The organism is Candidatus Igneacidithiobacillus taiwanensis (assembly GCF_031962545.1).
Classification (GTDB): domain Bacteria; phylum Pseudomonadota; class Gammaproteobacteria; order Acidithiobacillales; family Acidithiobacillaceae; genus Igneacidithiobacillus; species Igneacidithiobacillus taiwanensis.
Map to the genome: position 1 here is coordinate 1 of NZ_JAVRKK010000005.1, position 53,699 is coordinate 53,699.

Annotated in this window: 56 protein-coding genes, 1 rRNA gene, 1 other RNA gene and 1 riboswitch; of the genes, 51 read left to right on the forward strand and 7 right to left on the reverse strand. The window is 62.3% G+C overall.

Features of this window, described 5'->3' with window-relative positions:
* The first annotated feature begins 255 nt into the window (after positions 1-255).
* The gene (locus RTI30_RS01475) at positions 256-879 is read left to right on the forward strand and encodes a glutathione S-transferase N-terminal domain-containing protein (protein ID WP_312261607.1); all 624 of its coding nucleotides are present in this window, start codon (positions 256-258) and stop codon (positions 877-879) included.
* Positions 876-2,585, forward strand: a complete 1,710-nt coding sequence (locus RTI30_RS01480) for a long-chain fatty acid--CoA ligase (RefSeq protein ID WP_312261609.1) — start codon at positions 876-878, stop codon at positions 2,583-2,585. The genes RTI30_RS01475 and RTI30_RS01480 overlap by 4 nt, the downstream gene beginning before the upstream one ends.
* A 7-nt stretch (positions 2,586-2,592) precedes the next feature.
* Here RTI30_RS01480 and RTI30_RS01485 read toward each other — a convergent pair whose 3' ends face one another.
* Positions 2,593-2,859 carry a hypothetical protein gene (locus tag RTI30_RS01485; RefSeq protein WP_312261611.1) on the reverse strand — a complete coding sequence of 89 codons (267 nt, stop codon included), beginning with the start codon at positions 2,857-2,859 and terminating at the stop codon, positions 2,593-2,595.
* 87 nt (positions 2,860-2,946) lie between these two features.
* Between RTI30_RS01485 and rnpB the strand changes: the two genes are divergently transcribed.
* The 20 genes from rnpB (at position 2,947) to RTI30_RS01585 (ending at position 22,799) form a co-directional block, all read left to right on the forward strand.
* An RNA gene (gene rnpB, locus RTI30_RS01490) (RNase P RNA component class A) lies at positions 2,947-3,292 on the forward strand.
* Positions 3,293-3,512: 220 nt separating this feature from the next.
* Positions 3,513-3,965: a division/cell wall cluster transcriptional repressor MraZ gene (mraZ, locus tag RTI30_RS01495; protein ID WP_312261613.1), complete on the forward strand. Its 453-nt coding sequence runs from the start codon at positions 3,513-3,515 to the stop codon at positions 3,963-3,965.
* Entirely contained in the window at positions 3,962-4,915 is a 954-nt protein-coding gene (gene rsmH / locus RTI30_RS01500; RefSeq protein ID WP_312261615.1) for a 16S rRNA (cytosine(1402)-N(4))-methyltransferase RsmH, read from the forward strand. Before mraZ ends, rsmH begins: the two co-directional genes overlap by 4 nt.
* Positions 4,905-5,168, forward strand: a complete 264-nt coding sequence (gene ftsL, locus RTI30_RS01505; RefSeq protein ID WP_312261617.1) for a cell division protein FtsL — start codon at positions 4,905-4,907, stop codon at positions 5,166-5,168. Before rsmH ends, ftsL begins: the two co-directional genes overlap by 11 nt.
* Positions 5,165-6,901, forward strand: coding sequence for a penicillin-binding protein 2 (locus RTI30_RS01510; protein WP_312261618.1), 1,737 nt, complete (start codon positions 5,165-5,167; stop codon positions 6,899-6,901). The genes ftsL and RTI30_RS01510 overlap by 4 nt, the downstream gene beginning before the upstream one ends.
* Positions 6,894-8,339, forward strand: a complete 1,446-nt coding sequence (locus RTI30_RS01515; RefSeq protein WP_312261620.1) for a UDP-N-acetylmuramoyl-L-alanyl-D-glutamate--2,6-diaminopimelate ligase — start codon at positions 6,894-6,896, stop codon at positions 8,337-8,339. The genes RTI30_RS01510 and RTI30_RS01515 overlap by 8 nt, the downstream gene beginning before the upstream one ends.
* Positions 8,336-9,685 (forward strand): UDP-N-acetylmuramoyl-tripeptide--D-alanyl-D-alanine ligase, encoded by a 1,350-nt coding sequence (murF, locus tag RTI30_RS01520; protein WP_312261622.1) that lies wholly within the window; start codon positions 8,336-8,338, stop codon positions 9,683-9,685. The genes RTI30_RS01515 and murF overlap by 4 nt, the downstream gene beginning before the upstream one ends.
* A 1-nt stretch (position 9,686) precedes the next feature.
* On the forward strand, positions 9,687-10,769 hold the full coding sequence (mraY, locus tag RTI30_RS01525) for a phospho-N-acetylmuramoyl-pentapeptide-transferase (protein WP_312261624.1): 1,083 nt from the start codon (positions 9,687-9,689) through the stop codon (positions 10,767-10,769).
* Complete coding sequence (gene murD / locus RTI30_RS01530) at positions 10,766-12,115, forward strand: UDP-N-acetylmuramoyl-L-alanine--D-glutamate ligase (protein ID WP_312261626.1); 1,350 nt, start codon at positions 10,766-10,768, stop codon at positions 12,113-12,115. The genes mraY and murD overlap by 4 nt, the downstream gene beginning before the upstream one ends.
* A complete protein-coding gene (gene ftsW / locus RTI30_RS01535) occupies positions 12,108-13,277 on the forward strand; it encodes a putative lipid II flippase FtsW (protein WP_312261627.1) in 1,170 nt (389 codons plus the stop codon). Before murD ends, ftsW begins: the two co-directional genes overlap by 8 nt.
* Complete coding sequence (gene murG / locus RTI30_RS01540; RefSeq protein ID WP_312261629.1) at positions 13,270-14,346, forward strand: undecaprenyldiphospho-muramoylpentapeptide beta-N-acetylglucosaminyltransferase; 1,077 nt, start codon at positions 13,270-13,272, stop codon at positions 14,344-14,346. The genes ftsW and murG overlap by 8 nt, the downstream gene beginning before the upstream one ends.
* Complete coding sequence (murC, locus tag RTI30_RS01545; protein WP_312261631.1) at positions 14,339-15,736, forward strand: UDP-N-acetylmuramate--L-alanine ligase; 1,398 nt, start codon at positions 14,339-14,341, stop codon at positions 15,734-15,736. Before murG ends, murC begins: the two co-directional genes overlap by 8 nt.
* A complete protein-coding gene (murB, locus tag RTI30_RS01550; protein WP_312261633.1) occupies positions 15,733-16,611 on the forward strand; it encodes a UDP-N-acetylmuramate dehydrogenase in 879 nt (292 codons plus the stop codon). Before murC ends, murB begins: the two co-directional genes overlap by 4 nt.
* The gene (locus RTI30_RS01555; RefSeq protein WP_312261634.1) at positions 16,604-17,530 is read left to right on the forward strand and encodes a D-alanine--D-alanine ligase; all 927 of its coding nucleotides are present in this window, start codon (positions 16,604-16,606) and stop codon (positions 17,528-17,530) included. Before murB ends, RTI30_RS01555 begins: the two co-directional genes overlap by 8 nt.
* Positions 17,523-18,392 (forward strand): cell division protein FtsQ/DivIB, encoded by an 870-nt coding sequence (locus RTI30_RS01560; protein ID WP_312261635.1) that lies wholly within the window; start codon positions 17,523-17,525, stop codon positions 18,390-18,392. The genes RTI30_RS01555 and RTI30_RS01560 overlap by 8 nt, the downstream gene beginning before the upstream one ends.
* Complete coding sequence (gene ftsA / locus RTI30_RS01565) at positions 18,389-19,666, forward strand: cell division protein FtsA (protein WP_312261637.1); 1,278 nt, start codon at positions 18,389-18,391, stop codon at positions 19,664-19,666. Before RTI30_RS01560 ends, ftsA begins: the two co-directional genes overlap by 4 nt.
* A 32-nt stretch (positions 19,667-19,698) precedes the next feature.
* Entirely contained in the window at positions 19,699-20,871 is a 1,173-nt protein-coding gene (gene ftsZ, locus RTI30_RS01570; RefSeq protein WP_312261638.1) for a cell division protein FtsZ, read from the forward strand.
* Positions 20,872-21,050: 179 nt separating this feature from the next.
* On the forward strand, positions 21,051-21,881 hold the full coding sequence (locus RTI30_RS01575) for a ferritin-like domain-containing protein (protein ID WP_312261639.1): 831 nt from the start codon (positions 21,051-21,053) through the stop codon (positions 21,879-21,881).
* Positions 21,882-22,001: 120 nt separating this feature from the next.
* Complete coding sequence (locus tag RTI30_RS01580; protein ID WP_312261641.1) at positions 22,002-22,358, forward strand: glycine zipper domain-containing protein; 357 nt, start codon at positions 22,002-22,004, stop codon at positions 22,356-22,358.
* Positions 22,359-22,361: 3 nt separating this feature from the next.
* A complete protein-coding gene (locus RTI30_RS01585) occupies positions 22,362-22,799 on the forward strand; it encodes a hypothetical protein (protein WP_312261642.1) in 438 nt (145 codons plus the stop codon).
* Between the two features lie 2 nt (positions 22,800-22,801).
* Here the strand turns inward: RTI30_RS01585 and RTI30_RS01590 are convergent, their stop codons facing one another.
* A complete protein-coding gene (locus RTI30_RS01590) occupies positions 22,802-23,107 on the reverse strand; it encodes a hypothetical protein (protein WP_312261643.1) in 306 nt (101 codons plus the stop codon).
* A gap of 101 nt (positions 23,108-23,208) precedes the next feature.
* Between RTI30_RS01590 and RTI30_RS01595 the strand changes: the two genes are divergently transcribed.
* The 29 genes from RTI30_RS01595 to RTI30_RS01735 all read left to right on the forward strand — a co-directional run bounded on the left by RTI30_RS01595 (position 23,209) and on the right by RTI30_RS01735 (position 50,247).
* On the forward strand, positions 23,209-23,568 hold the full coding sequence (locus RTI30_RS01595) for an NADH-quinone oxidoreductase subunit A (RefSeq protein WP_312261645.1): 360 nt from the start codon (positions 23,209-23,211) through the stop codon (positions 23,566-23,568).
* Entirely contained in the window at positions 23,538-24,044 is a 507-nt protein-coding gene (locus tag RTI30_RS01600; protein ID WP_409449670.1) for an NADH-quinone oxidoreductase subunit B, read from the forward strand. The genes RTI30_RS01595 and RTI30_RS01600 overlap by 31 nt, the downstream gene beginning before the upstream one ends.
* Positions 24,044-25,726, forward strand: coding sequence for an NADH-quinone oxidoreductase subunit D (locus RTI30_RS01605; protein ID WP_312261648.1), 1,683 nt, complete (start codon positions 24,044-24,046; stop codon positions 25,724-25,726). Before RTI30_RS01600 ends, RTI30_RS01605 begins: the two co-directional genes overlap by 1 nt.
* Complete coding sequence (locus RTI30_RS01610) at positions 25,701-26,201, forward strand: NAD(P)H-dependent oxidoreductase subunit E (protein WP_312261649.1); 501 nt, start codon at positions 25,701-25,703, stop codon at positions 26,199-26,201. Before RTI30_RS01605 ends, RTI30_RS01610 begins: the two co-directional genes overlap by 26 nt.
* Entirely contained in the window at positions 26,198-27,460 is a 1,263-nt protein-coding gene (locus RTI30_RS01615; protein WP_312261651.1) for an NADH-ubiquinone oxidoreductase-F iron-sulfur binding region domain-containing protein, read from the forward strand. The genes RTI30_RS01610 and RTI30_RS01615 overlap by 4 nt, the downstream gene beginning before the upstream one ends.
* Positions 27,453-29,720: a 2Fe-2S iron-sulfur cluster-binding protein gene (locus RTI30_RS01620; protein ID WP_312261653.1), complete on the forward strand. Its 2,268-nt coding sequence runs from the start codon at positions 27,453-27,455 to the stop codon at positions 29,718-29,720. The genes RTI30_RS01615 and RTI30_RS01620 overlap by 8 nt, the downstream gene beginning before the upstream one ends.
* Positions 29,714-30,673 (forward strand): NADH-quinone oxidoreductase subunit NuoH, encoded by a 960-nt coding sequence (gene nuoH, locus RTI30_RS01625; protein WP_312261654.1) that lies wholly within the window; start codon positions 29,714-29,716, stop codon positions 30,671-30,673. Before RTI30_RS01620 ends, nuoH begins: the two co-directional genes overlap by 7 nt.
* Positions 30,670-31,173 (forward strand): NADH-quinone oxidoreductase subunit NuoI, encoded by a 504-nt coding sequence (nuoI, locus tag RTI30_RS01630; protein ID WP_312261656.1) that lies wholly within the window; start codon positions 30,670-30,672, stop codon positions 31,171-31,173. Before nuoH ends, nuoI begins: the two co-directional genes overlap by 4 nt.
* The gene (locus RTI30_RS01635) at positions 31,170-31,664 is read left to right on the forward strand and encodes an NADH-quinone oxidoreductase subunit J (protein ID WP_312261658.1); all 495 of its coding nucleotides are present in this window, start codon (positions 31,170-31,172) and stop codon (positions 31,662-31,664) included. The genes nuoI and RTI30_RS01635 overlap by 4 nt, the downstream gene beginning before the upstream one ends.
* The gene (locus tag RTI30_RS01640) at positions 31,657-31,971 is read left to right on the forward strand and encodes an NADH-quinone oxidoreductase subunit K (RefSeq protein ID WP_312261660.1); all 315 of its coding nucleotides are present in this window, start codon (positions 31,657-31,659) and stop codon (positions 31,969-31,971) included. Before RTI30_RS01635 ends, RTI30_RS01640 begins: the two co-directional genes overlap by 8 nt.
* On the forward strand, positions 31,964-33,826 hold the full coding sequence (gene nuoL / locus RTI30_RS01645; protein WP_312261661.1) for an NADH-quinone oxidoreductase subunit L: 1,863 nt from the start codon (positions 31,964-31,966) through the stop codon (positions 33,824-33,826). Before RTI30_RS01640 ends, nuoL begins: the two co-directional genes overlap by 8 nt.
* Entirely contained in the window at positions 33,823-35,268 is a 1,446-nt protein-coding gene (locus tag RTI30_RS01650; protein ID WP_312261663.1) for an NADH-quinone oxidoreductase subunit M, read from the forward strand. The genes nuoL and RTI30_RS01650 overlap by 4 nt, the downstream gene beginning before the upstream one ends.
* The gene (locus tag RTI30_RS01655) at positions 35,258-36,592 is read left to right on the forward strand and encodes a proton-conducting transporter membrane subunit (protein ID WP_312261665.1); all 1,335 of its coding nucleotides are present in this window, start codon (positions 35,258-35,260) and stop codon (positions 36,590-36,592) included. Before RTI30_RS01650 ends, RTI30_RS01655 begins: the two co-directional genes overlap by 11 nt.
* An 11-nt stretch (positions 36,593-36,603) precedes the next feature.
* On the forward strand, positions 36,604-37,779 hold the full coding sequence (locus tag RTI30_RS01660) for a mannosyltransferase family protein (protein WP_312261667.1): 1,176 nt from the start codon (positions 36,604-36,606) through the stop codon (positions 37,777-37,779).
* 109 nt (positions 37,780-37,888) lie between these two features.
* Positions 37,889-37,951: riboswitch (Fluoride riboswitch) on the forward strand.
* Between the two features lie 46 nt (positions 37,952-37,997).
* Positions 37,998-38,939, forward strand: a complete 942-nt coding sequence (locus RTI30_RS01665) for an NADH-quinone oxidoreductase subunit H (RefSeq protein ID WP_312261668.1) — start codon at positions 37,998-38,000, stop codon at positions 38,937-38,939.
* 9 nt (positions 38,940-38,948) lie between these two features.
* Positions 38,949-39,629 (forward strand): hydrogenase, encoded by a 681-nt coding sequence (locus tag RTI30_RS01670; protein ID WP_312261670.1) that lies wholly within the window; start codon positions 38,949-38,951, stop codon positions 39,627-39,629.
* Between the two features lie 3 nt (positions 39,630-39,632).
* On the forward strand, positions 39,633-41,096 hold the full coding sequence (locus tag RTI30_RS01675) for a proton-conducting transporter membrane subunit (protein ID WP_312261672.1): 1,464 nt from the start codon (positions 39,633-39,635) through the stop codon (positions 41,094-41,096).
* Complete coding sequence (locus tag RTI30_RS01680) at positions 41,093-42,586, forward strand: nickel-dependent hydrogenase large subunit (protein ID WP_312261673.1); 1,494 nt, start codon at positions 41,093-41,095, stop codon at positions 42,584-42,586. Before RTI30_RS01675 ends, RTI30_RS01680 begins: the two co-directional genes overlap by 4 nt.
* A gap of 11 nt (positions 42,587-42,597) precedes the next feature.
* Positions 42,598-43,389 carry a 4Fe-4S binding protein gene (locus RTI30_RS01685; RefSeq protein WP_312261675.1) on the forward strand — a complete coding sequence of 264 codons (792 nt, stop codon included), beginning with the start codon at positions 42,598-42,600 and terminating at the stop codon, positions 43,387-43,389.
* Entirely contained in the window at positions 43,379-45,346 is a 1,968-nt protein-coding gene (locus RTI30_RS01690) for a proton-conducting transporter membrane subunit (protein WP_312261676.1), read from the forward strand. Before RTI30_RS01685 ends, RTI30_RS01690 begins: the two co-directional genes overlap by 11 nt.
* Positions 45,347-45,358: 12 nt before the next feature.
* On the forward strand, positions 45,359-45,736 hold the full coding sequence (crcB, locus tag RTI30_RS01695) for a fluoride efflux transporter CrcB (RefSeq protein WP_312261678.1): 378 nt from the start codon (positions 45,359-45,361) through the stop codon (positions 45,734-45,736).
* A gap of 10 nt (positions 45,737-45,746) precedes the next feature.
* A complete protein-coding gene (locus RTI30_RS01700; protein ID WP_312261680.1) occupies positions 45,747-46,061 on the forward strand; it encodes a DUF190 domain-containing protein in 315 nt (104 codons plus the stop codon).
* On the forward strand, positions 46,049-46,477 hold the full coding sequence (locus tag RTI30_RS01705) for a HEAT repeat domain-containing protein (RefSeq protein ID WP_312283316.1): 429 nt from the start codon (positions 46,049-46,051) through the stop codon (positions 46,475-46,477). The genes RTI30_RS01700 and RTI30_RS01705 overlap by 13 nt, the downstream gene beginning before the upstream one ends.
* A gap of 73 nt (positions 46,478-46,550) precedes the next feature.
* A complete protein-coding gene (locus tag RTI30_RS01710; protein ID WP_312261683.1) occupies positions 46,551-47,825 on the forward strand; it encodes a class I SAM-dependent methyltransferase in 1,275 nt (424 codons plus the stop codon).
* A complete protein-coding gene (locus tag RTI30_RS01715; RefSeq protein WP_312261685.1) occupies positions 47,822-48,418 on the forward strand; it encodes a histidine phosphatase family protein in 597 nt (198 codons plus the stop codon). Before RTI30_RS01710 ends, RTI30_RS01715 begins: the two co-directional genes overlap by 4 nt.
* A 150-nt stretch (positions 48,419-48,568) precedes the next feature.
* Complete coding sequence (locus RTI30_RS01720; protein WP_312261686.1) at positions 48,569-48,832, forward strand: AbrB/MazE/SpoVT family DNA-binding domain-containing protein; 264 nt, start codon at positions 48,569-48,571, stop codon at positions 48,830-48,832.
* Positions 48,829-49,209 (forward strand): type II toxin-antitoxin system VapC family toxin, encoded by a 381-nt coding sequence (locus tag RTI30_RS01725; protein ID WP_312261688.1) that lies wholly within the window; start codon positions 48,829-48,831, stop codon positions 49,207-49,209. Before RTI30_RS01720 ends, RTI30_RS01725 begins: the two co-directional genes overlap by 4 nt.
* Before the next feature lie 622 nt (positions 49,210-49,831).
* Positions 49,832-50,041 carry a hypothetical protein gene (locus tag RTI30_RS01730; RefSeq protein ID WP_312261690.1) on the forward strand — a complete coding sequence of 70 codons (210 nt, stop codon included), beginning with the start codon at positions 49,832-49,834 and terminating at the stop codon, positions 50,039-50,041.
* Positions 50,038-50,247, forward strand: coding sequence for a hypothetical protein (locus RTI30_RS01735; RefSeq protein WP_312261692.1), 210 nt, complete (start codon positions 50,038-50,040; stop codon positions 50,245-50,247). Before RTI30_RS01730 ends, RTI30_RS01735 begins: the two co-directional genes overlap by 4 nt.
* Positions 50,248-50,283: 36 nt before the next feature.
* Here the strand turns inward: RTI30_RS01735 and speE are convergent, their stop codons facing one another.
* The 5 genes from speE to rrf form a co-directional block, all read right to left on the reverse strand.
* Positions 50,284-51,126: a polyamine aminopropyltransferase gene (speE, locus tag RTI30_RS01740; RefSeq protein WP_312261694.1), complete on the reverse strand. Its 843-nt coding sequence runs from the start codon at positions 51,124-51,126 to the stop codon at positions 50,284-50,286.
* A gap of 64 nt (positions 51,127-51,190) precedes the next feature.
* On the reverse strand, positions 51,191-51,730 hold the full coding sequence (locus tag RTI30_RS01745; RefSeq protein ID WP_312261696.1) for a tetratricopeptide repeat protein: 540 nt from the start codon (positions 51,728-51,730) through the stop codon (positions 51,191-51,193).
* Positions 51,727-52,725, reverse strand: a complete 999-nt coding sequence (gene tsaD / locus RTI30_RS01750; RefSeq protein WP_312261698.1) for a tRNA (adenosine(37)-N6)-threonylcarbamoyltransferase complex transferase subunit TsaD — start codon at positions 52,723-52,725, stop codon at positions 51,727-51,729. Before tsaD ends, RTI30_RS01745 begins: the two co-directional genes overlap by 4 nt.
* Positions 52,718-53,524 carry a ferritin-like domain-containing protein gene (locus RTI30_RS01755; RefSeq protein ID WP_312261700.1) on the reverse strand — a complete coding sequence of 269 codons (807 nt, stop codon included), beginning with the start codon at positions 53,522-53,524 and terminating at the stop codon, positions 52,718-52,720. Before RTI30_RS01755 ends, tsaD begins: the two co-directional genes overlap by 8 nt.
* A gap of 79 nt (positions 53,525-53,603) precedes the next feature.
* A 5S ribosomal RNA gene (rrf, locus tag RTI30_RS01760) occupies positions 53,604-53,699 on the reverse strand; the annotation flags it as partial.

Genomic DNA, 53,699 nt, shown 5'->3' on the forward strand with positions numbered 1-53,699 from the left:
CTACCCGGTAAAACCCCCGGATCCGGTACCCGACATGTTGAACCTGCATGGCACTCCTCCCTCGCCAAAGAAGTGCCAAAGGTTTGTGAACTTATGCACTCCATCGGCCAAGCAGTGTAAGCCCGGCTCTCCAAGCCTGCAATCGACTTTGACAATCCTTCACGATTCTACGCACATTTGCCCCCGAGTTCTGCTACACTTTGCCTCTTGAAAATTGCGACCTTGCTCCGTTACCCATTTTTGAGGAACCCTTGCATGGCAACACCTGGTAACAAAAAAACCTTGATGACCCTCTACTCCGCACCAGATTGCGTCTTTGCGCATCGCGTCCGTTTCGTGCTCGAAGAGAAGGCGATGGAGTATCAGACCATCGACGTCGACTTCAACAACAAACCCCAAGACCTCTTGGAGCTGAATCCCTACGGCGAGGTACCAACCCTCGTCGATCGTGATTTGGCCGTCATCGAATCCTTTCTGATCATTGAATACCTCGATGAGCGCTTTCCGCACCCGCCGCTCATTCCTGTAGACCCCATTTCGCGTGCGCGGGTACGCGTGGGCCTGATGCAGTTCGATCGCGACTGGTTCTATCCCTTGTTCTTACGGGGCTACAGCAGCGAGGATCAGGAGCAGGCTAGAAATTCCTTGCGCCGCTCTCTGGCCCAGCTCAGCACCCTGCTCAGCCAGCAACGCTACCTCTTTGGCGACGAGCTCTCCATTGCCGACTGCGCCCTTGCCCCGCTGCTGTGGCGACTGCCAAGCCTCGGCATCGAGATGCCCAAGGGCGCCAAGGCGACACAAGACTACATGCAGCAGATCTTCGCTCTGGAGAGCTTTCAGCGCAGTCTCACCCCCGCCGAGAAAGCCCTGCGCGGATGACCGCGGCGGTAAACACGCTGGCTAACCTGGCAGTGGGCCTCTTCGCCCGCTGTGCGGAAAACCCGGCTGCCACCATTGCCTGGAGTCATCAGGGCGAGGGCTTCTCACCTACGCGTGCAGGAGAGTTTGCCGAGGGCGTGCGTGCCTACGCCCACGGCTTGCTGCGCATGGGTATTCGTCGCGGCGACCGGGTCCTGCTCATGGCCCCCAACTCCGTTGCCTGGGCGATGCTGGATTTCGCCATCCTCAGCATCGGCGCCGTCACCGTACCCCTCTACATCAGCTTTGGCGCCCGCGAGCTACACTATGTGCTTGGCGACTGCTCGCCCAAACTGATACTCCTGCAGAACGCGGAAATGCTGCAGCGCCTCAGTCCCCACGACTGGGGGGTCGATCCGGAACATCTGCTCTTGCAGCACCCTGGCGAGGGCCAGCGCGGCTGGTCGGCGCTGGCAGAATTGGGAGCGGCGGATGTCCACTCGCCCTTGCCGGCGGAGTTGGGCGAAATCCAACGCCAGGATCTAGCCAGCATCGTCTACACTTCCGGTACCACTGGTTGGCCCAAGGGCGTGATGCTCAGCCATGGCAATTTTCTTAGTAATATCGAGGGGTTCTTGCACTTGGTGCCGCTGCGAGCGGGCCAGCGCTTGCTCTCGGTGCTGCCTTTGAGCCACGTTTTTGAGCGCGCTACCGGGCACTTTGGCGGTTATCTGCTCGGGCTGGAGAATGCCTATGCCGAGCGCCCGGACACCGTTCTGCGCGACTTGCGCGCCGTGCAGCCCGACCTGCTCATTGCCGTACCGCGCATCTTTCAATTGCTCTACGAGCGTACCCTGCGCGGCCTGCAGGAACGACAAGGCTGGGTGGGAAAGTTCCTGCGTCGTGGGCTGGGCATCGAGGGCAAAGAGGCCGGCAGCTGGCAACGCGCCCTGAGCAGCGGGATCGTGCGTCGTCAGGTCCGCCGTCGCTTGGGCGGACGCCTGCAATACTTCGTTTCGGGTGGCGCCGCCCTCGACCCGGCCATTGCCTCCTTCTTTTTACGCCTCGGCCTGCCCATCCTCGAGGGCTATGGAATGACCGAGGCAAGCCCGGTCATCGCCGCCAATCCCCTGCGCGCCATTCATCCCGGCACGGTCGGGCTACCGCTGCCAAATGTGGAGCTGCGCATTGCCGCAGACGGCGAAATCCTCGTGCGCGGCCCCTCGGTCATGCAGGGGTACTGGAACAACGAGGCAGCCACCCAAACCACGGTGATCGACGGCTGGCTACACACTGGCGACATTGGTGAGCTCGATGCCAGCGGTTACCTGCACATTACCGAGCGCAAAAAGGAGCTGATCGTCAACAGCGCGGGGGAAAACATCTCACCGCAAAAGATCGAAATGCGCTTGGCGAGCCAGCCGCTCATCGCCCAAGCGGTGGTCTTTGGCGATGGCCTGCCCTATTTGATCGCTCTCCTCTACCCCAACCCCGAACTCGCTGCCTCCATTGTCGGTGCGGCAAACGATACCCGACGCCTCGAACAAGCCCTGCGCGAGAGCATCGATCGCGCCTTGGCCGGGCTACCGAGCTTCGAGCAGGTGCGGCGCTTTGCCATCCTACCCACGCCTCTGAGCGAGCAAGAGGGCACCCTCACGCCGACCCTCAAGGTCAAGCGCCGCCGCGTTGCCGAGCGCTACGCCGAGCAACTCGCGCAGCTGCAGTAGGGCGGGCTCAGTCGCCCATACGCCCGTGCTTGTTGACCGCCGAGCTGTGTCCCCAAGCCTCCAGATTCTGCACTTGCACGCCCACCCACCAGTAGGGCGCTACACTATCCTGACCATGCCCGCCCACCAGGGCCTGACCGGGCGCCAGGTGCACATGCTCGAGCAATTGCCGGGCAGCATCGCGACTGCGAAATACCGACCACGCCACCACCCGCTCCATGGGCACCACCGAGGGCAGTTCCCGGGCCTCGTCGAGAAAACGATCGTCGATCATGTCCTTATCTCCTCTGCATCGCCACTGCGCTCAGTATAGTTCGCGGTTGCGGTTGTGCGCTGGGCCAAAGGGGGTATAGTGCGCCCTGGAGTGGGCCAGACGACCGCCGCGGAGCGATCCGGGGAGGAAAGTCCGGGCTCCATAGGGCAGGGCGCCGGCTAACGGCCGGGAGGCGTGAGCCTACGGAAAGTGCCACAGAAAAGACACCGCCTAAGCGTGCAAACGCCGGTAAGGGTGAAAAGGTGCGGTAAGAGCGCACCGCGCTTTCGGTAACGAAAGTGGCAGGGTAAACCCCGCCCGGAGCAAGACCAAATAGGCGCACCATGCTGTGGCCCGCAGCGTGCGCGGGTAGGTTGCTGGAGCTGCCCCGTAAGGGTCAGCCTAGAGGAATGGTCGTCCTCGACAGAACCCGGCTTATCGGCCCACTCCACTTTTCCCCACCAACCCACACTCTTTCCCTTGAGCAGGCTAAAATTGCATACAATTTAGCTGCTTATCGCAATTTTCTCAGAATCTGCACGAAAGCTCTCCCAGAAATCGCTAAGATACCGAAATATCGAGCATTTTTACCTTGACAGAAGATGGCGCCGACTCTACTCTTCTCATTGTGGGAAAAAGTGGGGCAAAGTGGTACAACGGAGAGCCACCCAGACATGTTTCGCGGCACACATCGTCATAGCCTGGATAGCAAGGGACGCTTGAGCGTGCCGGCGCGTTTTCGCGACCAGCTCAACGCCCTGTGCGACGGGCAGATGGTGCTGACCATCAACCCCACCAGCGAAGAGAGCGAGCGTTGTCTCTGGGCCTATCCCCTGCCGCGCTGGGAGGAAGTGGAGCAACAGATCGCCAGTCTGCCGAGTACCCAAGCCGCTACCCGCCGCTTCCAGCGCTTGTTCATCGGTCACTCCGAAGAGCTGCGCCTCGACAATCAATCACGCATTCTCGTCTCTGCCAATCTCCGTCAGTTTGCGGGTATCGAACGCGATGTGGTCCTGGTGGGGCAGATCGGCAAATTCGAAATTTGGGATGCCGCCCGCTGGGATCGTCAGGAAAGCCTGCTCGACAATGAGGACCTGCTGGCCACCCTGGGAGATCTACGTCTATGAGTGGCGAGCACCTTCCCGTCCTCCCCAGCGAGACCTTGGCCGCCCTCAGCCCGGCTTGGCAGGGCCAGGGCCCGCGCCGCTTGGTGGATGCCACTGGTGGCCGCGGTGGCCACAGCGCCCTGCTCCTTGCGCAACTGCAACTCGACGATCGCCTCTGCATCTTTGATCGCGACCCGAGTGCCGTCGAGGCCTTGCGGGCACGCTTCGCCGACGACCCCCGGGTCGATTTCGTCCAGGCGCCCTTCGATGCCCTGCTGGGGCAACTCGAGGCACGCGGCTGGGTGGGCAAAGTCGACGGCATCCTCGCGGATTTGGGGGTATCGTCACCGCAATTGGACGAGGCGGAGCGCGGCTTCAGCTTTCTCCGCGATGGCCCCCTCGATATGCGCATGGATCCCAGCCAAGGCGAATCAGCCGCGCAGTGGCTGGCGACGGTCGACTTTAGCGAGCTGCGCCGGGTGCTCCACGAGTATGGCGAGGAACGCTTCGCAACGCGCATTGCCCGCGCCATCCTCGCGCGTCGCGAGTCGGCACCCTGGTTGCGCACCCGGGAGTTGGCCGACTTGATTGCCGAACTCATGCCCGTGGGCAAGGGCATTCACCCTGCCACCCGCACCTTTCAGGCCCTACGCATCCAGATCAACGACGAATTGGGCCAACTCGAGCGCTTCCTACCCCAGGCCCTGGCGGCTCTGCGCCCCGGCGGACGGATGGCGATCATCAGCTTCCATTCCCTGGAAGACCGCTTGGTAAAGCGCTTTTTCCGTGCCGCAGACCAGCGGCCGGATCCACGCCTGCCCCTGCGTGCCGATCAATTGCCCCCCGCCCCCTGGATCGAGATTTCCCCGGCAGTCCGCGCCTCGGCAGAAGAAATCGACCGCAACCCCCGCGCTCGCTCCGCCGTGTTGCGCGCAGCGAGCAAAAACCCGGAGTATCGCCATGCGTCGTAGCACTCTGATTCTCGTCGCCCTGATCACCCTGACCTTGTTTGGCATCGTCGCCGCACGGGAAACCAGCCGCGCCCAATTCATTCGCCTGCAGGCTCTGCAAAACAAGATTTTTACCCTCAACAATCAGTGGGGGCAGCTACAGTTGGAGCAGGCGACCCTGGCCTCGGACCCGCGGGTGGGCGACATTGCCCACCGTAAGCTTGGCCTGGAGGCGCCCAAGAACAGCCAGATCGTGATGGTGAAGGCGCAATGACGTCGGCCGTCGCCGCCCCCCTGCCCAGCTGGCGCCCGCGCCTGCTCTTGGGGATCCTTGCGGCGGGCTTTGCCGGTATCCTCTATCAATCCTGGCAGACGCAAGTCGAGCAAAGCGGATTTTTGCGCAGCCAAGGACAACAGCGCTACCAACGCCTGCTCCCCCTGCCAACGCCGCCACGGGGAGAAATCCTCGATCGCAATGGTCAGCCCTTGGCGATGTCGGTACCGAGCAGCGCCCTTTGGGTCGATCCCAAGGTCTTTAGTAACCAGCGGGCACGCTGGCCGGAACTGGCGCGGGTCCTCGGCATTCCCCAAGCCAGCATCGCCGCCCATTTGCAGCATGGGGGCAGCGCCTTTGCCTACCTTGCCCGGCAACTCGATCCGCAACTTGCCGCTCGTGCCCTTGCCTTGCACATCCCCGGTCTGCACGAGCAGGCGGAGTTTCGCCGTTTTTATCCCTTGGCCGAGGTCACGGGGCCTCTACTCGGCTTTACCAATCTCGATGGCGCCGGCAGTGAGGGGATAGAGCTTGCCTACGACCATGTGCTGCGCGGTCGTGCTGGCGAGCGCGAAATCGTCCGCGACAACCGCGGTCACCTTCTTGCCAGCGCCGCGCAAACGGCAAGTCAGCCGGGGCAGAACCTGACCTTGAGCATCGATCGCCGTCTGCAGTACGCAACCTATACCGCGTTGGCGGCGGCGGTGCAGCGTTTTGCTGCCCAGTCGGGCTCGGCGGTGCTCCTCGATGCGCAAAGCGGCGCCATTCTCGCCATGGTCAGCTACCCGGCCAGCAACCCCAACGATCGCGAGCATTACGCTCCGGCCGCCAGCAGCGACCGCGCCATCACCCAAACCTTCGAACCTGGCTCGGTAATGAAGCCCTTTGCCGTGGCTGCCGCCCTCGACAGCGGCAGCATCCGCCCCGACAGCCGCTTTGATGTCGATACCAACTGCTTTCGCGTTGCCGGTTATTGCATCCAAGACGATGTCCGCCACGGTACCCTCGACATCGCCCAGATCCTCAAATATTCCAGTAACATCGGCGCCGCCAAGATTGCCCTGCGCACGCCGGCCGCAGATCTCTACACGGTGCTGAGCCACGCCGGCTTTGGCGAGAGCGGGCAGTTGGGCCTGCCCGGCGAGGCGGCTGGTCGCCTGCCGGCCTACCAGCATTGGGGCCCCGCCACCCATGCCGCCATTGCCTATGGCTACGGCATCTCCGTCAACACGTTGCAGTTGGCCGCCGCCTATGCCGCCATCGCCAACGGCGGCATGTATGTGACACCGCACCTGCTGCTCGGCCAAAAAGGGGCAGAGCGGCGGGTAATGCAGGCGGCCACGGCGGCACGTCTGCGGCAATGGCTGACCGGGGTAGTACAGGCCCACGGCACCGGGTTTTTGGCCGCCATTCCTGGCTATGCGGTGGCCGGCAAAACCGGCACCTCGGCCATGGCCAATGGTCGCGGCGGATTTCATCGCCATCAGGTCAACACCACTTTTGTCGGTTTTGCCCCCGCCAACGCCCCGCGCTTCGTTATGGCGGTAACCGTACGCGATCCCTCGCGGGGCTGGCGTTATGGCGGCGTGGTGGCAGCACCGGTATTCCGCAGTGCCATGGCAGTCGCTCTCCGCCAGGCCAACATCGCGCCGGATCCGCGGCTAGCAGAAACGCTGCGGCCAAAGAGCCTGAGCGAGCAACAGCGCTGGGCCGAGGGGGCGGGCGATGCATAACCCAGAAACCACCCTCGAAGCAATCCTGCCGGAACTGCAGAGGTGCCGGCCATTGGTCATCCGGGGTATCGATAGCGATACCCGTCGTCTACCCCCGGGCGGGCTCTTCTTTGCCCTGCAGTCCCGGCACGGCAACGCCGAGCACTTTCTCCCCGCTGCCTGGGCGGCCGGCGCAGCCGCGGCCATCGTCGAAGGAGAGAGGAAGGCGTACCGCGAGGAGGCGCAAGGGCCGGTCTACGTCCGTCCCGACGCCCGGGCGCTGCTCGGGCTTGCCTTGCGCCGCTGGTATCACTGGGATGCCGCGGCGCAGCCGACCCTGATTGGGGTTACTGGAACCAACGGCAAGAGCAGCGTCTCCCGCCTGATTGCCCAACTCGCACCGGCCCCGGCGTATCTCATTGGTACCTTGGGGCATGGTCCGGTTGCCAGCCTCGAGCCCTTACCCAACACGACCCCCGAGGCGGTGGAATTGTGGCGGCTCTTGGCCCAAGCCCGGCAGCAAGGGAGTCGGAGTGTGGCCATGGAGGTATCCTCCCATGCCCTCGCCCTCGGCCGGGTGGCGGCAGTGCCTTTTGCCGTTGCCGTCTTCACCAACCTCACCCAAGACCATCTCGATTTCCATGGCGACATGGCAAGTTACGGGGCGGCAAAGGCCAAACTCTTCACCACTCCAGAATTGCGGATTGCCGTTCTCAACCACGACGACCCCTTCAGCGCCACTCTGCAGGCGCAGTTGGCGCCGGGAGTCGAGGTGCTTCACTATGGCTTCCAGGGCGGCGATCTTCGCGTTGTCGATTATCATCCTGGCGCCAGCGGCACCCTGCTCACCCTGCACACCCCCCAGGGCGAACGCCGCCTGCGTAGCCCGCTGATTGGTCGCAGCAACACCTACAACCTGCTTGCCGCCCTGACGACGGCAATGGCCCTCGGCTGGAACTGGGATGAGGCCAGCATTGCCGCCCTCGACCTACCCGCCGGACGTTATCAAGTCCTGCCGGCGCGGCCGAACAAGGCGCGGGTGATGGTCGACTATGCCCACAGTCCCGATGCTCTGGAGCGGGTACTCGAGGATTTGCGCAGCATTGCCAAGGGGAAGATTTGGGTGGTGTTTGGTTGCGGCGGCGAGCGTGATCGCGATAAACGCGCCAAGATGGGCGCCATCGCGGCGCGTCTGGCGGATCGGGTCATCGTGACCGACGATAACCCCCGCGGCGAGGATCCCGAGCAGATCAGCCGCGAGATCTTGGCTGGCATTCCCGCCGGCCGTGCGGTGCTGGAACATGATCGGGGGCGGGCCATCGCCCTTGCCATCGATGCCGCGCAGCCCGGCGACTGGGTCTTGATTGCCGGCAAGGGCCACGAGTCGTATCAGGAAATCGCTGGCAAGCGCCATCCCTTTGACGATCTTGCCAAAGCGAAGGAGGCGCTGGCCCGATGATCGAACTCAGCCTGCGCGAGGTCGCCAGCATTTGCCAAGGTAAGATCCTGCCCGCTAGCCGCGCCGATCTGCGGATTCAGGGCCTGAGCACCGACAGCCGGGCGGCACAGCCCAATGCCCTTTTCGTTGCCCTCAGGGGGCCGCATTTCGATGCCCATGATTTCGTTGCCGAGGCGATCGGCAACGGGGCCGCGGCGGTGCTCGTCGGTCGGCCGGTAGACGCCCCCGGGGTATTGGTGGCGGATCCCTTGGCCGCTCTGCAAGCCCTGGCCGCCGCTTGGCGCCAGCAGTGCCAAGCCAAAGTCATCGGCATCACCGGCTCGTGCGGCAAGACCACGGTCAAGGAGATTCTGGCAGCGATTCTGCAAGAGACCGGAAGGGTCGTCGCCACCCGCGGCAATCTCAACAACCATATCGGCGTACCCCTCACCCTCGGGCGTCTGCATCCCGACGATCGCTACGCGGTGGTAGAAATGGGGATGAATCATGCCGGCGAAATCGAGCTGCTCAGTCGCATGGCCAAGCCCGACCTGGTCATCATCAACAACGCGGGCTCGGCGCACCTGGAAAATCTCGGCTCCCTCGATGCCATTGCCGCCGCCAAGGGGGAGATCTTGCTGGGTCTCGACCCCCGCGGCATTGCCGTGCTCAATGGCGACGATCGCTACATCGATTATTGGGCGGAACGTGCCCCCGGCGAAGTCTGGCGCTTTAGCTTGGAAGACAAGCCGGCGCGGGTGCGGGGGAGCTGGACCGCGACCGCCGATGGCGGCGAGATGGCGGTAGCTGCCCCGCAAGGACGCTTTGTCCTGCACATCCCGCTGCCCGGACGCCACAATGGCGCCAACGTCTTGGCGGCCGTAACCGCTGCCCTCGCCCTCGAGGTACCCATCTCGGCAATCGAGGGTGCGGTGGCCCGCCTGCGCGGCGTGCCCGGCCGCTTGCAATGGGTACCGGGGCTGAACGACAGCCGCTTGCTCGACGACAGTTACAATGCCAACCCCGCCAGCCTCGAGGCGGCGCTACAGGTGCTGGCACAGCAGCCGGGGCGACGCATCTTGGTGTTGGGCGACATGGCCGAACTCGGACCGGAAGCAAAGGCCTACCATGAGCAGGCCGGGCGCCGACTACGCGAACTGGGCATCGACGGACTCTTGGCAGTCGGCCCGCTGAGCACTGCTGCGGTGACCAGCTTTGGGAATGGCGGCCAGCATTTTGCCGACCTGGATGCCCTCCTCGCCGCCCTGCGCCCCCTTCTTGCCGCCGATGTCACGGTCCTGGTCAAGGGTTCACGTTCGGCGCGCATGGAGCGGGTCATTGCGGCCCTGCGCGCGGAGGGGAACTGACATGCTCTACTACCTCCTCCTCCAGCTGCAGGGCCTCTATCACGGCTTTCATGTCTTCTCGTACCTGACCTTGCGTGGGGTCTTGAGCATTCTTACCGCCCTGGTGCTCTCCCTGGGCCTTGGGCCTTTTGTCATCGCCCGGTTGCGGCAGTACAAAATCGGCCAGATGGTGCGCAGCGACGGCCCCGAAACCCATCTCAGCAAGCAGGGCACCCCCACCATGGGCGGCGCTCTGATCCTGCTGGTGGTCATCCTTACTACCCTGCTCTGGTCAGACCTCAGCAACCCCATGGTCTGGGTGGCGGTGCTCACCACCCTGGCCTTTGGTGCCATCGGTTTCATCGATGATTGGCGCAAATTGTGGCGCAAGAACAGCAAGGGCCTGTCGGCCCGCGCCAAATACGGTTTGCAGTCTATCGTCGCTCTCGGCGCCGCCGTTGCCCTCTATGTGTGGAATGACGGCAGCGCGCCCCATAGCCTCATCGTACCCTTCGTTCCCCATCTGCTCATTCCCTTGGGGCTGGGTTTTGTGGTCTTTAGCTATTTCGTCATCGTCGGTACTTCCAATGCCGTCAACCTCACCGATGGGCTCGACGGCCTCGCCATCGTACCAACGGTCATGGTCGCCGGTGCCCTGGGGATTTTTAGCTATGTGGCGGGCAATGCCGTCTTTGCCCACTACCTGGAAATCCCCTTTGTTCCGGGCTCTGGGCAGCTGCTCATCTTTTGTGGCGCCTTGGTGGGCGCTGGTCTCGGCTTTCTTTGGTTCAACACCTATCCCGCCGAGGTCTTCATGGGCGACACCGGCGCCCTGGCCCTGGGGGCGGCCTTGGCCATTGTCGCCATCGTCGCGCGGCAGGAGTTGGTGCTGGTGATCATGGGCGGCGTCTTTGTGGTCGAGACCCTGTCGGTGATGATCCAAGTCACCTCCTTCCGCCTCACCGGCAAGCGGGTATTCCGCATGGCGCCCCTGCACCATCACTACGAAAAGAAGGGCTGGCCGGAGCCGCGGGTGGCGGTACGTTTTTGGATCATTACCGTGATTTTGGTCCTCATTGGCCTGTCGAGTTTGAAGATCCGATGAAAGCGCAAGACTGGAAAGGCAAAAAGGTGGCGATTGCCGGGGCAGGTAAAACCGGAGAATCCTTGCTGCGCTTTGCCGAGGAGCGGGGCGCGCAGTGTTCCCTCTGGGATACCCGGCGTCTCGACGAAGCCGACTGGCAGCGGCGCTATCCGGAGCTACCCCTGCACTTTGGTAGGAGTTTTCCGGAAGATGCCTTCCTCGACCAAGACCTGATCCTCTGCAGCCCCGGACTCTCGCCCTTGCAGCCGGCGCTGGCGGCGGCGCACCGGGCGGGCATTCCCCTCTGGGGCGATATCGAGCTCTTTGCCCAAGTCGCCCGCGCCCCTGTGCTTGCCATTACCGGCAGCAATGGCAAGAGTACCGTCACCACCCTGGTAGGGGAAATGGCCCATGCCGCCGGCCTGCGGGTAGCCGTGGGTGGCAACCTTGGTACGCCAGCCCTGGAACTCCTGCCCGAAGGCGACGAGCCCGAGCTCTATGTGTTGGAGCTGTCGAGTTTTCAACTGACCTATTGCGAGAGCCTGCGACCGCGGGCGGCGGCCATCCTCAACATCAGCCCCGACCACCTCGATTGGCACGGCGACCTCGCCGACTATGTTGCTGCCAAATGGCGGATCGCCCGCAACATGGGTGCCGGCGACACCCTCGTCTTACCGACTGCCGACCCTGCCTTACGGGATCATCCGGCACTGGATTCCGATCTACGCATACAGCGCTTTGGCGACGGCGGCGCCGGGCAGATTGCCGATGACTGGCTGCTGCTGCACGGTGAGCGCCTGCTGCCGATTACCGAATTGCGCATCGCCGGTCGCCATAATCAGGAGAATGCCTTGGCAGCGGCCTTGCTTGCCGCGGCAGTGGGTATTCCGCGCGCCGCCATCGTCAGCGTATTGCGGAGCTTTGGGGGGCTACCGCACCGTTTGCAGTGGGTGGCTCGAAAAGGCGGGGTGGACTACTACGATGATTCCAAGGGCACCAACCTGGGGGCGAGTTTGCGCGCCATCGAGGCCTTGCCCAAACCCCTCGTGCTGATTTTGGGCGGCGATGCCAAGGGAGCGGACCTGCGACCCTTGGCGGCGGCCTGTAGTGGGCAACGCGGAGCGGTACTGCTCGGCAAGGCCGAGGATACCCTGGCGGAGATCCTTACGGGGGTACTGCCGATTCGCCGTACCGGAACTGCGGGAATGCAGGAGTGTGTGCGCCAGGCCGCCGCCCTCGCCCAGCCCGGAGACCGGGTCTTGCTGTCGCCGGCTTGCGCCAGCCTCGACATGTTCACCGATTATCAGGATCGCGGTCGGCAATTTGCCGCTGCCGTGCATGCTTTGGAGGGGGATCGTAATGCGTAAGCCGAGCTGGTGGCTAGCAGAAAACGGCAGCGCGGACACGGTGCTCTGGTGGGTGCTCATCATCCTCATCTGCTTTGGCCTGGTGATGGTCTATTCGGCGAGCACGCCGGTGGCCCAGCAGGAAACCGGCAATCCCTTCTTCTTTGCCGAGCGCCAGCTCCTCTTTGGCATCCTCGGTCTCGGCGTGCTCTATTATTTCAGCCGCATCGAGCTGGAATTTTGGGAGCGCATGACCTTTCCGCTGATGGGCATTTCGCTGATCGCCTTGCTGCTGGTCTTTTTGCCCTTCATCGGGGTGTCGGTGAATGGCTCGCATCGCTGGATCAATTTGCTGATCGTTCGCCTGCAGCCCTCGGAATTGCTGAAGTTTGCCCTCTTGCTCTTCATGGCCCGCTATGTGGTGCGCAAGGGCGAGTTGCTCGGCAACTTCAAGGAAGGGCTGTGGCCGATTTTCATCCTGCTCTTTGTACTGGGCCTCTTGCTCTTACTGCAGCCAGATTTTGGCTCCTTTTTCATGGTGGTGCTGATCACCGGTATCCTGCTCTTCCTTGGTGGGTTACCCATGCGCTACGTGCTCTTTACGGGTATCGCCGCCGGTTCTGCCTTGGGGATACTGGCGGTGTCTGCCCCCTACCGACTGGCACGCATCACCTCCTTCTCCAATCCCTTCGCCGATCCCTATGGGGCGGGCTTTCAGCTCGTGCAGTCGCTGATCGCCTTTGGCCGCGGTGGGATTTTTGGCGTCGGCCTCGGTAACGGCATCATGAAGTACTTCTACCTGCCGGAGTCGTACACCGACTTCATCCTGGCGGTGATTGGCGAGGAGCTCGGCATGATTGGCGTCTGGGCCCTGATCTTTCTCTACGCCATCGCCAGCTGGCGGATCTACCGTATTGGCCGCCGCGCCGCCGCCGCCGGTGACGCCTTCTTTGCCCTCTTCTGCTACGGAACCCTGATTTGGTTTGGTGGGGAGGCGGTGATGTCCATGGGGGTGAACCTCGGCGCCCTACCCACCAAGGGTTTTGCCCTGCCGCTGATCAGCTACGGCGGCAGCGCTCTGGTTTTTCTTTGCGCCACCCTGGGGGTGGTGTTGGCGGTAAGCCGTCGCTATGGCCCCGCCAGCAAGCCAGTATCTGCATCTTTGGAGGAAGCCCATGGCTAAGGGCGTGCTGATCGCGGCCGGCGGCACCGGCGGGCATATCTTCCCGGCCCTGGCGGTGGCGGGGGAGCTGCGCGCCCGCGGCGTTCGCGTGGATTGGATTGGCACCAGCCAGGGGATGGAGCAGCGTTTGGTGCCGGCCGCCGGTTTCCCGCTCCACGCGCTGGAGATGCAGGGTCTACGCGGCAAGGGCTGGCGCCGGTGGCTGAGCGCTCCCTGGCGTTTGGCGCGCGCCGTATTGCAGGCGCGGCGTATTCTGCGCAGCTGCGGTGCCGAGGCAGTGCTGGGGATGGGTGGCTATGTTTCGGCACCGGCGGGGCTTGCCGCCTGGAGCCTCGGTCGGCGCCTGTGTTTGCATGAGCAAAACGCCATTCCCGGCCTCGCCAATCGTTTGCTGGCGCCCTTGGCCAAGGCCGTCTTTACTGGATTTCCCGACACCGGCCTGCCCAAGGCGCAGTGGGTGGGAAACCCCGTGCGAGCAGCAATCGCCGAGCTTCCGGCGCCGGCACTGCGCTTTGCGGGGCGTGCCGGGGAGCCTGCGCACTTGTTGATCATGGGGGGCAGTCAGGGCGCGCAGGTGATCAATACCTTGGTAGTCGCGGCGGTGGCCGCCCTACCAGCGGCGGCGCGGCCGGAGATCTGGCACCAGTGCGGCAGCGCCCATCTGGAGAACACCCAGGCGGCCTATGCTGCCGCCGGGGTCGCGGCGCGGGTCGAGGCCTTCATTGACGATATGGCAGCGGCCCTGGCCTGGGCGGATCTTGCCATCTGTCGCGCCGGTGCAGCGACGGTGGCGGAGCTCTGTGCCGCCGGGCTTGGCAGTCTGCTCATTCCTTTTCCCTTTGCCGTCGACGACCACCAGGCCGCCAATGCCCGCTTTATTGAGGATACCGGCGCCGGACGCATGCTCCGCCAGGAAGGCTTGGAGGCAACACAGTTGACCGCGATGCTACACGCCCTCTTGCCGGATCGTGGCCTGCAGCTGCGCTGGGCGGAAGCCGCCCGTCGGCAGGCGCGTACCGATGCCGCCCAGGTGGTCGCCAGCGCTTGCCAAGGAGAGGCCCATGCGTAACTGGGTGCGACAAATCCATCTCGTGGGTATTGGCGGAGCGGGCATGCGCGGCATTGCCGAAGTCCTGCTCAATCTTGGTTACGCCGTTTCTGGCTCGGATCTGCGGCCCGGACCGGCAACTTTGCGCTTGAGCGATTTGGGGGCGAGCATCTTCCACGGTCACGAGGCCGCCAATGTGCGCGGCGCCGATGTGGTGGTGGTCTCTTCTGCCATTGCTGCCGACAATCCCGAAATCATCGCCGCGCGGGAGCAGCGCATCCCCGTCGTCCGCCGCGCGGAAATGCTCGCTGAGCTCATGCGCTTCAAGCAGGGGATTGCCATTGCCGGCACCCATGGCAAAACCACGACCACGAGCTTGGTCGCCAGCATTCTCGCTACCGCCGGGCTCGATCCCACCTTCGTCATCGGCGGCCGGCTGAAAAGCGCTGGCACCCATGCCGCCCTCGGCAGCGGCGAGTACCTGGTCGCCGAAGCGGACGAATCCGATGCCTCCTTTTTGTATCTGTCGCCGGTCATGGCGGTGGTCACCAATATCGATGCCGACCATATGGAGACCTACGGCAATACCATGAGCGAGCTGCGCGGCGCTTTTCTGCAGTTTCTGCAGCGCCTGCCCTTTTATGGTTTGGCGGTGCTCTGCACCGACGAGCCGATGGTGCGTGGCCTCCTGCCGGAATTACGTACGCCGGTGCTCGGCTATGGGTTGCAAGACGACAGCGACCTGCAAGCGCGCAAGATCCGCTATCAGGGCATGGGCAGCACTGCCGAAATCTGGCGCCGCATCGATGGCCAGGCAGTACATTGGTTCGACCTACAGCTCAACATCCCGGGCGAGCACAATGTGCTGAATGCCCTCGCCGCCATCGGCATTGCCAGCAAGGTTGGCGTCGACCAAGAAGTCATCGCCCGCGCCCTGGCAGAGTTCCGTGGGGTAGCGCGGCGCTTTGAAGTGGTAGGCGAGTGGCAGGGTCACACCATCGTCGACGACTACGGTCACCACCCGCGGGAGCTCGCCGCTACCATGGCCGCGGCGCGCAGCATCTGGCCCCAGCGTCCCCTGGTCTTGCTCTTTCAGCCGCATCGCTTTACCCGTACTCGCGATCTCTTCGACGATTTCGTTGCCGTGCTCGCGCAGGCCGATCGCAGCATCCTTTTGGATGTGTACGCCGCCGGCGAAGCGCCGATTCCTGGCGTCGATAGCGAATCCCTCTGTCGCCGTCTGCAGGAAAGGGGTGCCGATGCCCAGTATCGCCCGGAATTGTTACAGGAGCCCGGGGCCATGCGCGCGGAGTTGCCGGCCAATGCCGTCCTTCTCTGCATGGGGGCAGGCAACATCGCCCAGCTCGCCGGGCAGTGGGAAGGTGTGTTCGGCCGCGGAGGCGACCGATGATTGGCGGACGCCTGCGCTTAGGAGAATCCTTGGCCCGGCATAGCAGCTGGCGCATCGGCGGGCCCGCGGAGCGTTTCTATCTGCCGGCCACGATCGCCGACCTGCAGGGCTTTCTGCAGCAATTTGCGACTGCACCGATCACCTGGTTGGGTTTGGGGAGCAATGTGCTGCTGCGCGACGGCGGCCTGCGCGGTACGGTCATTTGTCTTGCCCATGGCCTCGACACCCTGACCCTGGGTGCCGATGGCGAAATCATTGCCGAGGCGGGGATCTCGGCGGTCAAACTTGCCCACTTCGCGGCCCGTAATGGCCTCGCGGGGGCGGAGTTTTTGGCGGGCATTCCCGGCACCTTGGGTGGATGCCTAGCCATGAATGCCGGTGCCCACGGTGGCGAGACCTGGTCGTTGGTGGAGTGGGTGGAACTCATGCACCCCAATGGCGATATCGAGCGCCGACCGAAATCCGCCTTCGTCATCGGCTATCGTTCGGTACGCGGCCAGGGCGACGCCTGCTTTTTGCGCGCTGGTCTGCGCCTGCCGGCGGGGGAGCCGGAGCTCCTGCGGGCACAATTACGCGCTTGGCAGAACCAACGCGCCGCTACCCAGCCCCTGGCTTGGCCGAGTTGCGGATCGGTCTTCCGCAATCCAGCCGGCGACTTTGCCGCCCGGCTGATCGAAGCGGCGGGGCTGAAGGGTCGGCGCATCGGCGATGCCGAAGTGAGCGAACAGCATGCCAATTTCATCATCAATCGTGGCCAGGCGAGTTCGCGGGCGGTAGAGGCCCTGGTGATGGAGGTGCAGGAAACGGTGCGCAACCGCTTTGGCGTGCTGCTGCAACCGGAGATGCGGGTATTGGGAGAGCATCAAGATGACTGAACAAATGCGGATTGCGGTGCTCTACGGTGGCCCTTCGGCGGAGCGCGAAGTCTCGCTACAGAGCGGGGCTGCGGTACGACAAGCCCTGGGCGAGGCCGGCTTCGATGTTTGCGGCATCGACATCGACCCGACGCGTTTGACTGCGCAGTTGCAGGAGCAGGGCGCGGAATTTGCCTTCAATGTCTGCCATGGCGCCTTTGGCGAGGACGGTCACCTGCAGGCGATCCTCGATGCGCTGCAGATTCCGTACACCGGCAGTGGAGTCCTCGCCAGTGCATTGTCGATGGACAAATGGCGCTGCAAACGGCTCTGGCAGGCTGCTGGACTGCCCACCACCGAGGGCATCGTCCTGCGCCCGGGGGAGGCGCTGCCACAGTCCGTTGCCGCTTGGGGCTGGCCGCTTTTTGTCAAACCCAATCGTGGCGGCTCGAGTATTGGCGTCAGTCGGGTGACGAGCCGCGGCGAACTCGATGCCGCTTTGCAAGTGGCTTTTGCCTACGACGAGGAAGTCCTGGTCGAGGCGGCCATCCCCGGCCAAGAGGTGACCGTTGGCATCATCGATGGCGAGGCCCTGCCGCCTATCGTCATCCAGGCGAGTGGCGCTTTTTACGACTATCAAGCCAAATATCTTGCCGAAGACACCCGGTACCTTCTCCCCTCCGGTTTGGGGAGCGCCGTGGAGTCGACGGTACAGACCCTCGCCCTACAGGCTTTTGCGGAAATCGGCGGGCGCGGCTGGGGACGGGTGGATTTTCTTCTCGATACCGAGTCCCGTCCGGCCCTGCTCGAGATCAATAGCGTTCCGGGCATGACCAGTCACAGCTTGGTGCCCATGGCCGCGCGCGCCATCGGTTGGAGTTTTCCGGAATTGTGTCGGCGCATCGTTGGCGCCGCAGAGAGGAGCAAAAAACATGGTTAGCGCCATTCGCGATTTACAGCATCATCGTCACGAACCGGCCGCGCGTCGTTCAGCTCCGGCAGCGAAGACGACAACGCCAGAAACGGTGCAAACGGCGTCTCCCTTTCCCTGGGCACGGGCCGCACGCGCCACGGCCTGGGGTGCGGGCTTGGTCGCTCTGGGGGTCTTGGCCTGGCAGGGCTGGCAAATTTTGCGTGCGCCCTCGCTACTTCCCATCGATAGCATCACGGTGCATGGGCTGGCCCCGAATATTCCGCTGTATCGGGTCAATCGCGCCATTGCCCCCTACCTCCGCCAAGGATTTCTTTGGGTCGACTTGCAAGACATGCGCCACTCCCTGCAAAGCGTTCCCTGGATCGCCAATGCCGATGTCCGCCGGGTCTGGCCAGACCGCATCGAGATCGACTTGCAAGGGGTGCAGCCCGTAGCCCGCTGGCTGGGTGGTGCGGGGCAGGTGCTCGGTAAGGATGGCAAGGTCTATCAGGTGCCGCCAGCGGAATTGTCGAGCCAGCTGCCCGCGGTCTTTGGGCCGCCCGGCTCGGGCCTGGAGATTCTACAGAAACGGCAGCAGATCGATCAGGTCCTCGCACCCGCTCATCTGCAAGTGCGGGCCCTCGAGCTCGATGAACGCGGCGGCTGGCGCTGCATTCTCACTAATGGCGTGCGCCTCGTCCTCGGCCGCCAAGACATCCAGAGCGGGGTAAGGCGTTGGGTCTCGGTGTTACCCGAAATCCAGCAATATCTGGTTCCGGGGGCCAGTATGGACTTGCGCTACAACAACGGTTTTGCAGTCGCCTTGCCCAAGGCGGCTTCCACGAGTGTCAGTGAGGGGCCGGCAGCCCCAAGGAGTGAAGGAAAATGAAACGCGGCAATCAGGAACTTATCGTAGGGTTGGACATCGGCACCTCCAAGGTCGCCTGTATCGTGGCGCAAGCGCGCTCCACGGGCGAGGCAGAGATCATCGGCGTGGGTCAGCATCCCTCCCGGGGGCTGAAGAAGGGCGTGGTAGTGGATATCGAATCCACCGTCCAGGCCATCAATCGCGCGGTCCAAGAGGCGGAACTCATGGCCGGGGTGCAGATCCATGGCGCCGTGGTTGGCGTCGCCGGTGGCCACATCCGCGGCTATAACAGCCATGGTATCGTCGCCATCAAAAACAAAGAGGTAAGCAACGATGACCTCGGTCGGGTCATGGATGCCGCCCGCGCCATCGTCATTCCCCAAGACCAAAGCGTGCTCCATGTGCTGCCCCAGGAATTCACCATCGACAGCCAAGAAGGGGTGCGCGAGCCCATCGGCATGTCGGGCGTGCGCCTGGAAGCCCAGGTGCATATCGTCACTGGAGCCATCAGCGCTACCCAGAACATCGCCAAGTGCGTCGAGCGCTGTGGCCTGCAAGTGCAGGGCATGGTCCTCGAACAACTGGCTTCGGCGGATGCGGTTCTCACCGCCGATGAGAAGGAACTCGGAGTCTGCTTGGTGGACATCGGCGGGGGCACCACCGACATCGCTGTTTTCCGCGATGGCGCGGTACGCCATACGGCGGTGATTCCCATTGCCGGCGACCAGATCACCAACGATATTGCCCTCGGCCTGCGCACTCCCCCGGTCGAGGCGGAGCAGATCAAAAAGCTGTACGGCTGCGCCCTCGGCGATCTCATCGAGCAGGATGACGATATCCCGGTACCCAGCGTCGGTGCCCGCCCACCGCGGACCATTTCCCGCCGTGTTCTCAATGACATCATCGAGCCGCGGGTACGCGAGCTCTTCGAGCTCATCCAGGCGGAACTGCGCCGCACTGGCTTCGAGGACCTCGTTGCCGCCGGCGTCGTGCTGACGGGCGGTTCGAGCCGCTTGCAGGGCATGGCCGAGCTGGCGGAAGAGATCCTGCATTTGCCGGTACGCACCGGCGAGCCGATGCATCTGGCCGGGATGGAAACCGTGGTGCGCGCGCCCTGGCATGCCACCGGCGTCGGGCTGGTGATGTATGGCCTGCACAACGGCCTCGCGGGGCAGGCCGAACCCGTGCAGCAGCCCCTTCCGGCGGCGAACGGACGCCCCGAGGCACAGCGTCCGGCGGCCTTCGGCAGCGTCTTTGGCAAACTACGTAATTGGGTCCAGACCAGTTTCGGTTGAGCCACCCCCACATCTCACGAGAGGAATCGACTATGTTTGAATTGAACGAAATGGAACAGGAAGGGGCCGTCATCAAGGTCATCGGCGTGGGTGGCGGCGGCGGCAATGCCATCAACAATATGGCGCAGACGGGTCTGGAGGGGGTGGAGTTCATCAGCGCCAACACCGACGCCCAAGCCCTGCGCAATTCCCGTGCGCAACGTACCCTGCAGCTGGGTAGCGAATTGACCCGCGGCCTCGGCGCCGGGGCCAACCCGGAAATCGGTCGCAAGGCCGCCGAGGAGTGCCGCGAGGAGATTCGCGCCACCCTGGAAAACACCGACATGCTCTTCATTACTACCGGCATGGGTGGGGGTACGGGCACGGGTGCGGCTCCCGTGGTCGCCGCCATTGCCCAGGATATGGGCATTCTCACCGTTGGCGTGGTCACCAAGCCCTTCAATTTCGAGGGCAAGAAGCGCCAGCAATATGCCCTCGCCGGCATCGACGAACTCGCACAGCATGTCGACTCCTTGGTCATCATCCCCAACGAGAAGCTCCTCGCCGTGCTCGGCAAGCAAATTAGCCTGCGCGATGCCTACCTGGCCGCCGACAACGTCCTCATGGGGGCAGTGCAGGGTATTTCCGAACTCATTACCCGCCCTGGCCTGATGAACCTCGACTTTGCCGACGTACGTACGGTGATGTCGGGAATGGGCTTGGCAATGATGGGCACTGCTGCAGCGCGCGGCGAGAGTCGTGCCCGAGACGCTGCCAATCGGGCCGCCAGCAGTCCCCTGCTCGACGACATCAACCTCTCGGGCGCCCGCGGTATTTTGGTCAACATCACCGCCGGCAACGATCTCTCCTTGGGCGAGTTTGAGGAAGTGGGCGAGCTGATTCGCAGCTATGCCTCCGACGACGCCAACGTGAAGGTGGGCACGGTGATCGACGAGAGCCTGGAAGGCGAGCTGCGGGTTACCGTGGTTGCCACCGGACTGCAGCGGGAGCCGGTGCGTCTGGCGGTCGAAAACAATCGTCTGCGGCCCGAGCTTACCACCCCCGCCAATGCCATCGACTGGCGACAGCTCGATCGCCCGGCGGCCCTACGCCAGTCCTCGACCCGTGCGCAGGCGGTCAACGACGGCCGCACGGCGCCCGCTCGCCCGGTGGCCGATTATGCCGATCTGGATATTCCCGCCTTTTTGCGCCGTCAAGCCGACTGATCCTTCGCTGCCGGCTGCTGCCCCGCTCCTAGCGGGGCTTTTTTTTGAGCTGCCCCGGTGACGATTTGCCGGCTGGGGTATTCTCTTGCCCCTACTTTGCCGTAGAATGAGAAATAATCCTGTTTTACAGGAAAGTAGTCCCCGACGTGTTTGCGTCCCGTTTTGGAGAGAGTGGCACCATGTTATACCCCGAGTTGTTCCGAGCCCTGGAAGCGGCTCGCTGGAATATGGAGAAGGACATCCCTTGGGATCAGTTCGATGCCAGCAAGGTCACCCCTGAACATCTGCAAACCATCAAGATGAATGCCATTACCGAGTGGTCGGCCCTGCCTGCCACGGAAATGTTTCTGCGCGACAATCGCGACGACTCCGACTTCTCGGCCTTCATGTCGATCTGGTTCTACGAAGAACAAAAGCACGCCTTGGTATTGATGGAGTACCTGCGCCGCTTTGCCCCGGAATATCTGCCAACCGAAGAAGAGCTGCACCAAGTGCGCTTCGAGTTCGATCCGGCACCAGCAATGGAAACCCTCATGCTGCACTTTTGTGGCGAGATTCGTCTCACCCACTGGTACAAGGCTGCCGCGGAGTGGCATCAGGAACCGGTGATCAAATTCATCTACGAGACCCTGTCTCGCGATGAGGCCCGCCATGCCGGCGTCTACCTCAAGTACATGCGTCGTGCCGTCGATCGCCTGGGCGACTCCGCTCGCCTGGCCTTTGCCAAGATTGGCGTGCTCATGGCCAACACCAAGACCGCCAAGGCCTTGCACCCCACCAATTTGCATGTCAACAAAGAGATGTACCCCGCCGATAGCGTCCAAAGCCACCTGCCCGATCCCGGTTGGCTCGAACGCTGGCTCGATACCCAGATCCATTTCGACAGCATCTGGGAAAGTAAGGTGATCAACGGCATCCTGCGCAACCTTTCCACCTTGCTGGAGACTCCCATCAAGAATGCCAAGGATCTCAGCCAGTATCGCAAGCGCATGGCGTCGGCGTCCGGTTGATGTCGCTTGCCCCCGACAGTTTTGTGCTGACAGACTCTTCAACAGGCGGTTTTACGGGGGATTTTCTTTGGGCACGGTTTCTGCTTTCTACTTCTCGGTTGTTCTGACGAGGATGGAAAAATGAAGACGACACCCAAAGCCCTTGCCGCCCTGTTCGGCATTTTGTTGCTGGCCGGTTGCGCCAATAATCCCTATGGGAACTCCTATGGTTTCGGCAGTAGCCCGCTGGGCAATAGCAAAACGACTACCGACACTGCCACAGGTGCCGCCTTGGGCGCGGTGGCGGGCGCCGTGATTGGTAATCAGACTGGCAGTCCGTTGTCGGGAGCGGCCATCGGCGCAGGATTGGGCGGTCTTGCTGGCTATGCCCTGTCCAAAAACCAGCAGCAGCCCGCCAATTGCCCGCCCGGATACAACTGTATCCCAAACACCCCACCGCCCAGTTGCCCCCCGGGCTATACCTGTAACCCGCAATAAGGGATGACGGTAGATACCGAACTACCTCCCTGGCGCAGTCTGGACCTCGAGGCCCGGCTGCGCTGGGCCCTCAGCCCGGAAATCCCTGCCCCCTATCGCCATGCCCTGGCCCACGAACAATGGGTTCAAACGCGCTGCTATTTTGCTCGTCGTCAGGATCTACGGCCGGAGGAGGTCGCGCATTTCGCCAACGATGACGATTACGTGATCCGGCTATGCATCGCCAAGCGCCCCGACCTCAGCCCGGAGCAAGTCGCCGTCTTCTGTATCGACCGCGACCCCAACGTGCGCTACGCCATTGCCCGCAACCCCCTGCTCAGCGCCGCGCAGCGGCAGTTGCTTCTCGATGATGTCGATGAAGTGGTGCGGCAAGCGGCCGCCAAAGGGGCACGCCCAAGCCAGATCCGTCAACGCCCGGGCCAGGCAAGTTTGTACCGCTAAGGTCAGCAGCGCTGGCCGCGGCAGAGCCAGGCGTCGCGTACTTGACCATCGGCACCGAGCAGCACATGCAGTTCGCCCTGCTGGCGTAACCGCTGCGGTGCCGCCGCACCAAAACCGAGTTCTTCCTCAAAATCTACCAGGCAACTGACGAGATTTTCCTCCTTGCCCGCCTCTACCAAGCGACATTGGCAGTGGGCGCCGTCGCGCCGCGCCAGCCCACCCATGCTCGTAAAGCTCGCCAGCAATTGCTGGGCATCCAGATAGTCGAGTATTTTTTCCTGTACCTGCGGGTCTTCCCAAACGGCCATCATCCTCTCCTCGGGCGGCTCCGTGCCTGCCCTGCCTTCAGCATAGTGCAGTCGCGCCCGAGATTCCTGACCTATACTCTCAGCAGAGCCAGGAGGGCCGGATGCCACTCACCAACGCCGCCGCTGTTGCCGTCTTTTCTCTGCTTGCCTTGGGGCTATTGCTGGGACTGTTGACCTTGGCACGCGTCTTTGGTGGACGACATCCTAGTCGCAACAAAGACATCCCCTTCGAAAGCGGCCTGGGGGCGAGCACCGCGGTGCACCCGGCCACCCCCGTGCGTTTCTATCTCTTGGCGGTATCCTTTCTCGTTTTTGAACTCGAGGGCGCTTTTCTCTACGCCTGGGCGGTGGCCTTTCACTCCTTGGGACGCTTGGCAATTTGGGGCGGCATCGTTTTTCTGCTCGTCCTTGCCCTCGGCTGGCTTTACGAATGGGCGATGGGAGGATTGCGATGGCGATGAGACAGGGACCGCTGGCCTTTTTTGCCGGTCGCCTCGATGAGCTTCTCGCCTGGAGTCGGGCGGGCTCCCTCTGGCCCCTCAATTTTGGGACTTCCTGCTGTTTTATCGAGATGGTGGCCGCGGTTACCCCGCGCCATGACCTTGCCCGCTTTGGCGCCGAGGTACTGCGCAGCTCGCCGCGCCAAGCCGATGTTTTGATCTGCTCCGGTACCGTCTTTGCCAAAATGGCGCCAATGATCGTCGAGATCTATGAGCAGATGCTCGAACCGAAGTGGGTGATCTCTATGGGCTCCTGCTCCAACTCCGGGGGCATGTATGACGTCTACAGCGTGATTCAGGGCCTTGACCAGATTCTACCGGTGGATGTCTATGTGCCGGGCTGCCCGCCCCGCCCCGAGGCCCTGATGGATGGGCTATTGCTGCTACAACGCAAGATTCGCCAGCGACCCGCCCGGGTTTTGGCGCGGGAGAGCTGATGCTGCTCGCCGAGATCTTGCAACGACGCTTTGCCGCCCAGCCCGCCGCGGACGCCCGGGATGGTCTGCCCGATTTCGTCTTGCCGGTGGATCAGATCCTGCCCGCCCTGCGCTACCTGCGCACCGAGCGGCAAGCGCCCTTCTCCATGCTTTTCGACCTGAGCGCGCGCGAGGAAACGGCAGCGGGCGAACCCCAGTACACCCTGCTCTATCACCTGCATAGTCTGCAACCAGGAGATTGGCTGCGGCTGCGCGTGCCCTTGGCCGCCGCAGAAGCGCCGACTTGTACGGAGATCTACCCCGCCGCCAATTGGTATGAACGCGAAGTGTATGATCTCTTCGGCATCCGCTTTTCTGGCCATCCCGATTTGCGCCGACTCTTGCTGAGTCCCAACTGGCAGGGCCACCCGCTGCGCAAGGCCGAGCCCATTCGCGCGACCGAGCGCCCGCCCCTGCGCGTCGAGCGCGGCTCCTTGCAGGAGGCCCTGGCGGTCTACGCGCCCGAGGAGGCGCCGGGAGAGGGCGAGATGCTCCTCAATGTCGGCCCGCATCATCCTGGCACCCACGGCATTCTGCGCTACCGACTGCGCCTGCGCGGCGAACGTATCGTCGCGGTCGACCCCGATATCGGCTACCACCACCGCGGGGTGGAGAAGATTGCCGAGGGGCATAGCTATCACAATTTTCTTCCCTATACCGATCGCGTCGATTATTTGGGCGGTGTCCTCGGGGAGTGGCCCTATCTGCGTGCCGTCGAAGCCCTGGCAGGGATCGAGGTACCCGAGCGCGCCGAGGGCATTCGCACGCTACTCGCCGAAATCTGCCGCATCGAGTCGCATCTGGTCTGGCTGGGTAGTTACGGCAACGACCTCGGCACCATGGGGCCGGCCTTTTATGCCTTTCGCGATCGCGCCCTACTCCTCGACCTCATCGAGGCATTTACTGGCGGTCGCCTGCATCCGCAGTTTTTTCGCATTGGCGGGGTAGCGGCGGATCTCCCCGAGGGCTGGCAGGATGCCCTGCAGGCGGTGCTGCGCCAAGTCGAGTCGGGCCTGCGCGATACCGAGACCCTGAGCGTCGACAATGCCATCTTTCGCGCCCGCACCCGCGGGGTGGGGCAAATCAGCCCGGCCATGGCGGAGCGTTGGAGCGCGAGCAGCATCGTCCTGCGCAGTACGGGTACGGCCTGGGACCTGCGCCGGGCGGAACCCTACGGGCTCTACCCGCGCCTGGATTTTGCCGTGCCCACCGCGACTGAAGGCGATGCCTGGAGCCGTACCTGGCTGCATCTAGAGGAGATTCGCGAGAGTATCAGCATGCTGCGACAGCTGTGCGCGCAGATGCCCGAGGGGCCGATCCTCGCCACCGACTCGCCGCTGGCCCTGATGCCCAAAGAGCGCAGCCTGCGCGACATCGAGACCTTGATCCATCACTTCGAGCAGATGGCGGCGGAATTTGGCCCGCCGCCCGGGGTCGCTCTCGGCCTCGGCGAATCGGCACGCGGCATGCTTGGCTACTTTGTGTGCAGCGACGGCAGCCCGCGCCCGCAACGCCTGCGCATCCGCACCGGCTCCTTTGCCCATGTGCAGATGATCGCGGAACTCGGGCAGGGCCTCGCCATTCCCGATTTCATTGCCGCCATTGGATCTCTGGATTATGTCCTCGCCGACCTCGATCGCTGAGTCGCTCCCCGAGCCCTTACAGGCCCGCCTGCAGGAGGCCCTGCGCCAGGCCGGGGCCCATCCCGAGGCGGCCGTCTGCGAGTTGCTGCGCCTTCTGCAGGCGGCCTACGGCTGGATCGACGATGCCCGCCTGCACCTGGTCGCTTCCCTCTGCGGCATCAGCCCGGTGCGGGTCGAGGAACTCTGCACCTTCTATCCCTTGGTCTTACGCCAAGACCCCGGGCGCCATGTGCTACGCATCTGCGACAGTATTGCCTGCCATTTGGCCGGCGCCCGCAAGCTCTTGGCGCAGGCGCAAGGGCAAAGCGGCGTGCCCCTGGGGGAGAGCAATGGCCGCTACAGCATCCTGCCCCATGTTTGCCTGGGGCTCTGCGACCGGGCACCGGCAGCCCTCGTCGACGGCCACACCGTGGTCGCTCCCCTGAGTGCCGAGGCCCTGGCCGCACAGCTCGACGCCTGGGAAGCGGAGCCATGAGCGAACGTCCACTGAGTCTGCTCTTTGCGCATCCCGACCCGGCGGACTTGGCAGCCTACCGGGGGGTGGGCGGCTACCAGGGGCTGCAAAAGGCCCTCGCCATGCCTCCCGCGGAGCTCATTGCCTTGGTGGAGCAATCCGGCCTGCGCGGCTGCGGCGGGGCGGGTTTCCCCACCGGGGTCAAGTGGCGCCTGCGCGGTCTCGATGCACCCGAGCCCCGCTACCTGGTCTGCAACCTCGACGAAACCGAGCCCGGCAGCTTCAAGGATCGCGCCTTGCTCTTCGGCGCCCCACAGCAAATCCTCGAGGGGATGCTGATTGCCGCCCATGCCCTCGGGGTACGCGAGGCCACCCTCTTCGTCCGCGGCGAATATGCCGCCGGTGCCGAAATTTTTGCCCGCGCCCTGCAGGCTGCCGAGGCCGCAGGCCTGCTCGATTTGCCCGCGGGGCCTCTGCGCCTCGACATTCATCTCTCTTTGGGCCGTTACATCTGCGGCGAGGATTCGGCCATTCTCAACGCCATCGAAGGACGCCGCCCCAATCCGCGTAAAAAGCCCCCGCACATTGCGCAAAAAGGGCTTTGGCAACAGCCGACCACGGTCAACAATGCCGAAACCCTGGCACAGCTGCCGGGAATCCTGCGCGCCGGTAGCGAGGCCTACCGTAGTTGGGGCGTAGCTGGCGGGGTGGGGAGCAAGCTCTACAGCGTCTGCGGGCCGGTGCAGCGGCCCGGGGTTTTTGAACTGCCCATGGGAACCTCCTTGCGGGAAATCCTCTACGTGCACGGCGGAGGCCCCCTACCCGGGCGACAGATCCGCGCCGTCCTGCCCGGCGGTGCCTCTACCCCCTTCGTCCTGCCCAAGGATTTCGACACCCCGATGCACTTCGATGCCATGGCCAAGATTGGCTCGCGCTTGGGCACCGGCGGCTGCATCGTTCTCGACGATCAGCATTGCCCCCTCGATTTTCTCATCGCCACCACCCGCTTCTACGCGCGGGAATCCTGCGGATTTTGCACCCCCTGCCGGGAGGGTCTACCTTTTTTATTGTGGCTCCTGGAAAAAATCGAGGCGGGGGAAGGCGAAATGCGCGACCTGGACAATATCGAGACCTTAGGCAAGGAGATCGCCCCGAATAGCTTCTGCGCCCTCGCCCCGGGCGCGCTCATGCCCCTGCTCTCAGGAATGGTGATCTTTCGCGACGAGATTGCCGCCCATGTCGAACAAGGGCGCTGCCCCTATGGAGACCGGCATGGCTGAGGTCTTTTACTTGGATGGCGAGCCCATTCCCTTCCAAGCCGGGCAAAACGTCCTCGAGGCCCTGCTGGCTCAGGGTAACAAGGCCATTCCCTATTTTTGCTACCATCCCGCCCTCGGCAGTCTGGGGGCCTGTCGCCAGTGTGGGGTCAAGGTCTTTCCCCACGACGGCAAGCATCCGCCACGGCTGACCATGGCCTGCCTGCTCCCCGCCAGCCGCGGTCTACAACTGGCGCGCGCCGAGGCCGAAGTGGAGCAGGAGCATCGTCTCATCAGCGAGCTGCTCATGCGCAATCACCCCCATGACTGCCCGGTCTGCGACGAGGGCGGGCAGTGCCACTTGCAGAACATGACCGTGGCCAGCGGCCATGCCTACCGCGCGTATTCGCCCGAGAAGCGGCGCTATCGCAGTCAGCAGCTCGGGCCCTTGATTGCGCAGGAAATGAACCGCTGCATTGCCTGCTACCGCTGCGTACGCTTTTATCAGGATGCCGCCGGGGGCGAGGATTTTGGCGTGTTTGGCTCGCGCGATCGCGTCTTTTTTGGGCGCCTCGAAGACGGCCCCCTGGAAAGCCCCCTGGCCGGTAACCTGGCGGAAGTCTGTCCCACCGGGGTCTTCACCGACAAGGTCTATCACCAGGCCTACCTGCGCCCCTGGGATCTCGAGGAAAGCAACGCTATCTGCCCGCACTGCAGTCTCGGCTGCAACACCCGCCCCGGCGCCGGGCGCGGACGGCTGCGACGCATTCGCCAACGCGCCCATGCCGAAATCAACCCGCACTTTCTCTGTGACCGTGGTCGCTTCGGTTTTCGCTATGTCGATGCCGCCGAGCGGCCGCGGAGGGCCCAGGCGCAAGGACGAAGCTTGGGCATCGACGACGCCCTCGATCGGCTGGCGGCACGACTGGCAAACGGGCGCACGGCCTTTCTCGGTTCCGCCCGGGAGGATCTCGACAGCAATCTCGGTCTCCTTGCCCTTGCCGATCTCTGCGGTGGCCCCTTTGCCGCCTTTCTCGATCCCTGGCAGGAAGCCCTCGCGCGCGAGATTCTCGCCTTACCACGCCCGCCCGCCCCGGCACAGATCCCGAACTTCCGCGAAATCCTCCTCATCGGCGCCGTGGAGCAGATTGCGCCCACCCTGCCCCTCTTTCTACGCCAGGCCCGGGAGCGCGGCGCGCAACTGCATCTCCTACGTTGCCTGCCCAGCGCCCTCGCCCGCCTGGTACAAGGCGACCAGCTCCTGCCCCCGGCGGCCTTTCTCGATGCCGCCTGGGACTGGCTCGCCAAGGCGCATAAGCACCCTTTTCTGCTCCTCATCGACAGCGAATCCATCGGCCCCGAGCTCCTGCACCTGCTGCGTCGGGAGATTCCCGCCTGGCCCGCCGGCAGCGGCATCCTCCCGGTCTACCGTCAGGCCAACTTACCCGGGGCTTCCTTCTATGCCGTCGATGGCCACAGTGCCCGCCTGCGCGCCAGCATCGCGGCAGGGCACTGCGATCATCTCTTAAGCCTCGCCCAAGACCCGCAGGAAGTGGACGGCCCCTGGTGGCGCGCCCACCCGGATCTCGACTTGAGCCTCATCGACCAGCGCCGCAGTCCATCCTGGGACGAAGCCTGGCTGGGCCTACCCTGCAGTGCCCTGAGCGAGCGTTCGGGCTGGTATTACAACGGCGAGGGGCGCCTGCAGCAGAGCGAACAAGCCTACGTCCCGGCCGAGGAACAGCGCCGGTGGCGCCCGGAACTCGGGCCTTTTCCCTTGGCCGCCGGCGGCATTTTGCAAAGTAGCGCCTTGCCTTCGCCTCTGGCCTTTTGCCAAGCCCTGGCGGAGCGCCTGGGCGCGCTCGCGGCCTGGCAGGAGCGGTACCGCTTTTACCGCGATTTTCTGGTGGGCGCGGCGGGGGCCGAGAGCTTCCTCCCGGAAGATCTGCGCGCTCGCTTTCGCCTGCACTCCGCGCCGCCGCCGCGGGCCGCAGACCGGGGCTGGACCCTGGCGCGCTGCAGTCATTACAGCGAAGAAACCCTGGCCACTGGCGCCCGCGAACTACACAGCCTGGCGCCCCTGCCGGCAGCCTGGCTGGCGCCGGGGCAAGTACGGGCGAAGGCGGTACGGCTGCACGCCGGCGACGGCAAAACCGGTACCCTGCCGCTGCGGGAAGTTCCGGATATGTGCCCGGAAGTACTCGCCATTCCCGGGGAGCTTCTGGCGGATCTGGGCCTGCGCCCCGGCGATGGCCTAACACCGGAGTGGCTCGACCCATGCTGATCGCCATCCAAGTCCTGGCCATGCTCGCCACCTTGCTCGCCCTCCTCGGCCTTGCCGGTTTTCTGGTCTTTGCCGAACGCCGGGTACTGGCACTCCTACAGAATCGTCTGGGTCCGAATCGCCTTGGGCCCTTTGGGGTCGGACAGGCCCTTGCCGATGCCCTCAAGCTCCTCGCCAAGGAGGACTTCGTCCCCCGTTTTGCCAATAGCTGGCTGTACCGTGGCGCTCCGGTCCTCGTCGCGGCCAGCGCTCTGGCCGGTTTTGCCGTACTGCCCCTGGCGCCCGGAATCTCTTGGGCCGGCACCTGGAATATTGGGCTGCTGCTGCTTCTCGCCCTCAGCTCATTGCATGTGTATGGCGTCTTCCTCGGCGGTTGGTCGTCCAACAACAAATTCGCCCTCTATGGGGCGATTCGGGCGGTGGCGCAGCTGATCAGCTACGAACTCCCCCTCGGCCTTGCTCTCCTTGCCCTGGTCCTCCTTGCCGGCAGCCTCTCCCTGCAGGGGCTTGGGCAGGCTGGCAGCGGGCTCCCCCTCATCGTCTATCAACCCCTCGGCTTTCTTGTTTTTGCGATTGCCGGGGTGGCCGAAACCCAGCGTCTGCCCTTTGACCTCGCCGAGGCAGAAAGCGAATTGGTGGCGGGCTACCACACCGAGTATGGCGGCATGCGCTTCGGCTTCTTCTTTTTGGGCGAGTATTTGGGTCTGGTGCTGATCGCGGCCCTCATTGCCCTGCTCTATCTGGGTGCCTGGAGCGGGCCTTTCTTGCCCGGCTGCTGCTGGATGCTCCTCAAGACGGCGCTGGTGATCCTGGTCTTTTTTTGGATGCGCGCAAGCCTCCCGCGGCCACGCTACGACCAACTGCTGCATTGGGGCTGGAATGCGCTTTTGCCCCTGGCCATCCTCAATTTGTTGCTGACCGCCCTGGCGGCGGCCTGGTTGGGGACGCCATGAAGCTCTGGCGCCGCTTCTTTGCCAGTTTCTGGACGACCCTGCGCCAGTTGCCGCGCCGCGATACTCTCTCCTACCCAGAGCAGCAGCCCCAACTCGGCCCACGCTGGCGCGGGCGGCCAGTGCTCACCCGCGATGCCGATGGCGAGGAACGCTGCGTCGCTTGCGAGCTCTGCTCTGCCGTCTGCCCGACCCAGTGCATCGCCTTGGGGGGGGCGGATCGCCCCGACGGCCGTCGCTTCGCCGAGAGTTTCCGTATCAATTTTGCGCGCTGCATCTATTGCGGGCTCTGTGAGGAGGCCTGCCCGACCTTGGCCATCCAGCTCTCGCCAGAATTTGCCTTTGCGCAGAGCGAGCGCGGCGATTTTGTGTATGGCAAAGAGGCTCTGCTCATCGATGGCCCGGGCAAGCACCCAGACTATCGCTACTACGACCATGCCGGGGTGCGCATCTGCGCCCTGCCGCCGGCGGCGGCCGTCGACCCGCGGAGCAATCTGCCATGATCGCTCTTGGCCTGCTGCTCCTCGTTCTGCTCGCCGGCTTGCTCCTCGGCGTTCTGCTCTTGCGCGATACCCTCCATGCCGTCGTTGCCGTGGCGGCCGCCCTGGGCGTCCTCGCCATCCTATTCTATCTACTCGGCGCGCCGTTTTTGGCAGCCATGGAAATCCTCCTCTATCTCGGCGCCATCCTCGTGCTCTTTCTTTTTGCCCTCATGCTCCTCGGCCCCGAGGCGCGGGCGGCAAGCGCCAAGCGGAGATGGCGGCATGGCTGGCCCTGGGCTGCCCTGGTACTGCTGGCCTTGGCCCTGGCGCTGGCCGCCTTGCTCTGGCAAGTGCCGGTCATCGACGAGCCGATCCAGGCCATTACCCCGGCACGCCTGGGTCATGCCCTCTTCGGCCCCTCCCTCTGGTGGAGCGAGGCGGTGGCCGTCCTGCTCTTTGTGGTGATTGCGGCGGTGCTGGTTTTGCATGCCGGGGAGGACAAGCATGATTGAGATCGCGCTGGCCGCTGCCACGCTACTCTTTTTTGCCGGCCTCGCCCTCATTCTATTGCGCCGCAGCCTGATCGTCTGGCTCCTCGGCGCAGAACTACTCTTCAATGCCGCCCTGGTGGTGGCATTGGCGGGGGCGGTACGCTGGCATTCGCCAAGCGGGCAGGTCCTCGCCCTCTTCCTCATGGCCTTGAGCGGGGCTGCCCTGGCACCGAGTTTGGCGCTGCTGCTGCGGGTCAAGCGCGAACTTGGCACGCTCGAGGTCGATGGCTTGCGTTTGCTGCGGGAGCGGGAGGCGCAGGATGGCTGAGTGGCTCTTCTTGGTGCCGGGCTTTCCGCTCCTCGGCGCCCTCCTCAACGCCCTCTTTGGCGAACAGCTCGGGCCGCGCTGGTGCGGGCGCTTGGCCGCCACCATGCCCTTGTTCGCCTCCCTCCTCGTCCTCGCCTTCTGGCTCCGGGGCACCCAACCCGCCATCGTCGAGCATCTCTGGACGTGGATGGCGGTAGGGGATTTGCACATCGACATCAGCCTACGCCTCGACGATGTCAGCCTGGTCATGGTCAGCATCGCGAGCTTCGTCGGCTTTCTCATTCATCTCTTTTCCCAGCAGTATTTGCGCGGGGATTACGGGGAGCGACGCTATTATTTCTATCTCAATCTCTTTGTGGCGGGGATGCTCGTTCTTGTGCTCGCCAACAATCTGCTACTGCTCTATCTCGGCTGGGAGACCGTGGGGCTTTGTTCGTATGCCCTGATTTCCCACTGGTACCGGGAGCCGGGCAACGCCTGGGCGGGGCGCAAGGCCTTTGTCGTTACCCGTATTGGCGATACCGCTCTGCTGCTGGGCATCTTTCTGCTCTTTGCCCGCTACCATACCCTGAGCATCCCGCAGTTGCTGCCGCTGCTGCAAGCAAGCCCGGCGCCGGTTCTCCTGCCCGCAGCGAGCCTGCTCATCCTCATCGGTGCCTATGCCAAGTCGGCACAATTTCCCTTCCATGTGTGGCTACCCGACTCCATGGCCGGGCCGAGTACGGTTTCGGCCCTGATCCATGCCGCTACCATGGTCACTGCCGGGGTCTATCTCTGTATTCGTCTACAGGGGCTTTTTGCCGCCGTACCCGGCATGCTCGAACTCATCGCCCTCCTCGGTGCCTGGACCGCCTTCTATGCCGCCTCCTGCGCCCTTGCCCAAGTCGATGTCAAGCGCGTGCTTGCCTATTCCACCATCAGTCAACTGGGCTACATGTTTCTTGCCGTCGGCATCGGTGCGCCCAGCCTCGGGCTTTTTCACCTGCTCGTGCATGGCTGCTTCAAGGCTCTGCTCTTTCTGGGCTCCGGCAGCATCCTGTTGATCTATGCCGATGACCACGACATCCGCCACATGGGTGGTCTCAAAAGCCGTCAGCCTTTTCTGCGCTGGACCTTTCTTGCCGGCATCTTCTGCCTGGCGGCGGTACCGTTGGTTTCGGCAGCCTTTTACAGCAAAGATGCCATCATCGACGCCAGTTTCCTGGTTGCCGGTGGCGGCCTTCCCTACGCCCTCGCCCTGGCCGGCGCGCTGCTGACGGCGGCCTACGCTTTTCGTTTGTATTTCATGATCTTCGAGGGCAAGCCGGTGGAGCTCGAGCGCCCCTACCAGATGGGTTGGGGCATGAAGCTCCCCCTGGCGATTTTGGCGGCGGCGAGTATCGGCATCGGCTGGCTGCAATTTCCGCCAGGCTGGCCTGGACCACATCTCTGGGTGCCTTGGCTGGCGCCAGAACTGGGCCTGCCGCCGCGCCCGCTGGGTCTCGAGGGTCTCTTGCTGACCCTGGCCGGCGCCTCCGTCACCTTCCTCGGTATCGGTATCGGCTACTGGGCGGCGAAGCGCGAGCGCGCCGGTCGGGGCTTTAGCCGCTGGCGCTTTTTGGCCACGGGGTGGGGTATCGATGCCGCCTTTCTGCGTCTCTTTCCGGCACCTTTTTATGCCCTGGGCAGATTTCTGCGTCGTGGCGTCGAGGAGATTGGGATTCAGGGCTTGGCGCAGGGGGGGCTCCGCGATGTTCTCGGTCTCTCCGCCAACGGGTTGGCGCGGGGGGAGAATGGTCTGGTCAGTAGCTATGCCCTTGGCATGGTTCTTGGCCTCTTCCTTCTCCTGCTCCTGATCTGGACTTGGCCGGCATGATCGTCTCTCTGCTCATCCTGCTGCCTTGGGCCGTTGCCCTCGGGCTCAGTCTGGCCGGGCGGGCGGCCTGGGCCTTGAGCATGGCCGCGGCCCTGGCAGAGATCCTCCTCTGTCTGCCGCTGCTCGCCGGTAATGCCTCTGTCATCGCCGCCATCCATCTACCCCTACTCGGCGATCTCTGGGATTTGCAGAGCAGCCCGCTGGCCAACCTCTTTGCCCTGACGACGGCGCTGCTGCTTCCCCTTTCCCTCAGCCTGGAGCGGCGTCAGAACAATGATCTGCATCTGGCGCGGATCCTGGCGGTACTGCAAGGCGCCTTGATGGGCACCTTTTTTGCGAACAATTTTCTGAGCTTCTATGGGTTTTATGAGATCGTCGCGGTAGCGGCTGCCTGGCTCATTCTGCGTAGCGGCGCCCAAGACCGCCGTGCCGCCCTTACCTTTTTGCTCTATACCGTAACGACTTCGCTCTTCCTGCTGCTGGCCGTCTTGCCGGTGTACCTGGATAGCGGCAGCCGCACCGGTTTTTATGATTTCTCGTGGTTGCATCTGACCGGTAGCACCCTGGCCGCACCCACACAATGGCTGCTCTTTTTGGCTATGGTGGCGGGGCTCGGGGTAAAGCTTCCCCTGTTTCCGCTGCATGGCTGGGCGCGCGCCGCCTATGTGCAGAGCGCGCCGGCGGCGGCGCTCTTTCTTTCTGGTGCAACGGTATTGGCGGGGGTCTACGGCCTCTGCCACTGGGCGGTGCCGCTGCTGCCCGGGGGCGCCCTGCTCTTTCGACCCGATGGCATCGTCCTCGCTAGTATCGGCACCCTGTATGGCGCCTTTCTCGCCCTGAGCACCAGCGATCTGCGGGAGACCATCGCCTACAGCAGCGTCAGCCACATGAATCTCGTTGCCCTCGGGCTCTTTGCGCTGCAGGAACAGGCCTGGAGTGGGGCGCTCTTCTTGAGCATCGCCCATGCCATTCTTGCCGGTGGCCTCTTTGCCCTGCTGGCGATGCTCGCCGCCCGCGGGCTGGCAAGCAACTGGGAGGAGCTCGGTGGACTTTTTCGTCCCCTACCGCGCCTGGGTGCCTGGACCCTCTTCTTTTTTCTGATGGCCTTGGGTCTGCCGGGCCTGGGCAATTTTCCGGGGGAATTTCTTACCCTGCTCGGTAGTTTTCAGGTTTCTCCCCTCTGGGCCGGCATCGCCACCCTAGGCATGATCATCAATCTCGTGGTTTTTTTGCGCGCCTACGAGCGCAGCATGCTCGGTCATCTGAACCCACGTCTGCCGCTAGCGATTGCCGACCTCGATCGCCATGAATACTGGATTTTTCTACTCCTGGCCGTCACCAGCCTGTATCTCGGGCTGCATAGTCAGAGCCTGCTTGCCGACTTTACCCAACTATTACCGGTGCATGCCCCGCTGGTGCTAGGAGGCGCGCATGGCGCTTGACCACACCCTGTGGGCCCCCATTGCCGTCGCCCTCGCCGCCCTCTTGGCCTTTTTCCTGGACCTGCACCCCGCACTCGGGCGACTCGCTCCTTATTGGGGGGCGCTAGCCAGCCTCGCCGCCACCGCCTTGGTACTACATGCCCGCCTGCAACTGGGGGCGGGATTCTATTGGGACAGCAGCGCCAGCATTCTCGGCAGCTATCTCGGCCTGGCCAGCGCCGCCGTTTTCTTGGTCTTAGCCCGCCACCCCTTGCTGCGGCGCCTACCCGGGGCATTTACCGGCCTCTGCCTGAGTGTGCTGCTCGGTGCCTTGCTGTTGGTGGGCAGCGACGAGCTCCTGGGCATTTTCGTTGGCCTGGAATTACAGGTGCTGCCCTTCTTTGCTCTTTTTGCTTGGCCTGGCAGCGCGCGGCACAGCCTCGAAGCGGCAATGAAATATGCCCTCCTCGCCGCCCTCGCTTCGGCCTTTTTCGGCCTCGGTATCGCTTTGATTTACCTCGGCAATGGCGACCTCGCCCTGAATCCGCCCCTTGGCCCCTTGGAAGGCACCTTTGCCGCCCGTCTGGGCTTTCTTTTGCTCCTGGCCGCCCTGGGATTCGAGTTGGGGGTAGCGCCCTTTCACGCCTGGGTCGCAGACATCTATGCGGGAGCGCCAGTCCCTGCCCTGCTCTATTTGGGGGCAGTGGCTAAGGTGGCCATCATGGGGTTGCTGATCAATCTTGCCGGGGTTTCCGGGGCTTGGCTGCTGCCTTATCTCGTCCTCGCCGCTTTCAGCATCATCGTCGGCAACCTCCTCGCTTGGCGCAGCGCAACGCCACGGCGGATGTTGGGCTATTCCGCCGTTGCCCATGCCGGCTATTTTCTCGCCGCTTTGGCGGCCGGCCCCCTGGGGCTCATCGTTGCCACTTTCTATGCTCTGGTCTACGGGCTGATGCATCTCGGCGCTTTCGGTGCTCTACTGAGCCTCCCCGAAGATACGCAGGGACTGCCCTGGCGCCATCTACGCCAGCAAGCCCCGCTGGCTGCGGGCCTCCTTGTCGTGAGTCTTTTCTCCCTGGCGGGAATGCCGCCCACTCTGGGCTTTTTTGTCAAGCTCGGGGTCCTGGTGGCGGATGTCGAAGCGCGGCGCTGGGGGCTCGCCATCCTCGTCCTGCTTGGTAGCGCTCTCTCCTTTGCCTACTACTTGCCGAGCCTCTGGCGCCATCCACCGGAACAACGCAGTCTCGCCCTCTGGCAAAGCCCTGGGCTACGCCTGTATGCTGCCGCCGGTATACTCCTACTCGCTTTGGGGTGGCTGTTGTTGCCGTTGTTTTTTTCCGTATGAGAATTCCAGTTATGGACCGTTGGCCGAGGCCGCTGCTGCCCGTTGGGCTGGGCGCGGCCTTTGTGATTTGGTTTGGAATTTTTTGCGGCTACTATTTTTTTGGCCGTGGTCTGGATCCCATCTCCGGCACCCTTGCAGACACTCTGGTAAACTGGGATGCCAAGTGGTACCTCGACATTGCCCAAAACGGTTACAGCTATCAACCAGATTCTCCGGCTGGGCAAAACATCATCTTTTTCCCCCTCTACCCCCTCCTGCTCGCGCTCGTCGGCAAAATCCTACCGTTTGCCCTCGCGCCTCTGGGAATTTGCCTGGCCGCGGGTAGCGGTGTGTTGTCACTCGTTCTCTTCCATCGCTTTGCCGAAGACCATCTCGACACCTCGCAAGCGGCAGCGGCTACTTGGTTCTATGCCCTCTATCCGGGCGCTTTCTTTTTTGCAAGCGTCTATCCAACGGGGCTGATCAATGTGTTCGCTCTCCTCGCCCTCCTCGCTTGGCACCGGCAACAGTCATATCTCTCGGCATTCTGGCTGGGCCTCGGGAGCGCCTGCGGCCCTCTCTCGGTCTTTTTTGCCTTCGCCCTCTGGGTGATCCTCGCTGCACAGGCTTGGCACGCGCGCCATTGGCGCAGTCTCTTGCCCTCCTTGCTGCGCGGCTTGCTTGCTTGTAGCGGGCTTATAGCATTCATCGTCTACCAAGCAGTGGCCTTTCATACCCCCCTCGCCTTCATCGAGGGCCATGCCTCGTATTTGGGAGAGCTGAGCGCGGGCGAGAAACTCTTGAACATTCTGCAGTTGTATCCCTTTTACGGCGGCGACTTCACCCCGCTGTGGCAGGCCTTGCAGGGCGAGAACACCCTCCTCAATCCGGCACGCTCGGTGTACTTTTTTTTCAATGCCTTCTGTTTGGGGGCCAACTTACTTGCCCTGCTCACCTTTCTTTGGCGACGCGAGTGGGCCTGGACCTGGATTTCTCTGGTCTTGATTGCCGCCTATTTGTGGTTTCAGGGGGCCTCGCAGGGACCTGTTTCCACCTATCGCTTGCTCTACCTGAATCTGCCAGTCTTCCTGCTCGCTGGGCGCTTGCTCCCGTGGCGCCCCTTGTGGGGACGCCTCTTGCTTGGCACCAGTGTCGTAGCGCTATTTCTGCAGTCCGCCTTTTTTGTTTCCGGCCACTGGGCCTTCTAGCCGAAGCGTCGCTGGCGCGATTAGCAAAGCTTATAGCTTAGCGTGCGGCCGAATCTGGCTTGGCGGCGCAAGCGTTGCAATTGACAAAGCACACCCCCTTGCCTAACCTATAAAAAAAGGCGATGAAGTCCGCCTGGAACCGCCCCCTGTGGCTAATGACTTCTACCGGTCCCGCAAAACGGGAGGTAGATTGTTTTTATCCGAAACAAGGGGGAGGTATGCTGCAACAAATCGTGCTGCAAGTTGCTCAGGTTCTTACGGTCCTGCTCCTTGCCCCGCTCTTGCATGGATTCATCGTCAAGATGGAAGAAAAGGTCCAGCGCGGCCAGGGGCCTTCCATCTTCCAGCCCTACCGGGATCTCTGGAAACTCTTCCACAAGACACAGTTGGTGCCGGAGACGGCAACCTGGGTGTTTTTTGCTGCACCGGTGCTGGCCTTTGTGGCGATGATGATCGTGCCCATGCTCATCCCGGTCCTGACCAACTACCCGCTGCCGCTTTCGGACATGGGCGATATCCTCGGTGGCGGACTGATCCTCACCCTGGGCAGTTTTTTCATCCTCCTCGCCGGGTTGGATACCGGCCAGCCCTTCGGCGGCTTGGGCTCGAGCCGGGCGGTCATGCTTGGCATTCTCGCTGAGCCAACCCTGATTTTGGTCTTTGTTGGCATCACTTTTCTCGACCACTCCATGCTGCCCTTCGTCGCCAACCACCTTCTGGCGCAAAATTCCGTAGCCTACTGGAGTCCGTCGCATATTTTTTTGATTTTTGCCTTTCTCATTCTGCTGACCGTGGAGACCGACCGCCTGCCAATCCATTCTACGATCCCCTACGAAATCTACATGATCGACGAGGCGAGAATCCTGGAGTACTCGGGGCCGCTGCTCGCCTTACTCAAATGGGCGAGTTGGATGAAACAGTTCATTCTCTACACCATCTTTCTCAATGTATTTCTGTTTCCTTGGGGACTTTCGGTGCGTGGCAATTTTGGCTCGGTAGTGCTCGCCTTGCTTATCATTCTGGGCAAATACGGGCTGCTTGGACTCTTCATGGTAGTGGTCGATACGATGCAATCGCGTCTGCGATTCTATCGCTATCAAGAGCCTCTGGCGCTTTCTTTTCTCTTTGCCGTACTCGCCATCGTGGCAGATCAACTGTAGGAGCCGGCCATGCTGATCTTCCATCTCGACCCCTTGGCCAGCTCCCTGTTCAGCCTGCTCGCCATTCTTGCCTTGGTGCTCTCGTTTGTAATGCTGGGCTCCCACTGGTTGAAAAATCATGTCTATGCCTTTGCCGCCGAGTCCTGGGTCATTGCCGCCATTTCCGCCGCCATCGGCTTTTACGGGCACTACCCCGAGCTCTACCTCATTGCCGCCCTTTCCGCCCTCTTTCGCGGTACCCTGCTGCCCTACCTGGTGCTGCGCTTGGTGCGGCGCCTCAACATCAGCCGAGAATTCACCCCTCTGCTCAAGCCCTCGTCGAGCATGCTCTTGGGGGCGGTCATGGTGATCTTTTCCTATGAAGTCGCCCGGCGGCTGGGCATTGCCCTGAACTTGGTCGACAACATTGCCGTGCTTGCCCTCACCTGCATGTTCAGCCTCAAGCTGATTGGCTTTTTGATGATGATCCTGCGCTCCGAGGCGATCAGCCATATCCTCGGCCTTTTGGTGATCGAGAATGGCATCTTCTTGGGCTCTCAGATCATCGTACCGGGCATGCCGGCCTTGCTCGAACTGGTGATCATTTTTGATCTGGTAACCATCGTCATGGCCTTTGGGATGCTGGTGCGCTATCTGCAAAGTCATGCCGGCACCACCAGCAGCCGCGGGCTGCAAAAATTGGTGGGCTGAGCCATGGTCAACTTTGATGCCCTGATCGCCGCCCTCTGGACGGTGCCCAGCGCGGCCATCGTCGCCATACTGGCGATTCGGCGCCCGCGTTGGGGAGAGTTTCTCAATTTGCTGAGCGCCTTCATCGTCTTTGCGCTGACCCTCGCAATCCTCGTCGCCGCCCCCGATGCGGCCTGGGTGGGTGGCAGTCAATATCTCCTCCTCACCCCGCTTGGGGCTTGGGTGCTCTTTTGTGTGGGGGTGGTGTACCTCCTCGCCTCCATTTACGCCATCGGCTATATGCGGCTGCTGCCCGAGGAAGAGCCGCGCCTGCATAAGTTCTATGCCTTGCAGGCGGGCTTTGCCCTCACCATGCTCGTTGCACCCCTGATGAACAATCCCGGTATTTTCTGGATTGCCATCGATTTCACCACCATCGTCAGCGCCTTCCTGGTCGGCTTCGAACGCGAGGCGGAATGCATCGAGGCGGCCTGGAAATATCTCATCGTGGTCTCGGCGGGCCTCGCTCTCGCCCTCCTCGGCATCATCCTCTTTTACTGGGGCGGCACCTTTAGCCTTGGGCCGACTTACGCCCTCACCTGGGCAAATCTCCGCGCCACGGCTCCCAAGGTTCCAGAAACGCTGCTCTTCTTCTCCTTTTTGTTGACCTTGGTGGGCTTTGGCACAAAAGTTGGCCTTGCGCCCATGCATACCTGGCTGCCCGATGCCCACAGCGAGGGTCCAGCACCGGCCTCGGCCATGCTCTCCGGCGCCTTGCTCAACATCGCGCTATTGGGCATCTACCGGTTTTTGGCCATTGTCGATGCCGGCGGCTACGGCGGCATTGGTCATACCGCCTTATTGGTGCTCGGGGTATTTTCCCTGGCTGTTGCCGGGCTTTTCATCGTCCGCCAGGATGGCGCCAAGCGTATGCTTGCCTATTCTTCTTTAGAGCATATGGGGGTGCTGGCCATCGGTTTTGGCTTTGGCGGGCCCCTAGCCTTTGCCGGAGCCCTCTACCATATGCTCAATCACTCCCTCACCAAGTCGTTGATGTTCTTTGGTGCCGGTAACATGATGCGCGCCTACGGAACGAAATTCATGAGCCAGATGCGCCGGGTGTTGCGCTATTATCCCTTCTCCGGGGGTATCTGGCTGCTTGGCGCCGTCGCCATTACCGGCGCGCCGCCCTTCGGCCTCTTCTTGTCGGAGCTGACCATCCTCCGCGGCGGCATCCTGAGCGCAAACCCGTGGGCGGTTTGGGTTATGGCGGCATTGCTAATCCTCATCTTTACCGCTTTTCTGAACCATTTTCGACGGATGATCTGGGGCCCAGAGCCGGAACCTGGCGCCACGCCCAGCCTCCGACTTTCGGCATGGAACATCTTACCTATGCTCTTGGCCTTCGTTCCCATTCTCGTTTTGGGTCTTTGGTGGCCCAACGGCCTGTGGACCTTCTTTGTCGCCGCCTTTCGGGTAGCCCCATGAGCCCGGCACTCTTTGCTCCAGCGGCAGAAATCCGCCAGGTAGAGCCCGCCGCACTCGAAACGACGGCCCAAGACTGCCTGACCCAGGGCATGCGCTTCCTCTGCGCCTGGCACGACTGGGAGGATGATCTCTGCGTGCTACGCTACCTGTTGAGCCGCCCCGGCAATCGTCAATTTCTCCTGCTCGAACTGCGCGGACACCGGCAGCTGCCCTCCCTGGCCCGCAGCGTACCGCTGCTTGGCTGGTACGAGCGGGAGATGCAGGAGCTGGGCGGGGTAACGTTCACGGATCATCCCGAGCCCTATCCCTTGGTGATTCACGAGGGCTACCGAATCGATTCCCCACCCCTGGGGCCCGAAGCCGAGAGCGGCCAAATGCACGGCGCCTATGCGCCCCCCACCATGCCGGAGCTGCGCAACGATCAAGTGCAGGATCTCTATTGGGGGCCGGTGCGCGCCGACTTCGTCGAGACCGGGGAGTTTCACTTCTCCTATATCGGTGAGGCCATCCTTCATTATCATCCGCGGCTCTTCTACAAGCATCGCGGCTTGGAAAAACGCTTTGTCGGGCTGCGCCCGGAGCAGGCCGTCTTCCTCGCCGAGCGCGTTTCAGGGGTGGGCAGTGTTTGCCATGCCCTCGCCTATTGTCAGGCGGTCGAGGCTGCCTGGGGCATCGAGGTCCCCACCCGAGCGCAGTTGCTGCGGGTGATCCTCGCGGAGCTCGAGCGCCTCTACAATCATTTTCACTACTTCGGACTCCTGGCCAAGACCACTACCCTGAAGGTGGCATCGGCCGAGGGGCTGCTCCTTGAGGAGCGCGTAAAGCAGCTGAACGGACGTCTCAGCGGCTCCCGCTTCCTCCGTAGCCTGCTCTGTGTGGGCGGATTGCGCCGGGATATTGCTGCAGAACATTTGGGACGCGAACTCGAACCGCTCATCTACGAGGCCGATGCCTACCTGCAGGCGCTGCACAGCACCGCCAGCCATCTCGATCGCCTGATGGGAACCGGGGTATTACCCCGGCAGGCCGCCTTCGACCAGGGTGCCACCGGCCCCGTCGCCCGCGCTTCCGGCCTCGATCGGGATCTGCGCCGGGATCATCCGTACGCGGCCTACGGCAAGCTCCGATTCAACGTACCGGTGCGCGAAAAAGGCGATGCCATGGCTCGCGCCGAGGTGCGTGCCGAGTCCCTGCGCGAGGCCTTCGCCCTGATCGTGCAGGCGGCGGGACGGCTCAAAGCGGGACCGATCCGCACCGAGTTTACCGTACCCGTCGGTGAACAGGCGGGGCTTGGTTGGACGGAGTCACCGCGCGGCTCCTTGCTCTATGCCGTACGGATTCGCGACGGACGACTACAGCGGGTAAAGATCAAATCGCCCTCGTTTTCCAACTGGCGGGTCTTTCCCCTGACGGTACACGACACCAACATGATGGACTACGCCATCAATGAGGCCAGCTTTGGCTTGACCATAGCCGGTTGCGATCGCTAGAGGGGGACGAGATGCCATTTTGGACCTGGGCAGGAATCAAGGCAGGGCGAGCGAGTACCCAATGGCCTGCGCGCGGCCCGGATGGGCAAGAAGGGGTACTCGGTATGCCGCGCTGGCAGCCCGAGGCCTGTCAAAATGACTGTCAACGCTGCGCCGAGAGCTGCCCCACCCAAGCCATCCAACGGCGGGGAGAAAACATCGTCATCGATTATGCTCGCTGCATCGTCTGCCAGAGTTGTGTGGAGAGCTGCCCCGAGGGTGCCCTGCAAAGTTCGGGAGACTGGGCTTTTGCCGTTCGTCGGCGCGAGGATCTGCAATGGCAGGCGGCCGTCGAAAGTGAGGACGGTCGGATGCTACAGCAAAAAATCGCCCAGAGTCTGCGGCGTAGCCTGCATATCAAGCATGTCGATGCCGGCTCTTGCAACGGCTGCGAGTCGGAAATCGCTGCCCTTGACAATCCCTTTTACAATCTCCACCGCCTTGGCATTTTCTTTACCCCTTCGCCGCGCTTTGCCGATCTGCTCCTGGTAACCGGGCCGGTGACCACGACCATGCGCGATCCCCTACTGGCTACCTGGGAGGCGATGCCCGAACCACGTCTGGTGCTCGCCGTCGGGACCTGTGCGGTCTCTGGGGCGCCGATGGACGCCGGCTATGCTGGCGGTACCGGGCTGGACGGCCTTTTGCCCGTGGATGTCTGGCTGCCGGGTTGCCCGCCCAACCCCGCTGCCCTCATCCATGCGCTGCTGCTTTTGCTCGCGCGGCAGCCGCAGCGAGTGCAAGGAGGTCGCTATGTTGACTAGTTTTGCCGTCGCCGTAGTTTTCCTACTTCTCACCATTCCCCTGGGTCTTCTGCGCCTAGGCGGACTCGCCCGCCTGAGTCTGGTGGCAGGCACCTTGGCCGTCCTCGCGGGCTGCTTCCTGGCCGTACCAGAGACTCACGCGACCGCCGTCCTGTGGTCGCTGAGCGCCGAGCAGGTATCCTGGCATCTGCAAGCCGCCGCCGCTTGGGTTTTGTTCTGGGGGGCACTGGCCGCCCTCGCCGCCTTTCTTTCGCCCTGTCGCGCCCGTCGTCCCGGTCTCTGGTATGCCGGTGCCGCCGTCGCCCTCCTCGGCAGCCTCGGGGTGGCCGGTCTGCAGGAGGGAATCGCCTTTCTCATCGCCTGGGAATTCTTGAGTTTTGGCGGCGCAATCCTCCTTCTCGCCGACGGCGCGGCTCCGACCGAACGCTCCGGCCAGTCCAATCTCTATATGCTCGCCCTCCTTGAGATCGGTGCCGTGGCCCTGCTGCTTTGCCTTCTGCTGCTGGGCGGGGGCAACACCCAATTCTCTGCCTGGCCGCAGAGTTGGGCAGCGTATGGTGGCAGCGCCTTTGGCATTGCCGTGCTCTTTTTGATCGGTTTTGGCGCCAAGCTCGGGGTCCTGCCCTTTTATGAGTGGTACCCTGGCGCGTATGGCAGCGGTACCGGTGCCTCGGGAGCCATACTCTCCGGCATCGTCCTCAACGTTGCCTACTTTGCCCTGGGACGCAGCCTACTCGCTTGGTTGCCCGTGTCTGCCGCCACCAGCACCGGCATCCTCCTCGTCGCTGTCGGGAGCGTTTCCGCCATCCTTGCCATCCTCTATGCCTTTCAGCAGAACAACTGGCGCCGTCTCCTTTCCTTCTCGACCGCGGAAAATGCCAATTTGGCAATAGTCGCCCTCGGTGCCGCCTCCCTCTTTCGTGCCGAAGGCTTTGTCGACCTCTCTACCCTGGCCTGGACCGTCGGTCTGATCCACCTGGGTGGCCACAGCCTTGCCAAGGGTAGCATGATGTTGGCGGCGGATCGCGCTGCCGATGTTCAAAGCGACTATCGCATTGCGCAAAGTCGGCTCCTGGCCTTGGCCCCCTGGACCCTGGGCCTGGGGGCGGCGCTGGGGGCAATGAGCCTGGCGGCAATGCCGCCAACCGCAGGATTTGCCAGCGAATGGTATCTTTTCCAGACCGTTTTCCAGGATTTCCATTTGCAGAATACGGCAGCCCGACTTGCCCTCGCCCTGGGCGGGGCAGGATTGGCGCTGACGGCGGCCATCGCCCTGGCAACCATGATCAAGGTCTTTGGCATTGGTCTGCTTGGCGGAAGAACGGAAAAGATGCAGAAACGGCCGCAGGGGAGCTGGGCGGTGCTCTTCCTCGGTCTGCTGGTCCTCTTCTATGCGGTTGCTCTGCCTTGGACCCTGCACTGGCTGCACTTTGCCAGCTGGCCGGCAGATCCAGCGGCGGTGCGCGCGATGACCCGCGGCGCCTTCCTCGTCCCCCTGCATTTTCACTTTGCCTTCATCTCGCCGCCACTGCTCTTGCTGGTCGGTCTGCTTCTCGCCCTGCTGCCTCTGGGCCTTTTGGCTTGGAGCCATCGGCAGCAAGGGTGCCGAACGGTACCGGTCTGGGCCCACGGTTTGCGTCAGGTTCCCGCCGACAATGCGGTCACCGCGCTGGCTTTTTCCAATGCCTTGCGGGTCTTTTATAGCTTCGTCTATCGCCCCAAAAATCAAGTACAGCGCGCCTATCAGGAACGCGAGTATTTCGTTCGCGAGCTACATTTCAACTATAGTGAGGCCCCCTTTTTTGGCCCTTGGCTCTTTCGCCCCAGTGTGCGCCTGATCCAAATTTCGGCAGACCGTATCGGTCTTGTGCTACAAAATGGCTCCCTCAATGCCTACTTGGCCTATATCGGGATTGTATTACTATTGCTGTTTGCGAGTGTTTTCTTTATTGGATAAGGAGAGTAACGGATGTTTGCCACTTTCGGCTTCATAGCGCTCTTCGCCGTGCTCGGCGCCTGGGCCCGCTATGGCCAGTCTCTGTTGGTGCAAACGGTATTTGGCCGCAATTTTCCGTGGGCAACCCTGAGCATCAATGTGCTTGGTTGCTTTCTCATGGGCTTTCTTTTTTTTGAGACCCTGGAGCGTATTTCCCTGATGCCAGAACTGCGCACGGGAATGCTCACCGGCGGCCTCGGCGCCTATACTACTTTTTCCACCTTCTCTCTGGAAACCTTGGTGTTATTTGAAAATGGCGAGCCTGCCAAGGCTCTTTTATATATGTTTTCTTCCCTGTTTCTTTGTGTAGCAGCGGCCTTTGCCGGTGCCTGGATATCGCGCAGCATTTGAGAGGTGAAACATGACGACCGTTTCCGTAGTACGGGTGTATATCAAGGAAGGCGACAAACACGATGGCCACAATCTCATGGAAGAAATCTTCCGCATGCTGCACGATCAATACAAGGTACACGGGGTTACGGCCTTTCGCGGTATTGCCGGTTTTGGCAGCAAAGGAACCGTTCATGCCGACGATATTCTCCGCCTGAACGTGCATTTGCCCTTGGTGCTGGAGTTCTTCGACGAACCCGAGACCGTAGATGCGGTCATGCCGCACCTGCAGGAGTTGGTGCCCGCCAACCATATCCTGCGCTGGGAAGCGGAGTGCGGCTGCTAGTGAACCACCACTACTGCCCGCTCTGCTACGCCGAAATTCCGATCGGCGCGGAAGTTTGCCCCGCCTGCGGGAGGAATATCGAGAGCTGGGAGCGCAACACCCCCTATTTCGACCGCCTGCTTTGGGCCTTACGCAATCCGCACCCCGAGGTGCGTATGGGCGCCATCCTCAGCCTGCAGCACCAGGGGCGCAGTGAGGCCGCTCTACCCCTTGCCCAATGCGCGCTGCAGTCGGACGTCGACGTCGTACAAGGACTGGCGGTAGTGGATGCCCTGCGTCAGCTGCCCGATGGGGCAGACAAGGCAAAAGCGCTGGAGTTGCTGCGCGAGCATCCCGCCCACAGCGTGCGTGAGGCGGCTCAGCGCACCTCGCTCGAGGGCGCTGGGTCCGCGGGGCATCGAGACAACGCCGAATGAAAAAAATGAATGGGCTCTATACTGAAAGAGTGAGTATTGCGCAAACGTTCTAAGTTCCGACTATTTTGCAGACTTGCCCAAGGAGAAGCGAGGGGACTTACGTAATAATTTTCTCGATCACGTCAAAAAAGGCCTCAACGGCCACGCCCTGCCTCTACGTGTCGTGTTTTGGGATGGGCATTCCTACGATTTCGCCGAACATATCTTGGTGACCATGCACCTCAAATCCGCAAGGATCATTACCGGTCTGCTCACCGGCAGTACCCTGGACGTGTTGGGCGAAGCCTATGTGGAGGGTGAACTCGACCTCGAGGGTCGCTACCAGGATATCCTTGCCGTTGCCGAAGGACTCAGCAATGCCTTCCCCCGCAAAAAATCCTCCAAGGGTGGGCTCATCCGTAAGGCGCTACATAGCAAAGCCAAAGACAAAGAAGCCATCCATTATCACTATGATGTTTCCAACGACTTCTATCGCCTTTGGTTGGATCGGAATATGGTCTACTCCTGCGGCTACTTCCGCACCGGCGAAGAAGATATCGACACGGCCCAGGAGCAAAAACTCGATCATATTTGCCGCAAGCTGCGCCTGCAGCCCGGCGAACTCCTCCTCGATATCGGCTGTGGTTGGGGTGGGCTGCTGAGCTGGGCGGCCCGTCACTACGGAATTCGCGGTGTTGGCGTCACCCTCAGCGAAGAGCAATATGCCTTTGCTAAAGATCGTATGGAGCGGGAAGGCCTTGCCGATCGCGTCGAGATCCGCCTGCAAGACTATCGCGACATCCCTGAACGCGAGCATTTCGACAAGGTCAGTTCGGTAGGGATGTTCGAGCATGTTGGGCGGGCCAAGCTTCCAGACTACTTCGACGTCATTCAACGAGTGCTCAAGGAGGGTGGCTGGGTCATGAACCATGGCATTACCGCCGCCACCCCGGACGACGAAAGCAAACACCACTCCGGTAGCGATTTCATCGACCGCTATGTCTTCCCAGATGGCGAGATTCCGCACCTCTGGCGTGTGGTCCGCGATATGGGTAGCGCCAATCTCGAGGTGCTGGACGTCGAAAATCTCCGTCCCCATTATGCCCAGACCCTCATCCACTGGGTGCGGCGTTTGGAGGCCCATCGGCAAGAAGCCATCGCCCTCGTTGGCGAAAAAACTTTTCGTATCTGGGCCATTTATATGGCGGGTTGCGCCTACGGCTTTTGGCGCAATTGGTCGGCCCTGCACCAAGTTTTGGCGGTCAAACAAAGCCGGGAAGAGCTCACGCCCCGCCCCTGGGAGCGCCGCTACCAGTATCTCGATAACGATCCCTTTCGCCTCGCCGAACCGGACTGGGGGGATCTATGAGCCAGCGGCAGATCGGCTCCATCACCCTAGTGCGCCATGGCATGACCGCCTGGGCGGCAAGCGGCCAGCATACCTCGGTTACCGACATCGATCTTACCGAGACCGGACGTGCCCAGGCCAAGGCCCTCTGGCACTACTTTGTCGATCGCGAGCATCACTTCGACGGCATTTATACCAGCCCCCTGCGACGGGCGCGGAATACGGCCATCCTCGCCGGCTTCGATCCGCAAACCCACTCCGGCCTGCACGAGTGGCGCTATGGGCGCTACGAGGGCAAGACCACCCCCGAAATCCATCAAGAAAACCCGCAGTGGACGATTTTCCGCTGTGGTGCGCCCGAAGGCGAGAGCGGGGCGGATATTCAGCAGCGCTGCCAACAATTGTTGCAGGATTGGGAGGACGCCGGCCATCAACACATCCTCTGCTTTGCCCACGGACACATCCTGCGTGCTCTAGCCTGCTGTTGGCTCGGCCTCGGTCTCGAATTTGGTGATCACCTGCACCTCGATGCCGCCAGCATCTCGCGCTTGGGCTGGGAGCACAGCACCCCCGCCATTACCCTGTGGAATCACTGCCCCTGCACGATTCGCTAACCTCGCATCCAAACGATCTCCAGTCGCGTTGCAGCGCCAGATGCAATCTTCTCCTGGCGCCTGTCAACCGGTAGTCTTGCATTTCGCATAAATGGCACATCCGTGCTTGGTGTGCCATACTTTTCACGATGTGGTTTTTGAGGTGCTATCATGGCATTCAGTGAAAATCAGGTACAGATCGGCGCGCAGGGTCGGGTGGTAATCCCGGCAGCGCTGCGCAAGGCATTGAGGCTACAGCCCGGCGATCGCTTGGTAGCTCGGCTAGTTGGGGAAAGCCTTGTGTTGGAACGGCGCGATACCGTGGAACGACGGCTACGTGAACGCTTCCGGAGTGTCCCAAAGGGCATTCGCATCGTGGACGAACTCCTCGCCGAACGGCGAGCCGAAGCCCAGCGCGAAAGCGGTGGCTCGTGAGTGTCGTCCTGGATGCTTCAGCGGTGCTGGCGTTTCTGCACGACGAACCCGGAGGCGATAGGATATCCTCGGTGTTGGATGGTGCCAGTATCTCGACGGTCAACTGGTCGGAAGTAGTACAGAAAGCGCTGCAAAAGGGTGTTGATGTCGACGGAATGCAGCAGGAATTCATCGCCCTTGGCGTGCAGTTTGCGGATTTCACCCCACGACAGGCAGAGATCGCGGCCAAGCTTTGGCCCCAAACGCGAGACCACGGTCTGTCGCTGGCAGATAGGGCCTGCCTAGCACTGGCCATCGATAAAGAACTACCCGTGTGGACGGCCGATCGCGTCTGGGCGGACCTTAGTCTACATATTGTGATGCAGGTCATCCGCTAGGAGACGGGGGAGATGCAGCCCATCTTTCGCGTGGTGGTGCTGCCATATCAGATTCAACTCCGAACCATCGGGATTTAAATATGCCAAGTACCTTTCGTTAATGGCTGGAGCAGATGGAGGCGGTGTGGCGCGACCCAGATTGGCCAGACCGTCCCGAGCATTGGAAAGCGGGCATCCTGGGATTCGACCTCGTCGCCAAGGCCATAATGGCAGAGTACTGAGCTATGCAGTGCCATTTGCAGTCCAAACACCCGCATCGATAAGGATACCATCGGTAGTTTCACCAACGGCAGTCAACGTATCTTTCTCCTCAATGGCGAGGAGCGGCACTGCGGGTACCGTCTGCTGGTTGCCACCCAGGACGCCCTGGGCAAGCAAGCCGAGGAGGCAATATGCCTGATTTTGGGGTGCTCTACCTACGGCAACTGTAGCTTACACCTATCGATTGGGAGCAGATCTCTTGGGTTGAGCCCGAGAAGCTCGTTCGCATGCCCGGAAAAGCCCTACGCTCACACCAGCGGGACGCAATCAAGGCTGTCTTGCAGTTTTTTTTCCCGCACCGGCAATCGATGGGTTCTTGTACTATACTTCTACAGTATTAGTCAGAATGGAGGAAAAAGCCATGAAGCTTATCGATTCTCCTAGCGAGAATATTCGCATCGAGTTTGATAAAAAGGATCTCGACAAGATTGTTGAGCCGATCATCAAAAATGCCGAGCAGTTTTCGTCAGCCCCACTCGATATGGCCTATTTATTGGCCGAGCAGAATTATCGGATTGACGATCACTTTCAGCAACCCAAAGGAATTTTCGACGGAGGTAAGGCATCATGAAAATCGTGTCAGAAACGGATAGCGGCGCCATTCTCGAGCTCAGTTTGAAAGAGGCACGAGAAATTGCAGTCGAACTGGAGAAGAACGCCAAAATCGTCGGTACTGCCGGCGCGGAACTTCGCAAACTGCTCCCGGAGGCAACGGATGTGCCAGAAGGCGTCCTCCGTTACGAGTACAGCGGCGCTGAGGATCTGCGCGAGGCCTGAACCTGCCTCCCAGAGCGTCAGCGCCAGCTCTCGGCCTCAACTGGTAGGCAGAAGGAAAGCAGGTGCCACCATGGCAGCGGCCTGCATTTCGGCATGGTAGTACTGCAGCCCCGACATCTGCTCGGCGTCCTCGCGTCGGAAAGCGTCGCGAGCGATGCCCTTACGCGCCAAAGTGGCACTCCACCAGCCCGAAGGATAGGCAAATTGCGGGAAGTAGATGGTGTCTACGGAGTCAAAGCCGGCACCACGCATCCGACGCTGGCATTGGCGGATGAGGTTCGCGTGTAAAAGCGGCGACTCCGACTGCGCCACCAAGACCCCCTGCTCGCCCAAAGCCCGCCAACAGGCGGCGTAGAATTCCTCGGCAAAAAGACCTGCCGCAGGACCCACCGGATCGGTGGAATCGACGATGATCAGATCATAGCTACCCGCCTTGGCGTGCTCCACCCAGGCGATACCATCCTGAAAATGAAAGCGCGCCCGCGCGTCGTCGTTGCGCTCGCACAGGAGCGGGAAGAAGCGCTCGGCCACCCGCGTAACCCGCTCATCGAGTTCCACCTGCTCTGCCAGCTCCACGGTAGGATGCCGCAGCACCTCGCGCAGGGTACCGCAATCGCCGCCACCGATGATCAGCACCCGCTTCGGGTCGGGATGGGTAAACAGCGCCGGATGCGTCATCATCTCGTGGTAGAGAAAGTTGTCACGATCGGTAAGCATGACCAAACCATCGAGGGTCATCAGCGTACCGAAATGCTCGGTTTCAAAAATCTCGATGGTCTGATACGGACTCTGCTCCCGGTGCAGGACTTCCCGCACCTTGAGACTCAAGGCCGCGCCGTGTTCTTCGTAGCGTTCGGTGTACCACAGTTCGGTGCTCATCGGGATCCTCAGTGCTGGGGGACGGCGCCAGTATAGCCAAGGAAAGCAACTGCGCTCCAGCGCCTCAGTCGTCGATACCCCAGGCCTCCTGGCGCTCACGAATCCACTCGGCCAATTCCTTGGCCGGATGAAAAATGGGTACCAGTCTATGGGCCTCTTCGGCGGCCTGACGAGCTCGACGCAGTTGTCCAAGATGCAGGTAATAACGCGCCAGATTCATGTAGGCCAAGTGGGCGCGATCAAAGTGGCGACTGCGCAGTGCTCGGCGAATGGGAAAGAGCGCCTCCTCGACACGCCCACTCTCCATCAAATATTCCCCCAGATCATTCCAGGCCACCCCCCATTCCGGATCGAGAGCGATGGCTTTGCGCGAGGCCGAGATCGCCCCGTGCACGTCGCCGGAAGCCGCCAAGGCCCAAGCATAGAAAGTCCAGAACAGGGGCAGCTCCGGCTCTTGCTCGAGAGCCTTGCGAAAAAACTGAACAGCCTCGGCAAAATGCCCAGTCTGCTGCCAATCCAAGCCCTCGGCAAAGTCTGCATTGCGCTCGGCTGCCTCCTGAATCTGTTCATCCAGAGAAAACGGCGGTTCCTGTGATGTCTTCATAACTCCTCCAAAGACCAACGGGGACGCACCCGGCAGGGCGACAAGGCGTCGCCGGCGGCGGCCAAATGCACGGCTCCGGCGAGGGCAATCATGGCGGCATTATCGGTGCTGTGGCGGATACTCGGAAAATGGACTACCGCCCCATGCAATTTTTCCCGTAACCTCTCGCGCAAGAGACGGTTGGCGCTCACCCCGCCGGCAACGATGAGATGCTTGAAACCTGTCTGTTCGAGGGCGCGCCGACACTTTTCCACCAGAGTCTCGACCAATGCCAGCTGAAAACTCGCGGCCAAATCCGCCCGGCTTTGCATATCCTCTGGTAACAACTTCTCTGCCTGTAATCGGAAGGCCGTCTTCAGACCACTAAAGCTAAAATCCAGGCCCGGCCGATCCAGCATTGGTCGCGGCAGGGGATACCGCCGAGGATCGCCCTGGTCTGCCAAGGCCGCAAGCGCCGGGCCACCCGGATAGGGTAGCCCCAAAATCTTTGCTGCCTTATCAAAGGCCTCACCCGCAGCGTCATCCAGGGTGTCGCCCAGCAATTGGTAATCACCCAAGGCACGCATGGCAATCAGCTGGCTATGCCCACCAGATACCAGTAGCGCGACGGCAGGCAAAGGCAGCTCGCCCTCCAGCAAGGGCGCTAACAGATGCCCCTCGAGGTGATGCACCGAAATTAGGGGCACACCCCAAGCAAAGGCCAGGGCGCGGGCAAAGCTCGCCCCGACCAGTAAAGCGCCAATCAAGCCCGGCCCGGTAGTAACCGCCACCGCATCCGCCCGCGCCAAGCCACTACGCGTTTGCAGTTCGCGCCACAGTAAAGGCAAGCGTCGCACATGATCGCGTGCCGCCAGTTCCGGAACCACCCCGCCAAAGGGCGCATGGATTTCCGTTTGACTAAAAAGCACCTCGGCACGCAGACCGACTCCCCTTTCGTAAAAGGCGAGGCCGGTCTCGTCACAAGAACTCTCTACGCCAAGCACCAGATCAGCCACTTGCCACCTCTCCCGCCGCCCGCGCGCGCAAGGTCTGCAGTTCCCACTCCGAAAAACCCGCGGCCAAGCGGGCGGCAACGGCAAAATCGCCACCCGGGCGACCGCGATAGTGGCGATCGAGCAGCGCAAAAAAATGCTGCTCCGGGTCTAGACCACGCTCGTTGCAGAGCCAGCGAAACCAGTAGGAACCGACGGCCACATGCCCCACCTCCTCGCGCTCGATGACCGCAAGGACCGCGTCGGCCTGACGATCGCCAAGGGCCTGCAAACGCGCACGAATACCCGGTGTAGCGTCGAGTCCACGCGCCTCGAGCACCCGCGGCACGAGTGCCATTCGCTTTACCGGATCATCCGCTGTTTCGAGCGCCATTTCCCAGAGACCGTCGTGCGCCGGTAGGTCACCATAATCACCGCCCATCTCTCGCAACAACGCGCGCAACGCCGCAAAATGCGCTGCCTCCTCTTTGGCTACTTGCAGCCAATCGGCGTAATAGGCGTCGGGCAATCCAGGGAAGGCGCAGGCGGCATCGAGAGCGAGATTGATGGCGTTGAATTCAATGTGCGCCAAGGCATGTAAAAGGGCAAAGCGACCGGCCGGCGAGCCGAGGTTGCGGCGTCGCGGCACATCCCGGGGTGCTACCAGGCGAAGATGCGCGGGCCGACCAGGGAGATCGGGCGTGGGCAGGGCAACCCAGTTTTGCGCGGCAACCACTACAGGCAAAGCCCCCACCGCCATCAGCTTGGCCTCGAGGTCGCTTTCCAGGAGGGCTGCGCGTATCTGCTCTTGCTCTGCTTGCATACGCGCATTATGGGCGTCTTTTGGGCGCAGACCAAGAAAAAATCCCCGCTTCCAAGGAAGCGGGGATTTTGGTGTAGGAGTCTGGCGGTGACCGACTTTCGCGGGGGGAGTCCCCCCACTATCATAGGCGCTGCAGCGTTTCACGGTCCTGTTCGGGATGGGAAGGGGTGGTTCC

Coding starts and splice junctions, on each gene's coding strand:
- murB (WP_312261633.1), top strand. CDS start 15,733: ATGATTGGCGGACGCCTGCGCTTAGGAGAATCCTTGGCCCGGCATAGC.
- RTI30_RS01595 (WP_312261645.1), top strand. CDS start 23,209: ATGCCACTCACCAACGCCGCCGCTGTTGCCGTCTTTTCTCTGCTTGCC.
- RTI30_RS01575 (WP_312261639.1), top strand. CDS start 21,051: ATGTTATACCCCGAGTTGTTCCGAGCCCTGGAAGCGGCTCGCTGGAAT.
- RTI30_RS01600 (WP_409449670.1), top strand. CDS start 23,538: ATGGGCGATGGGAGGATTGCGATGGCGATGAGACAGGGACCGCTGGCC.
- RTI30_RS01510 (WP_312261618.1), top strand. CDS start 5,165: ATGACGTCGGCCGTCGCCGCCCCCCTGCCCAGCTGGCGCCCGCGCCTG.
- RTI30_RS01730 (WP_312261690.1), top strand. CDS start 49,832: ATGAAGCTTATCGATTCTCCTAGCGAGAATATTCGCATCGAGTTTGAT.
- murF (WP_312261622.1), top strand. CDS start 8,336: ATGATCGAACTCAGCCTGCGCGAGGTCGCCAGCATTTGCCAAGGTAAG.
- RTI30_RS01485 (WP_312261611.1), bottom strand. CDS start 2,859: ATGATCGACGATCGTTTTCTCGACGAGGCCCGGGAACTGCCCTCGGTG.
- RTI30_RS01590 (WP_312261643.1), bottom strand. CDS start 23,107: ATGGCCGTTTGGGAAGACCCGCAGGTACAGGAAAAAATACTCGACTAT.
- mraZ (WP_312261613.1), top strand. CDS start 3,513: ATGTTTCGCGGCACACATCGTCATAGCCTGGATAGCAAGGGACGCTTG.
- RTI30_RS01680 (WP_312261673.1), top strand. CDS start 41,093: ATGAGCCCGGCACTCTTTGCTCCAGCGGCAGAAATCCGCCAGGTAGAG.
- RTI30_RS01655 (WP_312261665.1), top strand. CDS start 35,258: ATGGCGCTTGACCACACCCTGTGGGCCCCCATTGCCGTCGCCCTCGCC.
- RTI30_RS01585 (WP_312261642.1), top strand. CDS start 22,362: ATGACGGTAGATACCGAACTACCTCCCTGGCGCAGTCTGGACCTCGAG.
- RTI30_RS01685 (WP_312261675.1), top strand. CDS start 42,598: ATGCCATTTTGGACCTGGGCAGGAATCAAGGCAGGGCGAGCGAGTACC.
- crcB (WP_312261678.1), top strand. CDS start 45,359: ATGTTTGCCACTTTCGGCTTCATAGCGCTCTTCGCCGTGCTCGGCGCC.
- RTI30_RS01555 (WP_312261634.1), top strand. CDS start 16,604: ATGACTGAACAAATGCGGATTGCGGTGCTCTACGGTGGCCCTTCGGCG.
- RTI30_RS01615 (WP_312261651.1), top strand. CDS start 26,198: ATGAGCGAACGTCCACTGAGTCTGCTCTTTGCGCATCCCGACCCGGCG.
- ftsZ (WP_312261638.1), top strand. CDS start 19,699: ATGTTTGAATTGAACGAAATGGAACAGGAAGGGGCCGTCATCAAGGTC.
- RTI30_RS01675 (WP_312261672.1), top strand. CDS start 39,633: ATGGTCAACTTTGATGCCCTGATCGCCGCCCTCTGGACGGTGCCCAGC.
- murD (WP_312261626.1), top strand. CDS start 10,766: ATGAAAGCGCAAGACTGGAAAGGCAAAAAGGTGGCGATTGCCGGGGCA.
- RTI30_RS01480 (WP_312261609.1), top strand. CDS start 876: ATGACCGCGGCGGTAAACACGCTGGCTAACCTGGCAGTGGGCCTCTTC.
- RTI30_RS01660 (WP_312261667.1), top strand. CDS start 36,604: ATGGACCGTTGGCCGAGGCCGCTGCTGCCCGTTGGGCTGGGCGCGGCC.
- RTI30_RS01515 (WP_312261620.1), top strand. CDS start 6,894: ATGCATAACCCAGAAACCACCCTCGAAGCAATCCTGCCGGAACTGCAG.
- RTI30_RS01735 (WP_312261692.1), top strand. CDS start 50,038: ATGAAAATCGTGTCAGAAACGGATAGCGGCGCCATTCTCGAGCTCAGT.
- RTI30_RS01580 (WP_312261641.1), top strand. CDS start 22,002: ATGAAGACGACACCCAAAGCCCTTGCCGCCCTGTTCGGCATTTTGTTG.
- RTI30_RS01650 (WP_312261663.1), top strand. CDS start 33,823: ATGATCGTCTCTCTGCTCATCCTGCTGCCTTGGGCCGTTGCCCTCGGG.
- RTI30_RS01720 (WP_312261686.1), top strand. CDS start 48,569: ATGGCATTCAGTGAAAATCAGGTACAGATCGGCGCGCAGGGTCGGGTG.
- RTI30_RS01605 (WP_312261648.1), top strand. CDS start 24,044: ATGCTGCTCGCCGAGATCTTGCAACGACGCTTTGCCGCCCAGCCCGCC.
- RTI30_RS01715 (WP_312261685.1), top strand. CDS start 47,822: ATGAGCCAGCGGCAGATCGGCTCCATCACCCTAGTGCGCCATGGCATG.
- RTI30_RS01620 (WP_312261653.1), top strand. CDS start 27,453: ATGGCTGAGGTCTTTTACTTGGATGGCGAGCCCATTCCCTTCCAAGCC.
- rsmH (WP_312261615.1), top strand. CDS start 3,962: ATGAGTGGCGAGCACCTTCCCGTCCTCCCCAGCGAGACCTTGGCCGCC.
- RTI30_RS01665 (WP_312261668.1), top strand. CDS start 37,998: ATGCTGCAACAAATCGTGCTGCAAGTTGCTCAGGTTCTTACGGTCCTG.
- RTI30_RS01755 (WP_312261700.1), bottom strand. CDS start 53,524: ATGCAAGCAGAGCAAGAGCAGATACGCGCAGCCCTCCTGGAAAGCGAC.
- RTI30_RS01670 (WP_312261670.1), top strand. CDS start 38,949: ATGCTGATCTTCCATCTCGACCCCTTGGCCAGCTCCCTGTTCAGCCTG.
- mraY (WP_312261624.1), top strand. CDS start 9,687: ATGCTCTACTACCTCCTCCTCCAGCTGCAGGGCCTCTATCACGGCTTT.
- ftsL (WP_312261617.1), top strand. CDS start 4,905: ATGCGTCGTAGCACTCTGATTCTCGTCGCCCTGATCACCCTGACCTTG.
- RTI30_RS01640 (WP_312261660.1), top strand. CDS start 31,657: ATGATTGAGATCGCGCTGGCCGCTGCCACGCTACTCTTTTTTGCCGGC.
- ftsW (WP_312261627.1), top strand. CDS start 12,108: ATGCGTAAGCCGAGCTGGTGGCTAGCAGAAAACGGCAGCGCGGACACG.
- ftsA (WP_312261637.1), top strand. CDS start 18,389: ATGAAACGCGGCAATCAGGAACTTATCGTAGGGTTGGACATCGGCACC.
- RTI30_RS01610 (WP_312261649.1), top strand. CDS start 25,701: ATGTCCTCGCCGACCTCGATCGCTGAGTCGCTCCCCGAGCCCTTACAG.
- RTI30_RS01700 (WP_312261680.1), top strand. CDS start 45,747: ATGACGACCGTTTCCGTAGTACGGGTGTATATCAAGGAAGGCGACAAA.
- nuoH (WP_312261654.1), top strand. CDS start 29,714: ATGCTGATCGCCATCCAAGTCCTGGCCATGCTCGCCACCTTGCTCGCC.
- nuoL (WP_312261661.1), top strand. CDS start 31,964: ATGGCTGAGTGGCTCTTCTTGGTGCCGGGCTTTCCGCTCCTCGGCGCC.
- RTI30_RS01745 (WP_312261696.1), bottom strand. CDS start 51,730: ATGAAGACATCACAGGAACCGCCGTTTTCTCTGGATGAACAGATTCAG.
- nuoI (WP_312261656.1), top strand. CDS start 30,670: ATGAAGCTCTGGCGCCGCTTCTTTGCCAGTTTCTGGACGACCCTGCGC.
- RTI30_RS01690 (WP_312261676.1), top strand. CDS start 43,379: ATGTTGACTAGTTTTGCCGTCGCCGTAGTTTTCCTACTTCTCACCATT.
- RTI30_RS01560 (WP_312261635.1), top strand. CDS start 17,523: ATGGTTAGCGCCATTCGCGATTTACAGCATCATCGTCACGAACCGGCC.
- murG (WP_312261629.1), top strand. CDS start 13,270: ATGGCTAAGGGCGTGCTGATCGCGGCCGGCGGCACCGGCGGGCATATC.
- RTI30_RS01635 (WP_312261658.1), top strand. CDS start 31,170: ATGATCGCTCTTGGCCTGCTGCTCCTCGTTCTGCTCGCCGGCTTGCTC.
- speE (WP_312261694.1), bottom strand. CDS start 51,126: ATGAGCACCGAACTGTGGTACACCGAACGCTACGAAGAACACGGCGCG.
- RTI30_RS01475 (WP_312261607.1), top strand. CDS start 256: ATGGCAACACCTGGTAACAAAAAAACCTTGATGACCCTCTACTCCGCA.
- murC (WP_312261631.1), top strand. CDS start 14,339: ATGCGTAACTGGGTGCGACAAATCCATCTCGTGGGTATTGGCGGAGCG.